Source organism: Curtobacterium salicis (assembly GCF_011759505.1).
In the GTDB taxonomy this organism is placed as follows: domain Bacteria; phylum Actinomycetota; class Actinomycetes; order Actinomycetales; family Microbacteriaceae; genus Curtobacterium; species Curtobacterium salicis.
In genome coordinates this window covers 628904-686574 of sequence record NZ_JAAOYO010000002.1, presented here as the reverse complement: position 1 = coordinate 686574, position 57671 = coordinate 628904, and the positions used below count along the sequence as shown (strand labels likewise).

49 protein-coding genes (2 of these 49 running past the window's edge) are annotated in these 57671 nt (G+C 70.3%); 25 read left to right on the top strand and 24 right to left on the bottom strand.

The annotated features are described in order from the left end of the window. On the top strand, window positions 1-1064 hold the 3' portion of the coding sequence (locus E9228_RS07565; RefSeq protein ID WP_166779942.1) for a glycosyltransferase. It extends 133 nt beyond the left edge of the window; only the last 1064 of its 1197 coding nucleotides appear in the window; its start codon lies off the left edge, out of view; it ends in the stop codon at window positions 1062-1064. Window positions 1065-1100: 36 nt separating this feature from the next. Here the strand turns inward: E9228_RS07565 and E9228_RS07560 are convergent, their stop codons facing one another. After that, on the bottom strand, window positions 1101-1898 hold the full coding sequence (locus E9228_RS07560) for an HAD-IIA family hydrolase (RefSeq protein ID WP_166779941.1): 798 nt from the start codon (window positions 1896-1898) through the stop codon (window positions 1101-1103). 72 nt (window positions 1899-1970) lie between these two features. Between E9228_RS07560 and E9228_RS07555 the strand changes: the two genes are divergently transcribed. Then, window positions 1971-2645, top strand: coding sequence for a TrmH family RNA methyltransferase (locus E9228_RS07555; RefSeq protein WP_425248370.1), 675 nt, complete (start codon window positions 1971-1973; stop codon window positions 2643-2645). Between the two features lie 189 nt (window positions 2646-2834). On the opposite strand, the gene E9228_RS07550 is transcribed toward E9228_RS07555, so the two are convergent. The 4 genes from E9228_RS07550 to E9228_RS07535 form a co-directional block, all read right to left on the bottom strand. Beyond that, window positions 2835-3854 carry a LacI family DNA-binding transcriptional regulator gene (locus E9228_RS07550; RefSeq protein WP_166779940.1) on the bottom strand — a complete coding sequence of 340 codons (1020 nt, stop codon included), beginning with the start codon at window positions 3852-3854 and terminating at the stop codon, window positions 2835-2837. Between the two features lie 144 nt (window positions 3855-3998). Next, the gene (locus E9228_RS07545) at window positions 3999-6080 is read right to left on the bottom strand and encodes a YhgE/Pip family protein (RefSeq protein WP_166779939.1); all 2082 of its coding nucleotides are present in this window, start codon (window positions 6078-6080) and stop codon (window positions 3999-4001) included. After that, a complete protein-coding gene (locus tag E9228_RS07540; protein ID WP_166779938.1) occupies window positions 6077-6763 on the bottom strand; it encodes a hypothetical protein in 687 nt (228 codons plus the stop codon). The genes E9228_RS07545 and E9228_RS07540 overlap by 4 nt, the downstream gene beginning before the upstream one ends. Beyond that, the gene (locus E9228_RS07535; protein WP_166779937.1) at window positions 6760-7401 is read right to left on the bottom strand and encodes a TetR/AcrR family transcriptional regulator; all 642 of its coding nucleotides are present in this window, start codon (window positions 7399-7401) and stop codon (window positions 6760-6762) included. Before E9228_RS07535 ends, E9228_RS07540 begins: the two co-directional genes overlap by 4 nt. A 150-nt stretch (window positions 7402-7551) precedes the next feature. Here E9228_RS07535 and E9228_RS07530 point away from each other — a divergent pair, with 150 nt between their 5' ends. Both E9228_RS07530 and E9228_RS07525 read left to right on the top strand, forming a co-directional pair. Then, window positions 7552-11229, top strand: a complete 3678-nt coding sequence (locus E9228_RS07530; protein ID WP_166779936.1) for a S8 family serine peptidase — start codon at window positions 7552-7554, stop codon at window positions 11227-11229. Between the two features lie 135 nt (window positions 11230-11364). Next, window positions 11365-11532, top strand: a complete 168-nt coding sequence (locus tag E9228_RS07525) for a hypothetical protein (protein ID WP_166779935.1) — start codon at window positions 11365-11367, stop codon at window positions 11530-11532. A gap of 87 nt (window positions 11533-11619) precedes the next feature. On the opposite strand, the gene E9228_RS07520 is transcribed toward E9228_RS07525, so the two are convergent. The 4 genes from E9228_RS07520 to E9228_RS07505 all read right to left on the bottom strand — a co-directional run bounded on the left by E9228_RS07520 (window position 11620) and on the right by E9228_RS07505 (window position 14522). Further along, complete coding sequence (locus tag E9228_RS07520) at window positions 11620-11793, bottom strand: Rv0909 family putative TA system antitoxin (RefSeq protein WP_166779934.1); 174 nt, start codon at window positions 11791-11793, stop codon at window positions 11620-11622. A 90-nt stretch (window positions 11794-11883) separates the two neighbouring features. After that, entirely contained in the window at window positions 11884-12042 is a 159-nt protein-coding gene (locus E9228_RS07515; RefSeq protein ID WP_166779933.1) for a hypothetical protein, read from the bottom strand. Between the two features lie 93 nt (window positions 12043-12135). Then, window positions 12136-13014, bottom strand: a complete 879-nt coding sequence (locus E9228_RS07510; RefSeq protein ID WP_166779932.1) for a L,D-transpeptidase — start codon at window positions 13012-13014, stop codon at window positions 12136-12138. Between the two features lie 86 nt (window positions 13015-13100). Next, the gene (locus E9228_RS07505) at window positions 13101-14522 is read right to left on the bottom strand and encodes a hypothetical protein (protein ID WP_166779931.1); all 1422 of its coding nucleotides are present in this window, start codon (window positions 14520-14522) and stop codon (window positions 13101-13103) included. 337 nt (window positions 14523-14859) lie between these two features. On the opposite strand from E9228_RS07505, the gene E9228_RS07500 reads away from it, so the two are divergent. The 3 genes from E9228_RS07500 (at window position 14860) to E9228_RS07490 (ending at window position 17271) form a co-directional block, all read left to right on the top strand. Then, window positions 14860-16152 (top strand): adenylosuccinate synthase, encoded by a 1293-nt coding sequence (locus E9228_RS07500; RefSeq protein WP_166779930.1) that lies wholly within the window; start codon window positions 14860-14862, stop codon window positions 16150-16152. A gap of 2 nt (window positions 16153-16154) precedes the next feature. After that, entirely contained in the window at window positions 16155-16712 is a 558-nt protein-coding gene (locus E9228_RS07495; protein WP_166779929.1) for an arsenate reductase/protein-tyrosine-phosphatase family protein, read from the top strand. A 226-nt stretch (window positions 16713-16938) separates the two neighbouring features. Then, window positions 16939-17271 (top strand): hypothetical protein, encoded by a 333-nt coding sequence (locus E9228_RS07490; RefSeq protein ID WP_166779928.1) that lies wholly within the window; start codon window positions 16939-16941, stop codon window positions 17269-17271. Between the two features lie 76 nt (window positions 17272-17347). Here E9228_RS07490 and E9228_RS07485 read toward each other — a convergent pair whose 3' ends face one another. The 4 genes from E9228_RS07485 to E9228_RS07470 all read right to left on the bottom strand — a co-directional run bounded on the left by E9228_RS07485 (window position 17348) and on the right by E9228_RS07470 (window position 22734). Beyond that, window positions 17348-18325 carry a hypothetical protein gene (locus E9228_RS07485; protein WP_166779927.1) on the bottom strand — a complete coding sequence of 326 codons (978 nt, stop codon included), beginning with the start codon at window positions 18323-18325 and terminating at the stop codon, window positions 17348-17350. Between the two features lie 75 nt (window positions 18326-18400). Next, window positions 18401-19372 carry a prolyl aminopeptidase gene (gene pip, locus E9228_RS07480; protein ID WP_166779926.1) on the bottom strand — a complete coding sequence of 324 codons (972 nt, stop codon included), beginning with the start codon at window positions 19370-19372 and terminating at the stop codon, window positions 18401-18403. Window positions 19373-19497: 125 nt separating this feature from the next. After that, window positions 19498-22155 carry a LamG-like jellyroll fold domain-containing protein gene (locus E9228_RS17550; protein WP_208385620.1) on the bottom strand — a complete coding sequence of 886 codons (2658 nt, stop codon included), beginning with the start codon at window positions 22153-22155 and terminating at the stop codon, window positions 19498-19500. A 189-nt stretch (window positions 22156-22344) separates the two neighbouring features. After that, on the bottom strand, window positions 22345-22734 hold the full coding sequence (locus tag E9228_RS07470) for a hypothetical protein (RefSeq protein WP_166779925.1): 390 nt from the start codon (window positions 22732-22734) through the stop codon (window positions 22345-22347). 132 nt (window positions 22735-22866) lie between these two features. Between E9228_RS07470 and E9228_RS07465 the strand changes: the two genes are divergently transcribed. From E9228_RS07465 to E9228_RS07450, 4 genes are all read left to right on the top strand, one after another. Next, window positions 22867-23847 (top strand): type II CAAX endopeptidase family protein, encoded by a 981-nt coding sequence (locus tag E9228_RS07465; protein WP_166779924.1) that lies wholly within the window; start codon window positions 22867-22869, stop codon window positions 23845-23847. Further along, a complete protein-coding gene (locus E9228_RS07460; protein ID WP_166779923.1) occupies window positions 23834-25237 on the top strand; it encodes a sensor histidine kinase in 1404 nt (467 codons plus the stop codon). The genes E9228_RS07465 and E9228_RS07460 overlap by 14 nt, the downstream gene beginning before the upstream one ends. Beyond that, window positions 25234-25935, top strand: coding sequence for a response regulator (locus E9228_RS07455; protein ID WP_166779922.1), 702 nt, complete (start codon window positions 25234-25236; stop codon window positions 25933-25935). Before E9228_RS07460 ends, E9228_RS07455 begins: the two co-directional genes overlap by 4 nt. A 105-nt stretch (window positions 25936-26040) precedes the next feature. After that, the gene (locus E9228_RS07450; protein WP_341849827.1) at window positions 26041-28071 is read left to right on the top strand and encodes a potassium transporter Kup; all 2031 of its coding nucleotides are present in this window, start codon (window positions 26041-26043) and stop codon (window positions 28069-28071) included. A 147-nt stretch (window positions 28072-28218) separates the two neighbouring features. Here the strand turns inward: E9228_RS07450 and E9228_RS07445 are convergent, their stop codons facing one another. Further along, entirely contained in the window at window positions 28219-28665 is a 447-nt protein-coding gene (locus tag E9228_RS07445) for a hypothetical protein (protein ID WP_166779921.1), read from the bottom strand. 35 nt (window positions 28666-28700) lie between these two features. After that, a complete protein-coding gene (locus E9228_RS07440) occupies window positions 28701-29051 on the bottom strand; it encodes a hypothetical protein (RefSeq protein ID WP_166779920.1) in 351 nt (116 codons plus the stop codon). A gap of 211 nt (window positions 29052-29262) precedes the next feature. On the opposite strand from E9228_RS07440, the gene E9228_RS07435 reads away from it, so the two are divergent. Both E9228_RS07435 and E9228_RS07430 read left to right on the top strand, forming a co-directional pair. Then, entirely contained in the window at window positions 29263-30606 is a 1344-nt protein-coding gene (locus E9228_RS07435; RefSeq protein WP_166779919.1) for a sensor histidine kinase, read from the top strand. Window positions 30607-30611: 5 nt separating this feature from the next. After that, window positions 30612-31298 (top strand): response regulator, encoded by a 687-nt coding sequence (locus E9228_RS07430; RefSeq protein WP_341849825.1) that lies wholly within the window; start codon window positions 30612-30614, stop codon window positions 31296-31298. A 130-nt stretch (window positions 31299-31428) separates the two neighbouring features. Here E9228_RS07430 and E9228_RS07425 read toward each other — a convergent pair whose 3' ends face one another. The 4 genes from E9228_RS07425 to E9228_RS07410 form a co-directional block, all read right to left on the bottom strand. Continuing rightward, the gene (locus E9228_RS07425; RefSeq protein ID WP_166779917.1) at window positions 31429-32727 is read right to left on the bottom strand and encodes a PP2C family protein-serine/threonine phosphatase; all 1299 of its coding nucleotides are present in this window, start codon (window positions 32725-32727) and stop codon (window positions 31429-31431) included. Window positions 32728-32881: 154 nt separating this feature from the next. Beyond that, window positions 32882-36769, bottom strand: a complete 3888-nt coding sequence (locus tag E9228_RS07420) for a TIM-barrel domain-containing protein (RefSeq protein WP_208385619.1) — start codon at window positions 36767-36769, stop codon at window positions 32882-32884. 281 nt (window positions 36770-37050) lie between these two features. After that, window positions 37051-38361 (bottom strand): carbohydrate-binding protein, encoded by a 1311-nt coding sequence (locus E9228_RS07415; protein ID WP_166779414.1) that lies wholly within the window; start codon window positions 38359-38361, stop codon window positions 37051-37053. 179 nt (window positions 38362-38540) lie between these two features. Further along, window positions 38541-39263, bottom strand: coding sequence for a CPBP family intramembrane glutamic endopeptidase (locus E9228_RS07410; RefSeq protein ID WP_166779916.1), 723 nt, complete (start codon window positions 39261-39263; stop codon window positions 38541-38543). A gap of 156 nt (window positions 39264-39419) precedes the next feature. Between E9228_RS07410 and E9228_RS07405 the strand changes: the two genes are divergently transcribed. Genes E9228_RS07405 through E9228_RS07380 form a run of 6 tightly spaced genes read left to right on the top strand, consistent with a single transcriptional unit; the run spans window position 39420 to window position 46517 of the window. Next, window positions 39420-40865 (top strand): polysaccharide biosynthesis tyrosine autokinase, encoded by a 1446-nt coding sequence (locus tag E9228_RS07405; RefSeq protein ID WP_166779915.1) that lies wholly within the window; start codon window positions 39420-39422, stop codon window positions 40863-40865. A gap of 16 nt (window positions 40866-40881) precedes the next feature. Then, complete coding sequence (locus tag E9228_RS07400) at window positions 40882-41814, top strand: beta propeller repeat protein (protein ID WP_166779914.1); 933 nt, start codon at window positions 40882-40884, stop codon at window positions 41812-41814. 13 nt (window positions 41815-41827) lie between these two features. Next, on the top strand, window positions 41828-43294 hold the full coding sequence (locus tag E9228_RS07395) for a sugar transferase (protein ID WP_252727786.1): 1467 nt from the start codon (window positions 41828-41830) through the stop codon (window positions 43292-43294). 46 nt (window positions 43295-43340) lie between these two features. Beyond that, entirely contained in the window at window positions 43341-44648 is a 1308-nt protein-coding gene (locus tag E9228_RS07390) for an MATE family efflux transporter (RefSeq protein ID WP_166779912.1), read from the top strand. Continuing rightward, window positions 44645-45715: a glycosyltransferase family protein gene (locus E9228_RS07385; protein ID WP_166779911.1), complete on the top strand. Its 1071-nt coding sequence runs from the start codon at window positions 44645-44647 to the stop codon at window positions 45713-45715. The genes E9228_RS07390 and E9228_RS07385 overlap by 4 nt, the downstream gene beginning before the upstream one ends. Before the next feature lie 22 nt (window positions 45716-45737). Next, the gene (locus E9228_RS07380; RefSeq protein ID WP_166779910.1) at window positions 45738-46517 is read left to right on the top strand and encodes a glycosyltransferase; all 780 of its coding nucleotides are present in this window, start codon (window positions 45738-45740) and stop codon (window positions 46515-46517) included. Here the strand turns inward: E9228_RS07380 and E9228_RS07375 are convergent. The 5 genes from E9228_RS07375 to E9228_RS07355 all read right to left on the bottom strand — a co-directional run bounded on the left by E9228_RS07375 (window position 46453) and on the right by E9228_RS07355 (window position 50934). Then, window positions 46453-47760, bottom strand: coding sequence for a hypothetical protein (locus E9228_RS07375; protein ID WP_166779909.1), 1308 nt, complete (start codon window positions 47758-47760; stop codon window positions 46453-46455). The two genes, E9228_RS07380 and E9228_RS07375, sit on opposite strands and share 65 nt — an antisense overlap. After that, window positions 47757-48608 (bottom strand): glycosyltransferase, encoded by an 852-nt coding sequence (locus E9228_RS07370; protein WP_166779908.1) that lies wholly within the window; start codon window positions 48606-48608, stop codon window positions 47757-47759. Before E9228_RS07370 ends, E9228_RS07375 begins: the two co-directional genes overlap by 4 nt. 281 nt (window positions 48609-48889) lie before the next feature. Further along, window positions 48890-49753: a glycosyltransferase family 2 protein gene (locus E9228_RS07365; protein WP_166779907.1), complete on the bottom strand. Its 864-nt coding sequence runs from the start codon at window positions 49751-49753 to the stop codon at window positions 48890-48892. Then, a complete protein-coding gene (locus E9228_RS07360; RefSeq protein ID WP_166779906.1) occupies window positions 49750-50331 on the bottom strand; it encodes an acyltransferase in 582 nt (193 codons plus the stop codon). Before E9228_RS07360 ends, E9228_RS07365 begins: the two co-directional genes overlap by 4 nt. Window positions 50332-50337: 6 nt before the next feature. Further along, window positions 50338-50934, bottom strand: a complete 597-nt coding sequence (locus E9228_RS07355; RefSeq protein WP_166779905.1) for an LbetaH domain-containing protein — start codon at window positions 50932-50934, stop codon at window positions 50338-50340. Between the two features lie 159 nt (window positions 50935-51093). On the opposite strand from E9228_RS07355, the gene E9228_RS07350 reads away from it, so the two are divergent. The 6 genes from E9228_RS07350 to E9228_RS07325 form a co-directional block, all read left to right on the top strand. Beyond that, a complete protein-coding gene (locus tag E9228_RS07350) occupies window positions 51094-52359 on the top strand; it encodes a glycosyltransferase (RefSeq protein ID WP_166779904.1) in 1266 nt (421 codons plus the stop codon). Beyond that, the gene (gmd, locus tag E9228_RS07345) at window positions 52356-53384 is read left to right on the top strand and encodes a GDP-mannose 4,6-dehydratase (protein WP_166779903.1); all 1029 of its coding nucleotides are present in this window, start codon (window positions 52356-52358) and stop codon (window positions 53382-53384) included. Before E9228_RS07350 ends, gmd begins: the two co-directional genes overlap by 4 nt. Continuing rightward, the gene (locus E9228_RS07340) at window positions 53384-54355 is read left to right on the top strand and encodes a GDP-L-fucose synthase family protein (RefSeq protein WP_166779902.1); all 972 of its coding nucleotides are present in this window, start codon (window positions 53384-53386) and stop codon (window positions 54353-54355) included. The genes gmd and E9228_RS07340 overlap by 1 nt, the downstream gene beginning before the upstream one ends. A 39-nt stretch (window positions 54356-54394) precedes the next feature. Continuing rightward, window positions 54395-56215: a DUF4012 domain-containing protein gene (locus E9228_RS07335; protein WP_166779901.1), complete on the top strand. Its 1821-nt coding sequence runs from the start codon at window positions 54395-54397 to the stop codon at window positions 56213-56215. Between the two features lie 451 nt (window positions 56216-56666). Then, window positions 56667-57224: a hypothetical protein gene (locus E9228_RS07330; protein WP_166779900.1), complete on the top strand. Its 558-nt coding sequence runs from the start codon at window positions 56667-56669 to the stop codon at window positions 57222-57224. A gap of 249 nt (window positions 57225-57473) precedes the next feature. Then, window positions 57474-57671, top strand: partial view of an acyltransferase gene (locus E9228_RS07325; RefSeq protein WP_166779899.1) — the 5' end (the start) only. 312 nt of this gene lie beyond the right edge of the window; the window shows 198 of its 510 coding nt (coding positions 1-198); it begins with the start codon at window positions 57474-57476; its stop codon lies off the right edge, out of view.

Here is a 57671-nt window from a genome sequence, read left to right as displayed (position 1 = left end):
TGGACACCGTGCCGCTCGGCCTGGACGTGCAGCGGCTGCTCTCCCCGGCCGGTCGCACCCCCTGGGGCCTCGCGCGCCACGTCCGCGCCGAGGTGCGGCCCGGGATGCGACGGATGCTCGCCGCCGCGGTGCGGGAGACCGTCGCCTTCGCCCCCGACGTCGTGGTGCACCACCCGCTGGTCCTCAGCGCGCCGATGGTGGCGGACTCGCTCGCCGTGCCCCGCGTGCTGGTGGAGTTCCAGCCGGTCGCCACCCCGAGCGAGCGCTTCCCCGCCGCCGGCGGTCCCACGGCCACCCGCGACCTCGGCGCCCGCAACCGGGTCACCTACGCCGTGCCGCGCGCCGCCGCCCGCCTCTTCGACGCCGACGTGGCACGCGCCGCCGCCGAGCTGCCGAGCGGTCGTCGTCCCGACCGGCGGTCCCCGTCCCGCGCGACCCTCATGGCCGTGAGTCCGGCGCTGCTGCCCCGGCCCGACGACTGGCCGGAACGGGTGCACCAGACCGGCGCCTGGTACGAGGGAACGCCGGTGTCGTCCCCCGACCCCGTCGTCCGCGACTTCCTGGCGACCGGCCCGTTCCTCGTCGCGTCGTTCGGCTCCATGGCGAGGGGTGATGCGGCGGCCCGCGGCGGCGCGATCGTCACGGCCGCCCGCTCGCACGGCCTGCGGGTGCTGCTCGTCACCGGGTGGGGCGGGCTCGCGCTCCCGGCGGAGTGCCGCGGCCCCGACGTGCTCGCGGTGCCGTCGGTGCCGTTCGACACGGTGTTGCCCGGTGCGAGGCTCGTCGTGCACCACGGTGGGGCCGGGACCTCGCACGCCGTCGCACGGGCCGGCGTGCCCGCCGTCGTCGTGCCCGTCACCGCTGACCAGCCGTTCTGGGCCGCACAGTTGCATCGGCAGGGGGTGGCCGCGGCCCCGGTCCCGCTGCGCCGCCTGTCGGCCCGCACCCTCGTGCCCGCGATGCACGACGCCCTGTCCCGTCGGGAGCGGGCGGCCGAGGTCGGTCGACTCGTCCGTCGGGAGCACGGGGTGCAGCGGGCGCTCGACGTGCTCGAGTCCCTCTGACCCCGACGGGCGAGGGACGCCCGGGAGCAGGCCGCGCTAGATCTCGACCTCGTACGGCTCCGTGTGGAGGAGTTCGTGCACGCCCGCGATGACCTCGCTCGGGCGGAACGGGTACTTGTCGATCTCGGCCTGGTCGCTGATGCCGGTCATGACGAGCACGGTGTGGAGCCCCGCCTCGATGCCGGCCTGCACGTCGGTGTCCATCCGGTCGCCGATCATGCCGGTGTTCTCGGAGTGCGCGCCGATCCGGTTCATCGCCGAGCGGAACATCATCGGGTTCGGCTTGCCCACGACGTAGGGCTGCTTGCCGGTGGCCTTCTCGATCATCGCGGCGATCGCACCCGTCGCCGGCAGGACGCCCTCGGCGCTCGGACCGGTCGCGTCGGGGTTCGTCACGATGAACCGGGCGCCGCCGAGGATCAGCCGGACCGCCTTCGTGATCGCCTCGAACGAGTAGTTGCGGGTCTCGCCGACGACGACGTAGTCCGGCGCGGTCTCGGTCATGATGAAACCGGCCTCGTGCAGCGCCGTCGTCATGCCGGCCTCGCCGATCACGAACGCCGACCCGTTCGGCATCTGCGAGGCGCAGAAGTCAGCCGTCGCGAGGGCGGAGGTCCAGATGCGTTCCTCGGGCACCTCGAGCCCCGACCAGCGGAGCCGCGCGCTGAGGTCACGCGGGGTGAAGATCGAGTTGTTCGTGAGGACGAGGAACTCGGTGCCCTGGTCCTGCCACTGCCGGATCAGCTCCGGCGCGCCGGGGAGCGCCTGGTTCTCGTGGACGAGCACGCCGTCCATGTCGGTCAGCCAGCACTCGACCTCGTCGCGGGATGCCATGGGGTCAGCGTAGTGCGGGCGGCCGCCGGCGGCCGGACGGGAGGCGCGGCGGACGCACCGTACGCTGGTCACGTGACCCAGGGCCTCCCGTCCGGCGACCTGCCGGAGCCGACGCCGGCGCTCCCACCCACCCACGAGGCGACGACGCACGGCGTCGGACCGCACCCGCGGCCGTGGCCCGAAGGCGACCGGTACGACCCGGAACTGCTCGAGCACGGCGACACCCGCAACGTCGTCGACCGCTTCCGGTACTGGAGCATGGCGGCGATCGTCGCCGACCTGGACACCCGCCGGCACGACTTCGACGTGGCGATCGAGAACTGGCAGCACGACCTGAACATCGGGTCGATCGTCCGGACGGCGAACGCGTTCCTCGCCGGCACCGTGCACATCATCGGACGTCGTCGCTGGAACCGACGCGGGGCGATGGTCACCGACCGGTACCAGCACGTCCGGCACCACGAGGACGTGGCCACGTTCCTCGAGGTCATGCGTGCCGAGGGGCGGCCCGTCATCGCGATCGACAACACACCCGGGGCCTCGCGCATCGAGACGGCGGAGATCCCGGAGCGGTGCGTGTTCCTGTTCGGGCAGGAGGGGCCGGGGCTCACCGACGAGGCCGTCGCGGGCGCGGACGGGCACCTCGAGATCACGCAGTTCGGGTCGACGCGGAGCATCAACGCCTCGGCTGCGGCGGCGATCGTCATGCACAGCTGGGTCGTCCGGCACGCGGAGCTCCCCGCCTGACGGTTGGCGGGCGCCGGCGGGGCGGGGTGGTGCCGCGTGGTGGCCGCCGAGGTCGCACGACTCGCCGCGTGCGTCCCGCCGAGGTTGCAGAATGTCGCGTTCTCGGGCGTCGAGGGTGCACGATTCTGCGACCTCGGCGCCCCCGCTCGCGCCGGGCTGCGCCCGGGCTGCGCCCGGGGTCGCGCCGGGCTAGCGCCGCGCGGTGGTGCGGCGGGCGACGAGCCTCGGCTCGACGAGCACCTCGGTGGTGGGCAACGCCGGGTCCGCGATCCGCTCGAGCAACCGCGCGCCGGCACCACGGCCGATGTCGATGCTCCGGTCGTCGATGCTCGTGAGACCGACGTAGCGAGAGGCCGCGATCGGGGTGTCGTCGTACCCGATCACCGAGATGTCCTCGGGGACGCGGAGGCCCCGTTCGGCGATCGCGGACATCGCGCCGAGGGCGGTGACGTCGTTCGCGGCGAACACCGCCGTCACGTCGGGGTGTTCGTCCAGCAGGCGGTGGGTGCCGGTGACGCCGGTCTCCTCGGTGACGTCGGCGGCCAGCACGACCGCGACGCCACTGACCGACGCGCCGGTCGTCCCGCCGGTCGCCAGCTCGGCGGCGATGCCCGCACGCCAGCCCTCGAGCCGGGCGTCACTCGCTGCCGACTGCCCGCCGACGAACCCGAGCCGCACGTGCCCGAGCTCGATGAGGTGCTCGGCCGCCATCCGGCCGCCGGCCAGGTCGTCGTTCGCCACCGTGTCGGCCCGCGGCAGCGCTGCCCGCCCACCCGCGACGACGACCGGGGTGCTGGCGGGGACGACGAGGTCCGGGTCCGGTTCGCCGGCGATCACGAGGCCCTCGACCCGCATCGACAGGAACCCCTCGACCGGGGAGACGTCGAGCCCGGTGTTGAGGAAACGGTCCGCGACGACGAGGCGGTGTCCCTGGTCCTGGAGCGATTCGCGGAGGCCGGTGAGCAGGTCGACGAACCACTGGTTGCGGAAGTCGTCGAGCACCACGCCGATCGTCCGGGAGCGGGTGCCGGCGAGCGACACCGCCGCGGTCGACGGACGGTAGTCGAGCTCCTGGATCGCGGCGAGGACGGCTGCCCGACGCTGCTCGCTGACCCGGGGTGACCGCTGCAACACGAGGGACACGAGCGACTTCGACACCCCCGCGCGAGCGGCGACGTCGTAGATCGTCGCGGGCTTGGTGTTCCCCATCGTCATCCTCGACCTCCGGCTGCGCACCCGCCGGGTGCGTCCCGACGATCGTAGCGCTGTCGCGCTCCACGCCGGCAGCCGGTGCGCAGCCCACGCCAGCCTGGGAGCCGCCAGCCCGGGCGCCGGCGCCGGCCCGGGCCCGGGTCAGCCGATCAGGCTCGGCCGCAGGTCGCGCAGCGTCCGCGTCCGCGTCTGCCGTGCCGTGACGAGGTACGACACGAGCAGCGCCCCGAGCAGCCAGCAGAGCAGGACGCCCGCGTCGCTCCAGGCCGTGGCCAGTGACCCGCCGTACATCGTCTGCCGGATCGCATCGACCGAGTACGTCATCGGCAGGGCGAAGTGCAGCGCGGCGAGCGGCCCCGGCAGGGTCTGCCACGGGAAGGTGCCGCCCGCGGTGACGAGCTGGATGAGCATGAGCACCAGGCCGAGGAACTGTCCGACGGAGCCGAGCAGCACGTTGAGCGTCATGATGATCGCCGCGAAGGTCGCCGACGCCAGGATCATGATGCCGACGGTCCCGCCGGCGTGCACCACGTCGAGGTCCAGGGCGTACCGGACGATGAGGAACAGTGCGGCCATCTGCACCACGCCGAGGAGCGCCGGGGTCAGCCAGCCGCCGAACACCACCCGGAGCGGACGGCGGACGGCGGTGATCGCCCGCTTCGAGATCGGCTTGAGGATGAGGAACAGCGCGTACATGCCGATCCAGGCGGCCAGCGAGATGAAGAACGGTGCCAGGCCGGCGCCGTAGTTCGAGGCAGCGGCCACGTTGTCGTCGCCGACCTTGACCGGGTCGGAGATCACCTTCGCCTGCGCGGCGCGCTGGGACGCGGTCGACGCCGGGATCTTCGTCCGGCCCTTGTCCAACTGCGAGGCGAGTTCCGAGGAGCCGGACCGCAACGAGTGCAGGCCGGTGGCGAGCGACTTCGCGCCCTCGTCGGCCGAGGCCGCTCCGGTGGCGAGCTGCGATGCGCCGGAGGACAGCTGCGGGGCGGCCGCGGCGAGCTGCTGCGTCCCGCCGGCGACCTGTGCGGCACCGTCCGACAGGGTGGACGCACCGGAGGCGGCCGTCGCGATGCCGGAGGAGAGCTGCGGTGCGGCGTCGGCGAGCGTCGCGGCTCCCGCCGAGACCTGCTGGGCGCCGGCGCTCAGCGTGTCGATCTGCGACGTGGTGTCGCCGAGCTGCTGCTTGGCGTCGGTGCCGGCGCTGTTCGCCTGCTGCACTGCGGACGTCACGGTGGCCGTCAACGCCTGCTGCTGCTCGGGGGTCAGGGTGACGCCCTCGGGCAGGTTCGACGTGATGTCGGTGAGGACCGTGTCGGCGTCGATCGGTTGGATCGCCTGCACGGTCGTGTTCGCGGCGTCGACCCGCGCGGCGAGCTCGGCGTTGCCGGCCGCGACCTGCGCGGCCCCGTCGGCGAGCTGGCGGGTCTGGTCCGGCAGGGCGGCCGTCTGCTGCTGGGCGGACTGGAGGCCCGTGGCCAGGGACGCCGCACCGCTCGCGACCTGCTGCGCGCCCGAGTTCAGCGCCCGGGTCTGGGTGGGCAGCGACGCCGTGCTCGATGCCAGGGTCGAGGCGCCTGCGGAGAGCTTCGCCGTCCCGGCCTCGAGGGTGTCGGCCCCGTTCGCCGCCTTCGTGGCGCCGGACGCGAGTTTGCCGGCACCGTCGACGGCGTCACCGAGGCTGTCGCGGACGTCGGCGAGCCCGACGAGCAGCGTGCTCGCGGCCTCTTTCCCGACACGTTCGGCGACGGCGGTCCGCATGGTCTTGCCGGCCTGCTCCGCGATGGTCGAGGCGAGGTAGGAGTTCGTGTCCGCCGTGGTCATGACGAGTTCGGCGCGCTGCGGGTCGTCGGACTGCGCCGAGGCCAGCGACTCCGAGAAGTCGTGCGGGATCGTGACGACGAAGTCGTACGTGCCGTTGCGGACGCCGGCGCGGGCGTCGGTGGCGGTGGTGCGCTTCCAGTCGAAGTCGCCGCCGTCGATCGCCTGCTTCGCGACGTCCGCGCCGTAGTCGACGTGTTCGCCGTCGAGGGTGGCACCGGCGTCCTGGTCCACGATGGCGGCCGGGATCTGGTCGAGCTTGGCGTACGGGTCGCGGTTGGCCCAGAGGTACGCGCCGCCGTAGAGCAGGGGCACGCACATCAGCGCGATGAACGCGAGGCGGGCGAGGGGGGTGGCGGTCAGGCGCGCGAGTTCGGCGCGGACGAGCGAGGGGATGGTCACGAGCGGGTCTCCAGGGGAGCGGTTGCGTCGGTGGTGGTGATGGTGTCCGGGTCGGCGGTCGTGTCGAGCGGCTCGTCGGCGACGGTGTCGAGCAGTGCCGAGGCCGTCTCCGCCGCGGCCTTCGAGGTCACGAGCACGACGGTGGTGCCGCGTCGGGCGATCTCGCGGACGACGGCGAACCAGTCGGCCACCGTGCCGCCGTGCCGTTCGGGAGCGGTGATGACGAGTCCGGTGACGTCCGGCCGCAGGAGTGCCAGTTCGGCGAGCAGCCGCACGCGGACGTCGGTCGGCACGCGCTGCACGTGGGTGTCGGCCCAGCTCGTCATGCCGAGTTCGTCGAGCACGGTCGCGACGTCGCTGCGGGAGGGTCGGCGTCCGGCGAAGGCGAGCTCTTCGTGCACGATGCGCTTGAGGCTCATCACCGGGAACGGCTCGGCGACCCCCGGGGTGTCGACGAGGGCGAACGCCCGGCGGATGCCCGCGGGGTCGTCGTGCCCGTCGAGCAGGACCCGCCCGGTGTCGGGCTTCATCCGGCCGCCGGCGACGAGGGACGCGAGCACGGGTGCCTGCTCGGTCTCGACGGCGACGATGCCCGGGTGTCCGGGGGCTGCGACGGCGCTGACGGCGGGGAGCGCGGCGCCGGGTTCGGTGCCGATGCCGACGGCGGCGAGTTCGAGCGTCATGCGGGGTCCTCCGGGAGGGTGGCGGGCAGGGCGAGCAGGGCGGTGCGCCAGTCGACGCCCGCCATGCCGAGTGCGGAGAGGACGACCATGCGGCGACCGGCGTCGTCCGGGGTCGCCGAGCGTGTGGCTTCGTCGAGGACCGCCAGGCACGCGCCCTCGACGAGTCGCCCGAGGGTCGCGGCATCGACGTCGTCGCGCATCGACCCGTCGGCGATGCCGAGGGCGCAGGCGTCGCGGACCTGCTCGCGCAGCGGGGCGAACACCGTGGCGACGGTCTCGACGAGTGGTCCGCGGACGGCGATGACCGCCATCGAGCGGACGTGGGACACCTCGGTCCAGAGGGTCACGGCGATCGCGGCCAGCCGGGAGGCCGGGGGGAGCCCGGCGAGGGCGGCTCGGCTGGGCATCGCGGCCAGGATGCGCTCGGCGCCGCCGGCGACGACCTCGCGCATGAGGTCGTCGCGGGAGGGGAAGTGTCCGTAGACCGCACGCCGGGACAATCCGGCGTGCGCGGCGATCGATTCGAGGGACGCGTCCGGATCGGCCTGCAGGAGCGTCCGGGCAGCCTGGACGAGTGCGGCACGGTTCTCGGTCGCGTCCCGTCGTGGCGCGCGGGCGGGCCGATCGGTGGTGGTCATGCACCCATCCTAATAACCTGCACACCGGTGTGCAACTTTGCAGAACCACAGGTTCTGTCCCCTGAACTGCCGACTCCCTGTGTTGCGGGTGACCACATAGCTTCATCAGAACTTCACCCCGAAGTCGGACAGAGCCCAGGAGTGTGCTGCGTGCCACGAGCGACACCACCCAACAACCCTTCCCGTCGGTACCGCTCCCCGCGGCTGCTGACCTCGATCGTCGCGGTGGCGGCACTTGCCTGCGGCGGACTCGCCGTCGGCGGTGCGGCCTCGGCGGCACCGGCCGCCGTCCCCGCCGCGGCCGACCTCAAGCTCTCCGCCCCGCTGCGGAACGCCAAGCCCACGAAGACCGTCAGCGCGTTCGTCCGCACCACCGGTGCCGGCGCGCTCGAGGTCGACGCGGCGGCGAAGGGCGGCGACCTGACCCGGTCGAAGCGCCCTTCCTCCGCCGCGCAGAGCCGCGTCGCGACCATCGAGTCGACCGTCGCGAAGGTCCGGGCCGCGGTGCGTGCCGCTGACCCGGACGCCACCGAGCTGTACGCGACCGAGTACACCGTCCCGGGCATCGCCGTCGTCGCCGACGTCTCCGCCCTGGCCGAGATCGCGAAGCGCTCCGACGTCGCGAGCATCGTCGCGCTCACCCCGAAGAAGGTCGTCGAGCCGACCGTGAACGCGGACGACGGTGCTGCCCCGTCCGGCGTCGACCCCGACATGGTCCGCCCCGGTGCCGACGGCGTCAGCCCGAAGAACGCGGCGAGCGACCTCTACACCCGGGCGTACGACGCCTGGACCGCCACCGGCCACACCGGCAAGGGCGTCAACATCGCCGTGCTCGACACCGGCCTGGACTACACGCAGGCCGACTTCGGCGGCCCCGGCACGACCGCGGCCTACCAGGACGCCCTGGCCAGCACCGGTGCCCCGGCGAGCAGCTGGTACGACCCGTCGAAGTTCCTCGGCGGCTACGACTTCGCCGGCCCCACCTACAACGCGGACCCGAGCTCGACGGCCTACCAGCCGGTCCCCGCGCCGGACGCGAACCCGATCGACGGCAAGGGCGGCGACCACGGCACCCACGTCGCCGGCACCGCGGCCGGCTTCGGCCTCAACGCCGACAAGACCACCTTCCGCGGCGACTACACCTCGCTGACGCCGCAGCAGGTGCAGGACATGTGGGTCGGTCCGGGCAGCGCGCCCCAGGCCGGGCTGTACTCCCTCAAGGTGTTCGGCGACGGCGGCGGGTCCACGGACCTGACCGGCGCGGCGCTGGACTGGGTGGGACAGGCGCTCACCGAGGGCAAGGACATCAACGTCATCAACCTGTCGCTCGGGTCGGACTACGGCGCGACCGACGACCCCGACAACCAGAAGATCGACGCCCTGACCGACCGCGGCGTCCTGCCCGTGATCGCGTCCGGCAACGCCGACGACTTCACCGACGTGGGCGGCGCACCGGGCACGGCCGAGGGGGCCCTCACGGTCGCCGCGGCCGCCACCGGCCAGAGCCTCTACGACGGCGTCCAGGTGACCCAGCCCGAGGACCTCGCGAAGACCTACCGCTCGCAGTACTCCTCGAGCTACCAGGGCACGCTCCCCGTCGAGGGCGACGTGTTCGTCCCGACGGTCGACGTCGACGGCTGCACGCCCTTCACGGGTGACGAGGCCGCTGCACTGAAGGGCAAGATCGCCTGGCTGAAGTGGACCGACGGTGCACTCGAGTGCGGCTCGGCGGTGCGCTTCAACAACGTCCAGGCCGCCGGTGGCATCGGCGTCCTGCTCGCCGGCACGGTCAACGAGTTCGACTCGGGCATCGCGGGCAACGCGACCATCCCGGGAGCCGAGCTGACCGCGGACAGTGCTGCGAGCCTCCAGGCCGCGGCGAAGGCCGGGACCCTGCACGTGCGCTTCGCCGACGAGCTCAAGGGCTTCGACGTCGCCGAGGGCCAGGCCACGACCAACACCCTCGCGCCGTTCACGAGCCGGGGCGTCCACGGATCGGTCGACGACATCGTCAAGCCGGACATCGCCGGCCCCGGCGTCAACGTCATCTCCGCCGCGAACGGCACCGGCAACGGCCGAGTGTCGATGAGCGGTACCTCGATGGCCACCCCGCACGTCGCCGGAGTCGCCGCCCTGGCGTTCGAGGCCCACCCGGGCTGGAGCGCGCCGGAGGTGAAGGCCGCGCTGATGAACACCGCGACCTCGGACGTGCAGCAGAGCGCCACCGACGACCAGACCGCCACGCTGCTCCGCCAGGGCACCGGTCGCGTCGACGCGCTGCAGGCGGTCCAGGACACCACCACGGTCCGCAGCCAGGAGAACGACAAGCTGGTCACGGCGTCCTTCGGCGTCGTCGAGGTGAGCGGCCCGACGACCGCCAAGCGCACCCTGCTGGTGCGCAACACGGCCGACGTCGCCCACACGTACTCGGTGGCGTACGAATCCCGCATCGCCAAGTCCGGCGTCGCCTTCTCGCTCAGCGCGAAGACGGTGACGGTCCCGGCGAACGGCACGGCCACGGTCACCCTCACCATGACGGTCACCGATCCGACCCTCCTGCGGAAGACGATCGACCCGACGCAGGAGCAGGTCCAGCAGGGCTACCCGCGTGAGTTCGTCTCGGCGGCCACCGGCCTGGTGACCTTCACGCCGGCCGCGTCCGACGTGACGCCGATGCGACTCGGTGTGTACGCCGCGCCGAAGCCGGTCAGCGCCGTGCACGGCGACGACGTCAGCTTCACCGGATCGTCGACGTCGAGCACCATCGCGCTCAGCGGGGCCGGACTCTCCCAGGGCAGCGGGTCCGCGAAGTACACGGCCCTCGCGGCTCCGTTCGTCCTCGGCGGCACCGACCCGAAGGAGGCCTTCCCGGCCGGTTCGGCCCAGCAGTCCCTGGCGGCCGCTGACGTCCGTGCCTTCGGGGCGAGCTCCACGGCCGCGGGCCTGGCGGACAAGTCGCAGGGCGTCGTGTCCTTCGGTGTCCAGACGCAGGGGCCGGACGCCGACCCGGGTGCGGTCACCAACGTCGAGGTCCTCATCGACACGAACCGCGACGGCACGCCGGACTACCTGACCTACGACGCGAAGTCCTCGGTGGTCGACGCGACGTTCGTCACGACGGTCGACCTCAACGACCCGAAGCAGAAGACGGTCGACACCTGGCCGCTGAACGCCGACGAGTCGCAGGACACCAACACGTTCGACTCCGCCGTGAAGGTGCTCCCCGTGTCGCTCTCGGCACTCGGCTACACCGCCACGTCGAAGAACACGACCTTCGACTACCAGGTCGTCACCGAGTCTGCGTACGCGCCGGGTGCGGCGACCACCGGGTCCTCGGTCGTGGACGAGACGAAGTCGGTCACCTTCGACGGCTTCGCCCCGGCACTGTCCTTCACGCGCGGCGGTGTCTCGACGCCGCTCTTCGCGGACGACTACGCGATCCGGGTCGACCGGGCCGTGTCGACCGCGAACGCGAAGGTGCTGCTGCTGCACCTGCACAACGCGGTCGGGGACCAGGCCGACGTGCTCACGGCGAACGCCGTGCAGCCGGCACTCGCACTGCAGTCCGGCAGTGCGGTGACGGTCACCGGCTCCTCGCTGGTCGGTTCGAAACTGCAGGGCAAGCCCGGCACGTGGAACACCAGCGGCGTGACGTACTCGTACCGCTGGCTCCGTGACGGTCAGTCGATCAGCGGCGCGACGTCGGCCAGCTACAAGTCGACGACCGCGGACGTCGGACACAAGCTGTCCCTCCGCGTCACCGCGTCGAAGACCGGCTGGACGAGCGCGACGGCGACCTCGAAGGCGACGAACGCCATCCACAAGTAGTCCGAACGACGGAACGAGCGGGCGTCCCCACGGGGGCGCCCGCTCGCGCTGTGTCGGGCCAGGGTCATGGGCCGCACGATGCGTCTACAGGACAGGTAGTTAGACGAACTAGGTACTTCGTGCCAGTGTTGCACCATGCGAACGAACACCCTGGTGCAGCTCCGGCAGAACCCGATGGAGTGGCGTCGCCGCGGCCTCACCCCGCCGGACGCCATCCGGGCCATGGTCGAGGAACGGCTCGCCGAACCCGGCCACACCCAGCCGCTCGGCGACCCCTCGTACGCCGACTTCTTCCGCGGCTGACGCCGTCGCGGTCCCACCGCGACCACGCACATGACGGGAGGCCCGGTACCAGCTGGTACCGGGCCTCCCGTCATGTGCGTCTCGGGCTCAGTTGCCGATCTTGCCGTCGGCAGCCTGCTCGGCCTTGTCGATCTGGTCGCCGTGGCCGCCGCCGGTCGCCTTGTCGGCGGCGCCGGCCGCCTTGTCGAGACCGGCGTCCGTCGCCTTCTCGCCCTTGTCGCTGTTCGCGAAGTCCTTCGCCTTGTCGCTGAGGTCGCTCATGGTGTTCCTTCCGTTCGTCGGATCACTGACGGGTCAACCGTGCTCGGCGTCCGCTCTGCGCGCGCTCAGGCGCTCGGCCGCCGGCGCGGATCAGGCGTCGGGTCGTTCGTCCGCTGCTTCGCGTCCGCGGTCGGTCTCCGGCATCACGTCCTGCGGGGCTCCCTCGACGGAACCGATGCCGCCGTCGGTGAGCTCCTCGGCCTGCTGCGTGTCGAGCAGGCGGTTCATGTCGTCGATCGGGTCGCTCATGGTGGTTCCTCTCGTCGAGCGGTCGTGTCACACCAGCGTGCTCCGGAGCCGGACCGTCACGCTCAGCCGGACCGCCGCGAGGTGGACCGGGGGTCAGGCGACGACCTGGACGACCGTGCCGAGCGGGAGGGCGTTGACCGCGTCGATGGCGTCCCCGTCGAGTCGAACGCACCCGTGTGACACCGCACCCCGGGCCACCGACTCGTAGTGGACGCCGATCAGGCCGCCGTCGTCGCCGCCGTACGGCTCGTCGGCTGCCGCGGAGTGCAGGGTCGTCAGGGTGATGTCGTGCACCGTCTGGTCCTGCGCCGGGTCGAGGTACCGCGCCTGGACGTACCCGACGACCCCGGTCGGCGTCGGCGTCCCACCGGCGCCGACGCCCGCCGGGAACTCGTGCTCGGTCTTCCCGCCAGCGTCGACGATCGACACCGTCTGCGCACCGACCGCGATGACGAGGTGGTCCGAGAGCGCCTGTCCGCGGTGCAGCAGGTCACGGCGGACCCACCCGGCGGTCTGCGCGGCGGCGCCGTTCGGTGCCACCGACGGGAGTTGCTGTCGGCTCGGCGTCATCACGAGCGCCCAGTCGCCGGCGAAGCGGAGGGGGACGACCACCGTCGCGTCGCCCAGGAAGTTCTGCGCGGCCAGGCGTGCCACCGGCGTCGTCCGGTCGTCGCCGTAGAGCGGGGCGTCGGTGCTGATCGTCCACGCGTGGTCGGCGCTCTCCGGCACGTCGGGCTCGTACGAGGGCAGCAGCCCGCCGATGACGGCGTCGTACTTCGCCTCCGGAAGCGCGGCGACGGCCGCGGCCGAGGGGGCGCGGTAGTTGTCGGCGTGGGCCGTGGCGGTCGCCGAGGGTGTGTGGGTCGGGGTGGTGCCGGCCCTGGCCTCGGCGTGACAGCCGGTCAGGCCGACGGTGAGCAGGAGGGCGAGGGCGACCGGGGCGAGGCGCCGCGCGCTGCGGGTGGTGGGCATGGTGTTCTCCGTCGTGGTGGGCCGCCGGGTGACGAACGGGGGCACGGCGTCTGCACGCCGTGCCCCCGACCTGGTGTCCTGCTGGATCAGCCGCTGACGACCGGCAGGGTGCCGACCGGGGTGCGGGTCGGCGTGGTGCCGGTGGTGCCGGTGCCGGTGCCGGCGCCGGCGTTCGGGGTGCCCGTGGTCGGCGTGCCCGTTCCCGGGGTGCCGGCGGTCGGGCCGGTGGTCGGCGTGCCGGTGCCGGGGGTGCCCGTTCCCGGGGTCCCGGTGCCGGGGGTACCGGTTCCGGGGGTCCCGGTTCCCGGGGTGACCGCGACGGCGGGGAGCGTGATGGTGAAGTCGATCTCACCCTGGCCCTGCGCGCCACCGATCTGGTTCACGGACAGCTTCTGCACCTGGGCAGCCGAGTCCGAGAACGTGCCGGTCGTGGTCCACGTGCCGTCGGCCTGGACGAGCACCTGCGGCGCCGCACGGTTGCCGTCGGCGTCGAGGACGTTCACCAGGTCGCCGACCGTGCCGGTCCCGGTGAAGGTGACGGTGCGCGAACCGACGGTCGAGCCGTCCTTCGGTGTGACCAGCGTGAACTGCGACGCGGGCGTCGCGGCCGGCAGGTTCAGCGTGAGCTGGGCCTGACCGCCGTTGCCGCCACCGCGGACGTCGGCCACGGTGACCTTCTGCTGCTGTGCGGCGTCGTCGGCGAAGGTGACCTGCAGCGACCACTGCTCGTCGGCACCGACCCGGACGAAGTTGCTGAACCCGCCGAGGCGATCGCCGGCTGCGTCGAGCACGTTGACCTGGTCGCCCTCGCGGCCGGTCCCGGTGAAGGTGACGGTGCGGGACGTGAGGTCCGCGTTGTCCGCCGGCGAGGTCACCGAGAACTCGGCCTGCGCCTTCTCGGCCGCGGCCGTCACGGTCAGCGAGGCGACGGTCGACAGGTTCGGCCGCTGCTCGTTGATCGTGTACGTGTGGGCGTCCGTGTCGGTGCCCGGGATGTCGTACGAGAGCGTCCAGGTGCCGTCGGCGTCGATCGGCGTGCGCTGCACCGGGAAACCGACGTCGAAGTTCACGGTGTCGGCGTCGTCACCGGTGCCGGTGACCGTCAGCGTCCGACCGGAGACGGACTGCCCCGTGATCGCGAACGGCTTGTCGGCCGCGGCGGAGATCGTGGTCTGACCGTCGCGGTTCAGGCCGTTCGGCAGGGTCTGCGTGATCGTGTACGTGTTCGCGGCGGTGCTCGTGCCGGGGATCGTGTACGTGATCGTCCAGTTGCCGTTCGCGGCGATCGGGTGACGCGTCGCCCGGAAGTCCTCGTCGAGCTGGATGTTGTCGCCGGCGGTGCCGGTACCGGTGACCGTGAGGACACGGCCGTCGACCGACTGGCTGGTGACCGTGAGGTCGGCCGGGTCGGCGTTCGCGGGGGTGGCGACGAGCGTGATGCCGCCGATCACGATCGCGGCGCACGCGGGGATCGCGAGCGCCTTCTTGCTCCAGAGGGCCTTGTTCATCGTCGAACTGCTTCCCGTGCTGCATGACGGCACGGTTCAGATGCGCGCGGGCGCGCGGAGGGCGCGCCAGCGGTTGCGGCGTGCGGATCTCGCATTCACCGGCGGGGCAGGGAAACCCCAGATGGCACCGCAGGGAAACGGTGTCGTCGGCAGGTTACGCCAGGGCCGCAGAAGTTCCATCCCGGAACGAAGATTGTCCCCCGGAACCTGGCCGATCTTCAGCTTTGCTCCTCGGCCTGCGCACCCCGGTGACGCGGAGATGACCAGCCGATAGACTCTGGTGGACCACCGGCCCGGACGGCCGTGTGCGGTCCTCCGCCAACGTGAGGAGAACCAGATGCCCGCAGCAGTCATCATCGGCGCCCAGTGGGGCGACGAGGGCAAGGGGAAGGCCACCGACCTCCTCGGTTCCCGCATCGACTACGTCGTGAAGTTCAACGGTGGCAACAACGCCGGGCACACCGTCGTCGTCGGCGGCGAGAAGTACGCGCTGCACCTGCTCCCCTCGGGCATCCTGACCCCCGGTGTCACGCCGGTCATCGGCAACGGCGTCGTCGTCGACCTCGAGGTCCTGTTCCAGGAGCTCGACGCGCTGAAGGCCCGCGGGGTGGACGTGTCGAAGCTCCGCGTCTCCGCGAACGCCCACGTCATCACGCACTACCACCGCACCATCGACAAGGTGACCGAGCGGTTCCTCGGCAAGCGCCAGATCGGCACCACCGGTCGCGGCATCGGACCGACCTACGCGGACAAGATCAACCGTGTCGGCATCCGCATCCAGGACATCTTCGACGAGAACATCCTGCGCCAGAAGGTCGAAGCGGCCCTCGACCAGAAGAACCACCTGCTCGTCAAGGTCTTCAACCGTCGCGCGATCGACGCCGAAGAGGTCGTCGAGTCGCTGCTGTCCTTCGCCGACCGCCTGCGTCCGATGGTCGCCGACACCGCGCTGGAGATCCACCGCGCACTCGAGCGAGGCGAGACCGTCCTGTTCGAGGCCGGCCAGGCCACCATGCTCGACGTCGACCACGGCACGTACCCGTTCGTGACGTCCTCGTCGGCGACCGCCGGTGGCGCGGCGACCGGTTCGGGCATCGGCCCGGGCAAGCTCGAGCGCATCATCGGCATCGTCAAGGCGTACACGACCCGCGTCGGCGCCGGCCCGTTCCCGACCGAGCTGTTCGACGAGTCGGGGGAGTTCCTCCGCGCCAACGGCTTCGAGTTCGGCACCACCACCGGTCGCCCGCGTCGCTGCGGCTGGTACGACGCCCCGATCGCCCGGTACACGGCGCGCATCAACGGCGTGACCGACTTCGTGCTCACGAAGCTCGACGTCCTGACCGGACTCGAGACGATCCCGGTCTGCGTCGCGTACGAGGTCGACGGGGAGCGCGTGGACGAGGTCCCGGTGTCGCAGTCGGACTTCCACCACGCCAAGCCCGTGTACCAGGAGTTCCCCGGCTGGACCGAGGACATCACCGGTGTCCGCGAGTTCGGCGACCTGCCGCAGAACGCGCAGGACTACGTGCTCGCGGTCGAGGCGATGTCCGGCGCGCGGATCTCGGCGATCGGCGTCGGCCCCGGCCGCGACGCCATCGTGGTCCGGCACGACCTGCTCGGCCAGGGCTGAGCGTGCGGATCCTCTTCGTCTGCAGCGGCAACATCTGCCGGTCGCCGCTCGGCGCCCAGGTGCTGCAGGAGCGTCTCGGGTCGGCCGCCTCGGTGCACCTCATCGAGTCGGCCGGCACGATCGCCGACGACGGCGCCGTCATGGACGGTGCCGCGGCCGCCCAGTCGGCCCGCCTCGGTGGACACCCCGACGCGCACCGCTCGCGGTACCTGACCGAGCAGATCGCCGGGTCCGCGGACCTGGTGCTGACGGCCGAGCGGTCCCACCGTGCCGCCGTCGTGCAGCTCGCGCCGCGGGCAGCGAAGCGGACGTTCACGATCAAGCAGTTCGCCCGGGTGCTCGACGGCCTCGAGCCGAGCGACCTGGCCGACGTGCACGCGCCCGAGGCCCTGGTGGAACGGGTCGCCCGGCTGCGCGGGACCGTGCCGCCGCCCGCCGACCCGGCGGACGACGACGTGGACGACCCCTACCGTCGCTCGGAGTCCACGCACGTGCGGGTCGCGGACGAGATCGACGCTGCCCTGACGACGATCGCGGACGCCCTGCGCGCGGTGTCCTGAGGCGGGGCTGCTCGTACCCCGTCCGCGACGTCGTCCGGATGGCGAGTACCCCGATCGGTCCTCCTGTACCCCGATCGGCGGTCCGCGAAGCCCGGAGTTCCGGGCTTCGCGGATGAACATCCGGGGCTGAACCCGTGAATCGACGGGCCCCGCTGTCGATCGGTGCGATCGGTGTCGTAGCGTTCACGTACTGCACCACGTACCCCGAACACGACAGGAGAGCGCGATGACCACGACCATCAACCGGACCGCAGCCGGGACCGACGTCACCCTCGACACCGAGACCGTCGACATCGTCGCCGTCCTGGAGGCCGAGGCTGCCACCAGCGCCCGCGCCGCCCGCGCGAAGACCACCTGGACGCTCGAGGGCGACGACGAGTGGGTCGCCAACTACGGCGGCTACTTCGGTGGTTCCGTCGACAAGCGTGACGGCCGGTACGTGGCCTCCGACACCTTCGGCCTGGTCGTCGGCGACTTCACCTCGCTCGAGGACGCGCAGACCGCGCTCTCCGAGCACCTGCACGTGATGCTGCCGTCGGTCATCCGCCCGACCGCGTAGCGCACCCCGCTCCACTGACGACGCCCCGCTGGCTCCGGCCAGTGGGGCGTCGGCGTGTGTGCAGCGACATCCCCGGTCACTCCGGCAGTCGGTAGGACCCCACCGTGATCGCGTGCGCACCCTGCCCGGCGAGCACCCGGACGACCGCATCCGCGCGGGGCCGGTTCGGCACCGAGTCCTTCGCCGCCCACGCCGCCAGGGCCGACTGCAGCTCGTGGTCGTTCGTCACGATGCTCGTGGTCACGGTGCCGCTGCGGTCCTCCGGCTGCACGAACGTCGCGGCTGATGGTGCCGAGTAGAACACGCACGTGTCGAACCAGGTGCGGGCGACGCCGGTCTGCTCGTCGACGAACCGGGCGAGACGGCGGGCCTGCTGCCGCACCTGGTGTGCCGGCGACGCCCCCTTCGCCTGGACACGGACCTGCCACCAGTTCTCGGCCTCCTGCTCGCCGTTGAGCACCGTGCGGCTGCGGACCTGCACCGCGAACGGCGGCACGAGGGACGACTCGTCGACCAGGTTCCGGAACGCCGGGTGCACCTCGCTCGGTCGGCGCCCGTCGAACACGATGCCGCCCCACCGCTTGCTCTCGATGACCAGGCCCCGGCCGGACTCGGACACGAGCACGTGGTCGGCCTGGGCGACGAACTTCCGCCACGGGCCCTGCTCGGTCTCGCCGACGGGGACGAAGACCACGTTCGTCATGAGCACGCCGCTGATCCCGGCGGCGCGGCAGGCCCGGAGGATCGCCTGCTCGGAGGCTTCCTCCCACTGCATGCCGCGGCGGGCGAGGGCACGGCTCTCCTCCGCCTCGCTGAGGGCGTCCTGCCGGGCAGCGTCGGCCGCGGCCACCTGTGCGGCGCGGTCCGCCTCGAGGCGTGCCGTCGCGTCGCGGTGCGCCGCCTCGCGCTCGGCGAGTTCCGCGGCGCGCGTCCGTTCGGCGGTCGCCAGTTCGGAGCGGGCGGAGGTCTGGTGTCGTCGCAGGAGGACCACCAGGACGACCACCACGACGGCGAGCCCCCCGGCGACCAACCACGGCACGAGGTCGTCGGTCATGGCACCACCCCACCACGCCCGTCGGCCTGGAGGCGCGTCCTGCGTCGGCGCGTCTCCGTCGCCTCCGCCCGTGCGTCAGGCGGCGCGGCCCGCGAACCGGTCCGTCGTCTCGAGCAGCGCGTCGAGGATCCCCGGCTCGTCGAACGCGTGGCCGGCGTCGTCGATCAGCCGGAACTCCGCCGAGGGCAGCGCCCGGTGCAGGTCCCACGCGGTGACCGCCGGGGTGCACATGTCGTAGCGCCCCTGCACGATGACGGTCGGGATGTCCCGCAGCCGGTCGGCGTCGCGGATCAGCTGGCTGTCTTCGAACCAGCCATCGTGGGTGAAGTAGTGGTTCTCGATCCGGGCGAACGCCAGCGCGTACGTCGGGTCCGCGTACCGGGCGACCAGGTCCGGGCGGGGGAGCAGCGTGATCGAGGCGGCCTCCCAGCTGGCCCAGGCGACCGCGGCGGGACCGTGCACGGCGGGGTCCGGGTCGGCGAGCAGCCGCTCGAACACGCGGACCAGGCCGCCGGGCTGCCGCTCCTCGGGCGCCAGGGGAGCGAGGTACCCCTCCCACAGGTCCGGCAGCACGTTCGCGGCACCGCCCTCGTAGAACCAGTCGATCTCGCTCGGACGCAGCGTGAAGACACCCCGGAGCACGAGTTCGGTGACCCGGTCCGGGTGCGTCTCGGCGTACGCCAGGGCCAGGGCGGACCCCCACGACCCGCCGAACACCTGCCACGCGTCGATCCCCAGGTGCTCGCGCAGTCGCTCGATGTCACCGACCAGGTTCCAGGTGGTGTTCGTCGACAGGTCGGTCATCGGATCGCCGGCGTGCGGCAGGCTCCGACTGCAGTTCCGCTGGTCGAACAGGACGATCCGGTAGCGCTGCGGGTCGAACAGTCTGCGGTGGTCGGGGGAGCAGCCGGCACCGGGGCCACCGTGCAGGAACACGACGGGCTTGCCGTCGGGAGCGCCGCACTCCTCCCAGTAGACCTGCTGGCCGTCGCCGACGTCGAGCATGCCGGTCCGGTTCGGTTCGATCGGTGGGTGGAGCTGGCGCACGGGCGTCCTCTCGGCGGTGGCGGGAACGGGCGGGTCGCTGCCACCGTACCGCCGCCCGGGACGTGACCGGACGGCGGACGGGAGGCACGGTGCGGGCCCGCACCGTGCCTCCCGTCCGTCCGTTCCTACTGGTCGGTCCGCGTGGTGCGGGGCAGGCCGGCCACGCGGCGGCGGACCAGGACGGCAGCACCCGCGGTCAGCAGCAGGAGCGCGGTCACCCCGAGGATCCCGAGACCGTTCGCTCCCGTGAAGGCGAGCTCCCCGCCGGGTCCGTCCCCGCCGGGGCGAACGGCACCCGCGGTGGGCGCACCTGCGCCCGGCTCGGGGACCACGGTGCCGTCGTCACCGGGGGCCGGCGACTCGGGGTCGCCCGGAGTCGGCGTCGGATCGGTCGGCGTCGGGTCGGTCGGCGTCGGGTCGGCCGGCTCCGTGGGGTCCGGGTCGGTGGGGTCGGGATCGACGGGGCCGGCGTCTGCCACGGCGACCACGAAGGGCACGGCGGTGCCGCTGCGGGTCCCGATCGACTGGACGGCCTCGGCGTCACCGGTGCCCAGGGCACGGACGAGCGCAGCGGTCCGCACACCGGAGTCGTCGGCGACGGACACCGACCAGGTGCCGTCCTCGGCGACCTCGGTGCTGCCGTCGACGGCGCCCGAGAGGGTGACGGTGGCGCCGGGGTGACCCGAGCCGGTGACGGTCGCCGGGACGACCTCGGTGCCGGGGTCGTCCACGGTCAGTGCGTCCAGGTCGGCTCGCGCGGTCAGCCACGCGTCGGCGCCGATCGGGTGGTCGACCACGCGGGTCTCCCCGATGCAGCCGTTCCACCCGTTCGTGGCGGCGTCGTCCACCCAGTCGCTGCCGAACAGCCACGGCATGCCGTCCTGCACGGTCTGGCCGCCGGTGTCGGTCGCGTTCCGGAGCACGGGAGCGCCGTCGATGTACATCGTGGTGGTGTGCGCGTCGACGTCGTTCACGAGCGCGACGTGCAGCCAGCGGCCGGGGATGATCTCGCCCGACCAGGCGGTGCGGTCACCCTTGCCGGCGTCGGCCGTCACCTCCGTCCACTGGAACTCCTTGAGGTTCGAGATGCCCAGGGCTGCGGGCGACGCCGTCCAGTCCCAACGGGTCTGCGGCACCCCGATCTGCGAGCGGTTGCCGCTCCGGACGATCGCCTTCGACCACGAGTTCGCGCCGTCGGTCCACGAGGGGTCGACCTCCAGGAAGGTCTCGATCGTGTAGCCGTCCGGGAACGTCGCCCGGTCGACGGTCGTGTCACCGGGGGAGGTGAGCGCGCTGAACCGCTTCGCCGCCTTGTCGGCGTTCGCGAAGCAGAGCCCCGCGCCGTCCGAGGACAGCGGGTGGGACTCGTCGACGACCGTCACGTCGCCGTCCTGGGCGGTCGGGGACCCCGACTCCGCGTGCGTCATGCGGGTGAGGTCGGCGTCACCGGCGACGTCGGCGACGGTCGCGCCGGGTGCGAGCACTCCGGCCTCCTGCTCACCGGGACGCCACCACGCGAGGGTGCCGTCGACGTCGGTGTGGTCGGCACGGCCGCCGGGGAGCTCGGTCGCGACGGGAGGCGCGCCCGTGAAGCCGTCGAGCAGCATCTGCCGTGCCCGCTCGTTGAGCGGCGGTTCGTCGGCGCTGCCGGCGCGGAAGTCCGGCGCGAAGCCCGCGAACCGGGTGCGGAAGTCGACCGGCACGCTGTACCGCTGGTTCGCGCCGTCGAGCAGCGGCTGGTCGTACGACGTCAGCGTCTCGGATGGCTTCCACGTCACCCACGGCGACGCGGTCTGCATCCCGAGCGTGCCGTTCGTCAGATCGAACTCGAGCAGCCCGAGGTAGCCGTCGCCGCCCTCGTAGTCCATCTGGTGGTCGATGAGGACCTGGGTGACCGCGTGCCCGGCGTCGTTCGTCCGTTCCTTCCACGTCGAGCCGTGGAAGTGGCCGTTGAGGGTGAGGAACACCTGGTCGTTCGGGGCGATCACGCTCTTCCAGAGGCGCTCGCCGTAGGCCGTGTCGACCGCGGTGAGTCCGTCGGTCGCGATGTTGATGACCTCGTGCGAGGTGAGGATCGTCGGCAGGGTGGGGTGCGCGGCGATGACCTGGTTCGCCCAGGCCAGGGTCTCGTCGGACGCACGCCACGGCAGCGCCAGGGAGAGGAATCGCTGGCCCTCGGCTTCGAAGACGTGGAACTGGCTCAACCCGGTGCGGTCCGTGCCGGACTCGACGGTCGGCTGGCCCGTGGCGCGGCTGGCGGGGAAGGTCTGCAGGTACGGCTCCCCGGCGAGGTCGTACGAGGTGTCGAACACGGTGTCGGCGGAGTTCCGCACGTCGTGGTTGCCGGTCGTCACGCTGTAGGGCAGTCCGGCGTCGTCGAGCACGGACATCGCCCGGTCCGCGGCCCGCCATTCGCCGGCCTGACCGACCTGGTCGACGACGTCGCCGACGTGGGTGACGAAGGGGATGTGCAGCTCGTCGGCGTTGTCGGCGAGCCACTGCGTCTGCACGTGGAACGGGTCGTCGCCGTACCGCGGCACGAACTGCGACGCCGAGTACCGGGAGTAGAACTGCGTGTCCGGCAGCACCGCGAGGGTGAACCGGGACGCGAGGTCGGCCGGCGCGGCGGCGGTCGGGGCGGCAGCAGCGGCAGCAGCAGCAGCGGGAGCCGGGGCGGCGGCGAGCGCCGGGAGGCCGACGGCGGCCGCGAGAGCCAGGGCGATGCCGCCCCGGGCGGCCGGACCGAGGGCGGATGGTCGATGACGAGAGCGATGTGGGGTCACACCGCGATGCTCGGGCGTGCGCCTGTCGTGGGTCTGTCGCGCCGGTTTCCTGTACGTGACCACAGTGTGAGCGGCAGGCGTCGCGCCGCGCTGCGCCGCACCGCTCCCACCGCAGCCGCCGCCGAGACCCCTGTCGTGCCCCCGGCGCGCCACGACGGCGGCCCGACGGTCACGACCAGCGGCGAACGGTCAGAACCAGCGCAGGACGAACTGCTCGAGCACGTTGCGGGCGACCGCGACCGGACCGCTCGGCGGGTCACCGCTGTCCTTGCCGATCGCGCGGAGCAGGGCGGTCTGCGCCTTCTCGTAGTCGCGGCGCTGCTCGCCCGAGTAGTCCTCCGGCGGGGCGGTGCGGCTGGTGCTGACCGACTCGAGCTGCCGCAGGCTGTACCGGTGGCCGACCGGGCGTGGGGCGGACTCGATGAGCTGCGCGAGCCGCATGTGGGGGTAGCGCGCGGGGGCGCCGGACGCCGCCGCGATGCAGTCCGTCAGCCCGCGCAACCCGGCGTCGGCACCGCCGGTCCGCAGGTGCACCAGCCGCGCGCGGCTGCACAGGTCGAAGAGCACTGCTTCGTCCATCGTCCGCCTCCCGGTCCTCGGACAGCGTGGCACACCTCGCCGTGCAGCGGGGCTCCTCCTTTGGATGCAAGTCCCGCAGGTGCCTCCCTCCGCCGGTCGTCCCGGAACGGTGGAGTTCCTAGCGTCGATGTCATGACGAACACCATCGAAGCCCGGTCGACGACCGGCACCGCGCAGCAGGACCGCCGCGGCGTCCGGGGCGTCATCACCCGGCACCCGCTGCTGACCTTCTTCACCCTCGCCCTCGGCCTGAGCTGGCTGGCCTGGGTGCCGTACATCCTGTCGCCGCACGGCATGGGCGTCTGGGACATCCACTTCCCCGAGGTGCTGGGCAGCGCCCAGTTCACCGGCGTCCTGCCCGGAGCGCTCCTCGGCCCGCTCGGCAGCGCGTTCATCGTGACCGCGGTCGCCGACGGTCGTGCCGGTCTCCGCCGCTGGGTGGGGCGGCTGTTCCGCTGGCGGGTCGCCTGGTACTGGTACGCGCTGGCGCTCGTCGTGGTCCCGGCCCTGATCGTCCTGTCCGCGGTGCCGTTCGCCGGCGGTGACGTGCACGCCCCCTCCGCGCTGGCGCTGTCGGCCCTGGTGCCCGGACTCGTCATCCAGCTGTTCTCCACCGGCCTGAGCGAGGAGCCCGGCTGGCGCGACTTCGCCCTGCCCCGCCTGCAGCACCGCTTCGGCGCACTCGGCGCCGCAGCGGTCCTCGGCCCGATCTGGGCGCTGTGGCACATGCCGCTCTACCTCAGCGACTGGGGCGGATGGCCGAATGCGCACTGGAGCGAGCCGGTCGTGTTCGCCCTCTTCACGATCACGTTCAACGTCGTGATGATCCAAGTGTTCAACAAGACCGGCGAGAGCCTGCCCCTCGCCCTGCTCCTGCACGTCGGCGTCAACAACACGATCTCGTCGCTGTTCCCCGAGATGTACCCGAGCATGACCGCCGGCACGCTGATGATCGGCCTGACGATCATGTCGACGGTCGCGGCCGTGGTGCTGCTCGTCGTCACCCGCGGTCGGCTCGGCTACGACCCGGCACGTCGGGCGCTGCCGATCGACGCCCCGATCCCCGTGCCGGTCCGGAAGCGCCTCGTAGGATCGCACGATGGCAACCGCTGAGCCGCGCCGGAGTGCGCCCGCGTCCGCGCCGGCACCCGCGCGCGCCGGCCGCCGCCGCACGGTCGGGATCGTCGCCCTCGGCACGTTCGTGGTCGCGCTCGGGCTGATGCTCGCGCTGCCGCCGCTCGACGCCGCCGACCCGGACACCGTCGGCCCCGCCGCGCACTACCCCGCCGTCGCCAGCACCGCGTGGACGGTCCTGTCGCTCGGCCTCGCCGCCCAGTCCGCCGCGCTGCTCCTGGCCCAACGAGCGCCGCAGACCATGCTCGTCACCGCGGCGGCGATCCCGGTGCTCGTGGCCGTCCTCGCGACCCGGTCGGCGGACCTCTTCGGCCTCACCACGCTGCCGGTCGTCGTCGCCGTGGTCCTCGCCGCCCTGCGGGTCCCGCTCGTGCGGCTGTGGCCGGCGCTCGCCGCAGCGTCCCTCCTGGTCGTCACCGGGGGAGCGGTGTTGTGGGGGCTGAACGCGGGCGGCTTCCGCGCCGACTTCGTCCAGGGCCTGACCGGCTCGATCGGGCAGGGCGTCCTGCAGGCCGTCGGTGCGGTCGGTCTGCCGCTCCTGATCACCCTGGTCGTGCTGTCCCGCCGCGAGGTCCGCGCCGCCCGCACCGCCGAGGCCACCGCCGTCGACCGGGAGGAGGACGCCCGCATCGACGCCGCCGTCTCCCGCGAACGTGCCGCGATGGCCCGGGAGCTGCACGACATCGCCGCCCACCACCTGTCCGGCATCGCCCTGATGTCCGCCGTCATCGACCGCCAGATCGACACCGACCCCGAGCGCGCCCACGAGGGGGTCCGCCAGGTCCGGGAGCAGAGCACCGCCGTCCTCGAGGACCTCCGCCGTCTGGTCGGCCTGCTCCGCGACGACAGCCCCGCTGAGCGCGCGGTGGAGACCGTCGCCGGGATCGTCGACCTGGTCGAACGGGCCCGGTTCCGCAGCGACGTCCGACTCGAGGTCCTGCCAGCAGCCGGAGCACCCCGTCCGCTCGGTGACGGTGTCGGCCCGCTCGCCCAGCTCGCCGCCTACCGCACCGTCCAGGAGGCCCTCGCCAACGCCGCCCTGCACGCCCCCGGATCGCCGTGCACCGTCACTGTCGACGACCGCGCCGACGACCACCTCGCCATCCGCGTCGAGAACGGGCCGGCCACCGTCCCCGCACTCGGCAGCACGCCCGCGGGGGGAAACGGACTGCGTGGCATGCGTGAGCGGGCAGAACTGGTGGGGGCGAGCCTCCAGGTCGGTCCGACGGACGCCGACGGCTGGTCCGTCAGCCTGCGTCTCGGCCGGGAGGCACACCCCACCGCCGCCCCGCACGTCGCGACCGCGGACACCGCGGCCGCGGACACGGCGACCTCGTCCGCGACCGACGCCACGGAAGGCCCCCGATGACCGACACGACGTCCGACGGCCGCACCATCCGCGTCTTGGTCGCCGACGACCAGCCCCTCGTCCGCGCCGGCGTCTCCGCCCTGCTCGACGCGGAACCCGACATCGAGGTCGTCGCCGTCGCGGCCGACGGCGGCCAGGCCCTGGAGCTCGCCCGGAGCACGCGGCCGGACGTGGCGGTCCTCGACATCCGGATGCCGGTCCGGAACGGCATCGAGGTCGCCCGCGAACTCTGCCGACCCGACGCCGACCCGGCCGTGCCGACGCTCATGCTCACCACGTTCGACATGGACGACCTGGTGTTCGGTGCCCTCGAGGCCGGGGCGTCCGGGTTCCTCCTCAAGGACGCCGAACCGGACGTCATCATCGGCGCCGTGCGGCAGGTCGCCGCCGGCAACGGCACCCTCGACCAGGCGCTCACCCGCCGGGTGCTCCGCGAGTTCGCCTCCCGCCGGAGCCTGCAGCCCGTCACGGGCGACCGCGTCGACGGCGTCCTCACCGCCCGCGAACGCGACGTGCTCCTCCTGCTCGCACAGGGGATGTCGAACGAGGAGATCGCGGCGGAGCTCGTCGTCGAGGTCTCCACGGTGAAGTCACACCTGGCACGCATGCTGCCGAAGCTCGGCGTCCGGTCCCGCCTGCAGGCCGTCGTCTGGGCCTACCAGAACCGGATCGTGACCGTCCCGGACCTCGGCACGTAGAGCCGTTCGGCGCTGCCAAGCGGCTACCAAGTGCTCCGCTGTCACTCCGCGGGTGCATGATGAGCGCGGCCGTCGTCCGCACGGCCCGGACTGGAGAGCACCACCGTGACCGAGACCCGCGCCTCGTCGCAGTCGTCAGACCACCCCTCGGGTGGGCACGACTCCCAGCCCGGTGACGCCGGCCCCGGCGACGACGCCACGCACCCCGCGAAGGCCTCGCAGCGCCCCGGCACCCGGGAGGCCGCTGGGCACCGTGGCAAGGCGGGCCTGGCCCTCGCGGCGCTCGGCGTCGTGTTCGGCGACATCGGCACCAGCCCGCTCTACTCGATGCGCACGGTGTTCTCCGTGGACGGCGGCATCGTCCGACCCGTCCCCGAGGACGTCTACGGCGTCATCTCGCTGCTCTTCTGGTCGATCACCATCGTCGTGTCGATCAAGTACGTGCTCGTGCTCATGCGCGTCGACAACCACGGTGAGGGCGGGGTGATGGCGCTCGCCGCACTCGCCCGACGCCTGCACGCCAACCGACCCGGCGGCACCACGGTGTTCCTGGTCATCGGCATCGTCGGCGTCTCCCTGTTCTACGGCGACTCCGTGATCACCCCGGCGGTGTCGGTGTTGTCCGCGGTCGAGGGTCTGGGCACCGCAGCACCGTCCGTCGAGCACCTCATCGTGCCGATCGCCGCCGTGATCCTCATCGGCCTGTTCATCGTGCAGCGCTTCGGCACCGCGAAGGTCGGCGCCTCGTTCGGGCCGGTGATGATGATCTGGTTCATCGTCATCGCGGTCGCCGGCATCCCGCGCATCGTCGAGCACCCCGGCGTCCTGCAGGGCCTGTCCCCGACATGGGCGATCGCGTTCCTGTTCGCGCACCCGTTCATCACGTTCATCGCGATGGGCGCCGTCGTCCTCGCGATCACCGGAGCCGAGGCGCTCTACGCCGACATGGGCCACTTCGGGCGGATGCCGATCCTCCGCGCCTGGTTCTTCGTGGTGTTCCCCGCGCTCGTCTGCAACTACCTGGGCCAGGCAGCCCTGGTGCTCGAGGACCCGACCGCCACGAAGGACCCGTTCTTCCTGCTGTTCCCGAACTGGGCGCAGCTGCCCGTGGTGATCCTGGCGACCGCGGCGACCGTGATCGCCAGCCAGGCCGTCATCTCCGGGGCGTTCTCGCTGACCCGCCAGGCCGTGCAGCTCGGGCTCCTGCCGCCGCTGACCATCCGCCAGACGTCGAAGCGCGAGGGCGGCCAGGTCTACCTGCCGGCCGTCAACCTGCTGCTCTTCATCGGCGTCATGGCGATCATGCTGGCGTTCCGGTCCTCGGCCGCACTCGCCACCGCGTACGGCGTCTCCGTCACCGGTGCCCTGGTCGTCGACACCCTGCTGCTGCTCGTCGTCGTCAAGCCGCTCTGGCGCTGGGCGACCTGGAAGCTCGTCACCGTCGCCGTGGTGTTCGGCGGCCTCGAGCTGACGTTCCTCGCCGGCAACCTGTCCAAGGTCCTGCACGGCGGCTGGGTCCCGCTGCTCATCGCCCTCGCCGTGATCACCCTGATGACGACGTGGCACCGCGGTCGGCAGCTCGTGCAGATCGAGCGTCGGAAGCGCGAGGGGTCCCTCGCCGAGTTCATCGAGACCGTGAACGCCGACCACATCCCGCGCGTGCCGGGCATCGCGGTGTTCCCGCACCCGAACAAGGAGACGACCCCGCTCGCACTCCGGGCGAACGTCGAGCACAACGGCGTCGTCCACCAGCGGGTCATCATCGTGTCCGTCCTCACCGCCAACGTGCCGCACGTGGCGCTGGAAGAGGCCTTCCGTCGCGACGAGCTCGGCTACGACGACGACGGCATCGACCACATCACGATCACGTTCGGGTTCTCCGACGACCAGGACCTGCCCGCCGCGATGCGTGCCGCGTGTGCCGGAGGCGTGATCGACCTGTCGCAGGAGGACATGTCGAAGGCGTCGTACTTCATCTCACGCGGCGCACTCCGGACCGGTGCGGGCAAGGGCGGCATGGTGTCGTGGCGGCGGAAGCTGTTCGTGGCGATGGCGCACAACGCTGCCGACCCGGCCGCGCGGTTCGGGCTGCCGCTCCGCCGCACGGTGACGATGGGCAGCGACGTCGAGGTCTGACGCGCGCTGCGCGCCGGCGCCGGCTGCGCCGCTCGCCGAGACTCGGTTGGGCGGACACATCGCGCCCGCCGGCAGCCGCAGAGTGTCCGCCGGGCCGAGCCTCGGTGCGGGCCGCCGGCGGCCGGCGCGCGGCCGCGGCCGCCGCGGCTAGGCCGGGAGGCGCTCGGCGGCACCGGGGACGACGAGCTGCCACGGGCCTCCGCCCCGGACCCGCGTCAGGTACAGGCGGTAGCTGCCGGGCTCGGCGAGCGGGTCGCCGTCGACGTACTCGACCGGCTCGCCGCTCGTGGTGCACTGGTCGGAGGTGGCGATCACGTCGATCCGGTCGTCGCGGGTCCGGCCCTTCCGGACGTCGGTGACCGTGGCCTCGTACACGCGGTACCGGCCGGCCACCTCGACCGTGCGGTCCGTCGGCCGGACGTCGGCATCGACGACGAGGGACGCTTCGTGCGCCTGCTCCGCCGGGGTGAGTGAGACGTAGTCGACACACTGCCCGGCCGTCGTCGCGCACCCGGCGAGGCCGCCCCCGAGCGTGCACACGATCCCGATCGCCAGCGCTGTCTTCCCCCACCCCATGCCGTCAGTGTGCTGCACGCACCCGCCGTCGTCCAGGTCCGCCGAGCCTCGCCCTACTCCCGGAGGCGCGCCAGCTCACCCCGGTACGTGCTGAGCTGCGCGACGAGCCCCTCGCTGGCCCGGGAACCGCTGAGGTCCCCGAGCAGCCGGTCGACCCGCCGGAGCACCGCACGCTGGTCGGACTGCGAGAGCGTCCGGAAGCGGTCCGCGTCCGGCAGCTGCCCCGGCCAGCCGTCGTCGTCCGAGGTCGCGACCGTGGTCTGCACGACGGCCGACGCGCCCGAAGGACGCACCACGTCCGAGGAGGCGTCCGGACTCGCGACGGTCGCCGCCGCGACGCCCGTCCCGGCGATGGCCAGGACGAGGGCCAGCGTGGCCAGGGTGACAGCGGTCTTCTTCTGCATCACGTGCTCCGTTCGACGGCCGCGTTCTGCGGCGCTGCCGCGGACTGCGGCAGACCGCTCACTGCGGCAGGTACCAGCCTCTGACGAGGCGGACGGGAGGCGCATCGGCGGAAGGTGGTGCGCCTCCCGTCCGTTCGACTGATCGTCGGGACGCGACCCCTCCGTCCTTCGGGGGAGGCGCGGAGCAGCCTCGGGCGGCTAGCCTCACGCCATGCGTCCTCTCCCGATCCCGCCGTGGGCGCGGTCCGCCCTGGCCGGGGTGGCGTTCCTCGGGGCTGCGCTGCTCGCGATGGAGGGGCTGCACCGCGCCGGTTGGTACCCGACGCGACTCGACGACTACCGGGTGACCGCGGCCCTCGTCTCCCTCTGCATCGTCGTCGGCCAGCGGCTGCCGTACCCGCTGCTCGTGGCGGTCGGGGTCGTCGTGGCGTGGCCCTGGTGGACGTTCGACGTGCTGACCGTGCGGCTCATCCCGCTCGTCATCGCCGTCTACCTGGCGTGTGCGGGCGGGCGCCGGGTGCTCGCCGTGCTGGCGGTCGTCGCCGTGCCGACGTTCCTGGCGATGTTCCTGCCGCTCCGCGACGTCCCGATCGGCGACTGGCCGTACGCCCTCCGCGCCTGGCGCATGTGGTCGACGGACGCGGACTGGTCGACGATCGTCCTGATGGGGATCCTGCTCGTGGCATGCGCGTTCCTCGGCCGAGCCACCGCCCGCCGCCGTCGGTCCGAGCTCGTGCTGCAGCGACGCAACGAGGAACTCGTCCGCCTGCGGGAGTCCGACCAGGCCCGCATCGCGTCCGAGGAACGCACCGCCGTCGCGCGCGAGGTCCACGACGTCGTCGCGCACCACATGGCCGCCATCGTCGTCCGCTCGCAGGCCCTGGTGCGGGTCGGCGTCGCGGACCAGGCCGAGTTCGCCGAGTACGCCTCGTGGGTCGCCGGCACCGGGCAGCAGGCGCTGTCCGAGATGCGGAAGGTCGTCCGGGTGCTCCGTGCGGGTGGGGACGGCGGCACGACCGACGCCCCGGTGTCCCTGCGGGGTGCCCTCGAGGACGCCGTCGACCGCGTCCGCGCCACCGGTGTCCGGGTGGACGCCGACCTGCGGGTGCCCGAGACCCTGGGCGTGATGCAGGACTTCGCCGTCCTCCGCGTCTGCCAGGAGGCCCTGACCAACACCCTCGTGCACTCCGACGGCTCCGCGGTGCGGATCAGCCTGGCCGCGTCGCCGGACCGCATCCGACTCGAGGTCCTGGACGACGGCGGCTCCGGCGGCAGCCCGCGCGTGCCGGAACTGGCCGCCGGTGGCGCCGGGATCCGGGGGATGCGGGAGCGCGCTGCCTCCATCGGTGGTGTCCTGGACGCGGGTCCGGCCGAGGGCGGCGGCTGGCGCGTCACGCTCGAGGCGCCCCGGGAGGCACGTGTCCCGACCGCGGGCAGGCCGCGGTCCGTCGCGGGGTCGGCGGGTGCGGGGTCGGCGGGTGCGGTCGGTCCGGTGGCGGCTGCTCCTGTTCCTGCTCCTCCTGCTGCTGCCGGTCAGCGGGCGGTCGCCTCGTGATCCGCGTGGTGATCGTCGACGACCAGGCCGTGGTCCGCACCGGTCTCGGCATGATGGTCGACGCCGAACCCGACCTGACCGTCGTCGGCCAGGCTCCGAACGGGGCCGAGGCGATCGCCGTGTGCGCCGACCTCCGCCCCGACGTCGTGCTGATGGACGTCCGGATGCCCGTGCTCGACGGCATCTCGGCCACCCGGTCGATCGTGTCCGCCGGCACCGCGGGGGCGGTCGTCATCCTCACGACCTTCGACGACGAGGAGTACCTGCTCGACGCCGTGCAGGCCGGAGCGCTCGGGTTCCTGCTCAAGGACGCCGGCCCGGACCTGATCGCCGCCGGGGTCCGCGCGGCGCACACGGGCGACACCCTCATCGCGCCGTCGATGACCCGCGCGCTGCTCGAGAACCGGTTGCTCGGAGTGCGGTCCGGCGCCGCCGCCGGTTCGACTGCCCCCGAGCCGCCGGCCGAACACGCCCCGGTGCTGGCGTCCTTGAGCGCCCGCGAGCGGGAGGTCCTCACCGCCCTGGTCCGCGGCGCCAGCAACGCGCAGATCGCGAAGGACCTGTGGATCAGCGAGGCCACCGTGAAGACCCACATCAGCAGCGTGCTCGGCAAGGTCGGGGCCGCGAGCCGGGTGCAGGCCGTGGTGTTCGCGTACGAGAGCGGTTTCGTCCGGCCGGACTGGTCCGCGTAGGCGCGCGGCCCGGCGCGGGCGGGCGTGGCCGCGGCTCGCGCTGGGCGACAGCGCTCGCATGCGCCGGTACGTGCGCTGTCGCTGAGCGCGAGCCTCGGCGAGCGGACGAGCGGACCCGGCCCGCCGCCCCTCAGGCGGCGCGGGACCGGGAGAGTGGCGCGGCCGCGACCTCGGTGGCCTCGGCGGGGGCGGCCTCGCGGCGGATCGCGATGACGGTCACGTCATCGTCGTGCGGCACCTCGGCCGCCCGCGCGGTGAGGGCCGCGATGAGCGCCGCCGGCGTCCGATCGGCCCGTGCGAGCTCGGCGACCGAGTCGACGGCGTCGTCGCGCCCGCCGAACAGGTCGAGCACCCCGTCGCTGAACGAGATGAGCAGGTCGCCCGGCTCGAGGGTGCCGGTCGTCGTCGCCCACTCGTCCCGGAGGCCCATCCCCAGCGGCAGGTCGACCGAGCGCAAGCGCTCCACCCCGCCGGCAGCACGGAGGATGAAGCTCAGCCCGTGCCCGGCGTCCGCCCACTGCAGCGACCCGTCGTCGTCGATGCGGGCGTGGAACAGGGTGGTGAAGGTGACGTCGGTACCGGCTCCCTCGGCGGCGAGGCCGTCGGAGGCGCGGCGCAGGGCCTCGGAGGCGTCGTCCACCGTGCGGGCGCTCCGGATCGTGGCGCGGACCGCGGCGGCGATGAGTCCGGCGCCGACGCCCTTGCCCATCACGTCCCCGAGCCCGACGGCGATGCCGTTCTCGGTGCGGTACCAGTCGAAGAAGTCGCCGCCGACGCTCTTCGCCGGCATGCAGACACCGGCGACGGTGACGCTGTCGCCGAGGCCGTCGCTCGAGGTGGGCAGCAGGGAGCGCTGGACGTCGGCGGCGCGGCTGATCTCCTCGCGGATCCGGTCCTCGCGTGCCTGGGCGGAGCGCACCGAGCGACGGGCCCGGCGGGAGAGCTCGTGGACGATGACGGCGACGGTGCCGAACACGACGACGGTGATGCCGAGGCGGACGAGCTCGCTCGCGCGCGGTGTGTTGCCGGGCTGCAGGACGTAGGGCGCCAGGATCACGAGCGTCACGCCGAGGACCGCGTAGACGATCGTGCGTCGGCCGTCGAGGGAGGCCCACCACACGACGGGCAGCACCACGAGCGAGGTGAACACCGATGCCCCGGCACCGGTGCCGGTGCGGAAGAGGGCGAGGGACACGAAGTCGACGGCCAACAGGATCGGGATGAGGGACACCGCACGGGGGAACTGCAGTGCGAACACGGCCAGGATCGTCGCGACCGCCGTCGCGACGAGGCTGGCGAGGAACATCGGGGTGTCGCTGACCTCGAGCGTCGGCAGCGTCAGGGTCAGCAGCGCGCCGAGGGCCAGCAGGCCGCTGATCGGGGCCTGCCGGACGAGGGGGTTGTCGATGACGCTGGTTGGGCGAGACATGCTCAGCCGAGGCTACTGGACAACGGTCCGGTCCGGCGGGGCGCGGACCCGAAGAGGGGGTGACCCATCCGACACCTGTCGTACAACGAGGACGGCGGGGCACCCGTTCCCGGGTACCCCGCCATCCTCTGCGTCATGCTGCCGCGCTGCGGACCTACTCGGCCCGGTGGCGTCGGCGGCGCTGTGCCAGGAGCAGCCCGCCCGCGGTGAGCAGCACCACGGCGAGGATCCCGATCGGTACGACGTTCGCACCCGTCCAGGCGAGGGCGCCGTCACCGGCGGAGGGCGTGCCTCCCGGCTGTGCACCGGCACCACCGTTGCCGACGTCACCACCGTTGCCGGTGCCCGGACCAGCGCCCGGACCGTTGCCAGCGCCCGGACCGTTGCCGGCACCCGGACCGGTCCCCGGCGTCGGCGTCGGCGACGGCGAGCCCGGCGTGGGCGACGGCGAGGCCGTCGGCGGCGTGGTGGCCGCCACGGTCACCGTGAACGCGGTCCGTGCCAGGACGACACCACCCACCGAGGCGGACACCGAGACCCGTCCGGAGGCGGCCGTGGTCGGCACCGGCAGGTCGGCGCGGAACGTGCCGTCGGCCGCCGTCTGCACGGTGACCCGGCCGCCGAGCGCCGGCGTCGTCGACAGCGTGACCGTCGCGTTCGCCGGGAACCCGGTGCCCGTGACGGTCTGCGTGTCACCGGCGGCGACGCGCGGCGACTCGACCTGGAGGCTCGGCACCGCAGCCGCGAGGCTCGAGTACCGCACGATGGTCCGGTCCGTCACCGAGCGCTCGGCGACCGGCACCGTGATGGTGCGGCTGTCGGCGTCGTACGTCCAGTCGGACGCGGCGACGGGGGCCCCGTCGATCGTGACGGACTCCGGTCGGTCGGCGTCGGTGAAGGTCGCCGTCCACGAGCGGTCGCGCACCTGGCCGGTGAACGAGCCGTCCGCGGGGGCGATGTCGAGCGTGCCGCCGTCGGCCTGCTTGGTGAACCGCATCGTGGTCGAGGCGGAGTCCGACGCCGCACGGGCCGTGGTGCCGGCGGGAGTCGGCTGACCCTCGCCCGAGTCCTCGTGCAGGGCGAAGCTGCCCTCGGCGCCGGTCGCGACCGTCACCGTGACCGCGTCGAGCGGTGCGGCGTCGTTCGCGACGTGGTGCGAGCGGGTCGGGACGATGCCGCCGCTGCGGACGAACACCGGCATGGTGCTCAGGTCCGTCGTGACGTCGGCCGTCGTGCCGCCCTTGTACGTCGTGCCGGTGAACCAGTCGGTCCACGAGTCGCCGGCCGGGAACCACACCGAGGTGGTCGCGGTGCCCGCGTCGTTGTTCGCCGTGGTGACCGGGGCGACCAGGACGTCCTTGCCGTACAGGTACTCCTTGCCGGCCTGCGCGTAGGACTCCTGCGCCTCCGGGTACTGCAGGTAGAGCGGCTGCAGCATCGGGGTGCCGGTCGTCGTGGCGTCGGCGGCCAGGGTGTACGTCAGGGGGAGCAGGTCCTCGCGGAGGTTGAGGAACTGCTTCGCCGACGCGTTTGCCTCGGCCGGGTACTGCCAGGGCAGCCGGTCGCTGTGGTTGCTGTGCAGGCGGTCGATCGGCTGGAAGGCACCGAACTGGACCCAGCGTGCGTACATGTCCGGCGGCAGCTGGGTCGTGCCCGGTTCCTTGCCCTCGATGCCGTACTGGCCACCGTTGTGCCCACCGATGTCGTGGCTGATCGCCGAGAGGCCGGTCGCTGCCGACTCACCGGGCGTGTACCCGACCTGGGCGGCGAGCTCCTCCCATGACGACGTGGTGTCCCCGGTGAAGTGCACGGTCGTGCGCTTGTCGGCCCAGGGGCCGGTCGCCACGGCCTGCGGGTTGCCGTAGCCACCCGCGGTCAGCGAGCCGTACGCACGGGAGAACGCCAGACCGCGGCCCTTGAGCTGCGCGTCCGTGTACTTCGCGTACTGCTGGTTGATGAACGCGTCCGGCGTGACACCGTTGGCGGAGTACTTCGAGTTCTCACTGCAGCACCAGTCGAGCCACCACATGTCGACGCCCTTCGGCTGCAGCGAGGTGTGCAGGTCGAAGTAGGCCTTGAGCTGGTCGGGGTCCGACCAGTCGAACAGGTAGCGGTCGCCGTCGCCCTTGGTGAGCTTGCCCTTCGCGGTGGCCTGCGCCTCGGCGAACTTCGGGTCCTTGCTCGAGATCGACGGGTGGATGTTGAGGGTGTTGTGGATGCCGTCGGCGTGCCAGTCGGCGAGCAGGCTCGTCATGTCGGGGATGCGGGCCGGGTCGACCGACCAGCCGTCCCACTTGCTGTCACCCTGGTTCGTCGGGCTGCCGACCTTGTAGTCGGTGTCGATCGCCATGACGTCGACGGGGACGCCCTCGGCCTTGAAGCGCTTCGCGATGTCCAGGTAGTCCTGCTGCGAGCGGTCGTAGTACTCGGAGTACCAGACGCCGTAGGCCCACTGCGGCAGGAGCTTCGACGGCCCGGTCAGGGTCGCCAGGTCCTTCAGCGCGGTCGTGTACTCGGTGCCGTACCCGAAGACGTAGCCGTCCTGGTAGCCCTTGCCGCCGTGGTCGCCACGGGGCGTGGTCTGCTCCGTTGTGGTGTCGTAGAGCGCCGAAGCGGTGTCGTCGAGCAGCGACCAGCCGTCCTGGTACAACAGACCGGGGTTGGTCTTCGCGGCACCGTTCGCCGTGTCGAGGTCACGACGGTAGCCACCGAGCGGAGCGTGCGCGGCGAGGACCGGCGAGCTCTGGTCGACGACGGCGATCGTGTCGAAGTTCACGTTGCAGTTGTTCGCCACGGTCGGGCAGCCGATCGCGACGTCGTTCGTGCCGGCGGCCAGGTGCACCGGGATGGTCGCCGTGTTCCAGTAGTCCCACCCGCTGGTGCGGGGGAGTTCACCGGTCGTGGCGGTCTGGCCTGCGGGGGCGGCCGTCAGCGTCGGCGTCGCGGCGGAGCCGTTGGCGTACCGGACCTGCAGCGCGTAGTCGCCCGCCGCCGGGACACCCGTGACGTGGGCGTTCATCTGCGCACCCGCCCGCTCGAACCCGGCGACGAACCCGTCACCGGCGAACCCGTTGTGGTTCGTCGCCACGGTCGCGGGGTCGGTGCGTGCGGCGTCCTCGGCCTGGCAGACGACGCCGAAGGCGCAGTCCTGGCCGGCGGAGGCAGCGGTGGGTGCCGGGTAGGCGCCTCCCGCGGGGACGATCGCCAGGCTGTCGACGTTCACGCGGCCGGAGTCCGAGTCGCCACGGACGATCCGGACGGTGTGCTGTCCGGCGGTCAGGTCGAGGGCGGCGCTGGTCTGCTTCCACTCGTCCCAGTTCGCACCGGCGGGCAGGCGCAGCGTGACCGGGGCCCCGCCGTCGATGACGATGCTCAGGGTGCGGGTCTCGACCTTGCCGTCGCCGCCCTGGTTGTTGGCGTAGCGCATGGCCAGGTCGTACGACCCGGCCTTCGCCACGTCGGTGCGGAACGTCATCGAGTTGCCGACGTTCTCGAACCCGGCGGCGAAGCCGGCACCGGTGTACCCGGCGTGGTCCGTCGCGTTGGCGAGGCCCTGCAGTGCGAGCGCCTCACCTTCGCAGAGCGTGCCGATCGCGCAGGAGGGCGTCTGCGTCGTGACCCAGGGCGAGCCGGTGACGGCCTGACCCACGGAGGTCTTCAGTGTCACGCGGAGGTTGTCCTGGCTGAAGTCGCCGGTGCCCTCCCGGTACTGCACGGTCATCGAGCCGGTGTCGAGCGTCAGCCAGCCGTCCTGCACGGTCTTCGTGAACGGGGTGGCGGCGAAGTCGTCACGCCCGACCACGTTGAACGTGCCCTGGTCGGTGAACTGTCCATCGCCGGCGTACTCGGTGCGGATCAGGGTGGGGGAGAGGACCTGGAAGCGGGCGTCACCCGACACCACCGTCCGGGCGTCCGGCGCGGCGGCGGCCGGCAGGGCGGAGATGCCGAGGCCGCCGAGCGCGAGCGCTCCGACGACGGCTGCGGCGAGGGACGACCCGAGGACGCGGCGGCGCCCCCGGGTCGGGATGAGAGTGGGACGCAAGGGGTGGGCTCCTCGTGGACGGCGTCGTCCGGTTTCGGGAAAAGCGCGGGCGCCCCCTAGGCGCCCGCGTTACAACGTGGGAAACTGTAGGGCCTCATAGCTCCCGCATGGAAGACCGCAAGCAGGATGTGTCGCCTCGGCGGCGCTCAGCGGACCAGACGGGAGGCACGGATCGCCCCGTGCACAGCGCTCCTTTCCCAGGGCATGGAGACGCCGACGGGCCACCGGCCGCGACGGAGGTCGCACCCGGTGGCCCGCCAGGATCAGGCAGTGCTGTCAGCTCACTTCCCCAGGGCGGTGAGGAACCGGTTCGTGTACGACAGGGCAGCGTCCGGACGGGAGCTGCACGTCGCCGAGGCAGTGCTCTGCGCACACGGGGTGTCGCGGTCGAGCGACCAGTAGTGCACCCCCGCGAGCGCGTTCGCGCGGGCGTACGCCGAGACCGTGTCGACGTCGGCGAGCGTGAACACGTTGCTCACGACGTCGTTGACACCGATCATCGGCGTGACCTCGATCTTGCTGAACGGCGTGCCGTAGGTGTGCTGCAGGTTCTTGACCGCCTGCACCGTCGAGGCCCCCATGTCGCAGGCGCCGTTCGTGACCACGCACGCCGCCGAGGACGGACCGCCGAAGTCCATCGTCATGAGGTTGATCGTGTAGTTCGTCAGACCCGAGGCCTTGACCGCCGTGACGGTCGTGTCCCCGGTGCTGTTCAGCCCGGCGAAGGAACCGTCCGACGCCGCCAGGGTCGCCAGCGTGAACGAGAACCGGAGCTTCGGGTACTGCGCCTGCGCCGCCGCTGCCGAGCTGACGAGCGCCCGGATGTCGGCAGCGGACTGGCCGCTCTCGATGTCGAAGTCGATGCCGACCAGGTGCGGCGACGCGTAGCGGGCGATGAAGGCGTTCATCCCTGCCCCGGTGGCGCACTTGAAGGAGCCGGCCGCGCCTCCCGTCGAGATGACGTAGTCGACGCCCGCGGCGTCGAGCGCCGGGACGTTCGCCTTGGCGAACGCATCGCCGGCCACGCCACCCCAGTTCTCACTGCCGCACGTCCCGGTCGCGAAGGCGAGCGACAGTGCGCGCAGCTTCGGGACCTTCGTGGCGAGACTGTTCGACCCGCCGGCCACGGGGATCGTGCTGCCGGTGACGGCGGTCTGCATCACGTTGGTGTTCCAGTTCAGGTTCACCGTGACGTCCTTGTACGGACTGAACAGCGTGCCGGTGGCGGTGCCCGTCCCCGTACCGCCGCCCGTTCCGCCCCCGCCGGTCCCCCCGCCGCCGGTCCCGCCCCCGCCGGTGCTGCCCGGCGTGCACGTGCCCGCCGTGGTCCACGGCTGGCCGGAGCCCGTCGCCCCGGAGTGGGTCGCCGGGTCGTCGCCCTGCGTCCACCAGTTCGCGGTGTAGTTGGTGGTGCCGGTGCTCACGCTCGCGCCGCCGGAGTACGCGGTGGACGCGCTCCAAGCCGGTGCGCAGGCCGTCGCGGCGCTCGCCGGTCCGGCGGTGACGAGTGCTCCGCCGAGCACGAGCCCGGCAACCGACGCGACGACCCCGAGACGCCTGACCCGACGTCCGATCGATGGTGTTCTGGTCATGACAGATCCTCCACGATGGGCGACCCGGGCGACGCTGCCCGAGTTCGCGGGAGGTTGCGAAACCTCCTTGCGTATTCGTACTGCGATCGCCGGCGGATGTCTGTCCGCATTTCGTGGGACGAGTGCGCCTCACCTTCGGGGAGGCGCGTGACCGGTCAGTCCAGGAGGCGCGTGACCGGTCAGCGGGGCCAGGTCGCGACGACCGCCACCGCGTTGAACAGGACGTGCGCGAGGATCGCGCCGCCGATGCGGTCGGTCATCGCGACCAGCGTGCCGGTCAGGGATCCGAGCGCGAAGATCGTCAGGAACACCCGGAAGCCCTCGAGCTGGGTCGAACCGGCGCCGAGGAGGACATGTAGGACCGCGAACAGGAACGCGGTGAGCAGCACGGCCAGGAACCGGGTCCGGGGGGTCAGTTCGGCTGCCATCCGACGCTGGAAGAGCCCGCGGAAGAAGACCTCCTCCAGGAACGGGCTCACCAGCACGATGCCGATGGCCGACACGATCAGCAACGTCTCGTCCGGCGTCCCGAGGGTCGGCGCCGGGGTCAGCCCGGTCGAGCCGGTGAACGCCAGGCCGAGGAAGACGTCGAACACCCGGCACAGGATCACGATGCCGATCGCGAAGATCGCGTCGCCGAGCCCCAGGCGGAGCCGCGCTGCGCCGTCCGTGCTCGCCGATCGGCGCAGCACCCAGACGATGCCCGCGACGAGCGGCAGCCAGACGGCGAAGTCGGCCACCACGACCTGCATGACGGGCGGCTGGATCTTGCCGGCGGTGCTGAACCCGGACGCGACCCGGGCGAGGATGACCGCCACCCCGAGCGCGACCAGCAGGATCACGAGGTCTCGCTGGCGACTGGTGTCGGGCTCGGCGTGGGTCACGTCGGACTCGGTGCTCATGCGCTCACCGTAGAGGACCGACGGACCAGAACGGCCGATACAGCCGAGCGTTGCTCGATCATGTGGCACTATTTGAATGCCGTACACCGGGACATCCCCGGGCACTCGTGTTGGGACCACGAGAGAGCGGCGGGATCGTCGGGGAAGGCGGGCCGCGTGGAACTACGCGACTACATCACCGTGCTGCGTAAGGGATGGGTCCTCATCCTGGTCTTGGCACTCGTCGGAGTTGCCGCTGCCGCAGGCTTCTCGTTGCTCAAGAAGCCGGTGTACTCCGCTTCGGCGCAGGTCTTCGTCTCGACGGAGACCTCGGGCAGCGCAAGTGACCTGGCGCAGGGCAACACCTTCACCCAGCAGCGCGTCCTGACGTACTCGAACCTGGTGTCGACCCCGATCGTGCTCCTGCCGGTCATCTCGAAGCTCCAGCTCGACATGAACGCCGAGCAGCTCGCGACGATGGTCTCCGCGACCGCGCCGACCAGCACGACCCTCATCTCGATCAGCGTCAACGACACGGACCCCGTGCAGGCCGCCGACATCGCGAACGCGACGTCACAGAGCCTGACCAACGTCGTCGAGGACATCGAAGCCACCGACGAGAAGGGCTCGAGCAGCGTCAAGCTCACCCGCGTCAAGCAGGCTGACGTGCCGAGCGTCCCGGTCAGCCCCAACGTGCCGGTGAACGTCGTACTCGGCCTGCTCGTCGGGCTCGCCCTGGGCGTCGGCATCGCGGTCCTCCGCGAGACGCTGGACAACCGCGTCCGCACCGAGCAGGACGTCGAGAAGATCAGCGACAAGCCGGTCGTCGGCGGCATCGCCTTCGACAGCAAGGCATCCGAGCGGCCGCTCATCGTGCAGGTCGACCCGCGAAGCCCGCGGGCAGAGTCGTTCCGCACGCTCCGCACGAACCTGCAGTTCCTGGACATCGGCACCGGCGCCCGCACCTTCGTGATGACGTCGTCCGTGCAGTCCGAGGGCAAGAGCACCACCGTCGCCAACCTCGCGATCGCGCTCGACAGTGCCGGCTTCCGCGTGATCCTCATCGACGCCGACCTCCGCCGTCCCCGCGTCGCCGAGTACATGGAGGTCGAGACCAACGCCGGCCTGACCGACGTGCTCATCGGGCGCGCCGAACTCGAGGACGTCGCCCAGCCCTGGGGTCGCGGCAACCTCGTGGTCCTGCCGGCCGGTCAGATCCCGCCGAACCCGTCCGAGCTCCTCGGATCCCGCGCCATGCAGGACCTCATCGAACGCCTGGAAAAGGAGTTCGACTACGTCCTCTTCGACGCACCGCCGCTGCTGCCCGTCACCGACGCCGCGATCCTGGCAAAGAAGGCCTCGGGCGCGATCGTCGCCGTGGCCTCGGGCAAGACGCACAAGGGCCAGCTCGCCGCCGCGGTCTCGGCACTCGAGAGCGTGGGCGCACCCATCGCGGGCTTCGTCATCACGATGATGCCCGTCCGCGGCCCGGGAGCCTACGGCTACGGCCGGTACGGCTACGGGTACGGCTACGGCGTCGAAGAGGGCGAGAACACACCGAAGGTCAATCCGCCCAAGCGCGGCGGAAAGAAGCTCGGCGCCTTGAGTCGCGCCGAGCGCTGAAACGGGGTCGGGGGACATGAACAATCGCCGGGGGACCCGAAACCTCGGCTCGTCGCTCACGCGAACTACCCTCGTCTGGGTCGCCATCGTGATCGTCGTGCTGGTCGTCATCGACATCGCACTCGTCACGCTCGCCCTGGGACGCACCGCGCCGAACGCCGGTGACCCGGCGGGTCCCATCCCGACCTTCGCCAGCTCTCCGGACTCCAGCACCGATCCGACCTCCACCGCTTCCGCGGACGCCACGGGCGTGACGCGTCGCCTCCTCACCGTGGTGGACGGCGAGGAGGCGTGGCGCGCCACCGGCACGACGTGCGGCGCTTCAGCACCGACCCTCGAGCACACCGTCGACGGCGGCGCGACATGGGCGCCGGTCGTGCTCGGACCGGACGTGTCGACGCTCATGGCGATACGGGCCTCCAGTGAGGACCTGACGATCCTGGCCGGGGTCGGCGAAGACTGCACCACCACCGTGCGCACCAGTGTCGACGACGGCGCCACCTGGACGGCCGGAAGCCCCGGCGCGGCTGGCGTCGGTGTCTCGACGGCCGGCATCGTCCTCCCCACGGGAGTCGTCGAGCCGCCCTGTGACCGCCCGAAGGAGGCGTACCAGGGGCAGCAGACCTCGGTCGTCATCTGTGACGGGAAGGTCGAGTGGCGCTCCGGCGCTGGCGAGTGGGTGGAGGTCCCGGTCCGCGGGGTCCGCGCGATGGCGGACAACGGCGACGAGTACCTGCTCGCCCGTGTCGATGACGAAGCGTGCAAGGGCGTGGAGATCGCCTCGATGACGGCGATCGACGTGACACCGGAGACCGGGACTCCCGCCGTCGGGTGCGCCGCCGACGCCGCGACGACCGGCCCGATCAGCCTCGACCGTGCCGGAGACGACATCTGGCTCTGGGCCGGCGACGCCGTCTCCGTGTCTGCAGACGGTGGCGCGACGTGGTGACCGGATGGCGCCCATGACCGCGGGCGCGATGCGGGTCGCCCCGTCGACAGGGTCCACCGAGGCGTGGAGTCGCTCGTTCTCGCGCCGCGTCCTGGTCACCGACCTGCTCGCCCTGTTCTGGGTCGTGTTCGGCGTGCAGATCGCCTGGCTCGGTCTCGACTCCAACCTGGCCACCAACACGGCCGACCTGCGCCTGAGCTACACGGGCATCTCCGTCGTCGTGATCGTCGTCTGGATGACCGCCCTGGCGCTCTACGACACCCGCGGGCACCGCGTGATCGGCGTCGGCAGCACCGAGTACCGCCTGGTCGCAGACGCCAGCGTCCGGGTCTTCGGGTTCCTGGCGATCGTCGCGTACCTGCTGCACGTCGACCTGGCCCGCGGGTACATCCTCATCGCGTTCCCGGTCGGCATCGTCGTCCTGCTCATCTCGCGGTGGATGTGGCGCCAGTGGCTGGTGGCCGAGCGCAAGCGCGGCAACTACTCGGCGAAGGTCCTGCTCGTCGGCTCCACGAGCAGTGTGCTGCACTTGGCCCGTGAGCTCGGGCGTTCTCCGGAAGCCGGCTACCGCGTCGTCGGAGCGGCCGTGTCCGCCGGAACCCACGGCACCCTGCCCGGCTCGACCGTGCAGAGCTTCGGCGGCTTCGACGACCTGACCGCCGCCCTCGCCACCACCGGAGCCGACACCGTCGTCATCACCAGCGCCGACGACCTGCCCCCCGAGCGCGTCCGGCAGCTCAGCTGGTCGCTCGAGCCCGGCCGCCAGCACCTGGTCGTCGCGCCGAGCCTCACCGACATCGGTGGCCCGCGCATCCACACTCGCCCGGTGCAGGGCCTGCCGCTCATCCACGTCGAGACGCCGACCTACACGGGCCGCAAGCTCTACACGAAGCGGGCTTTCGACATGATCGGCTCGACGCTGCTCATCCTGGTCCTGTCGCCCGTCCTACTGGTCCTGGCGCTGCTGGTGAAGACCACGTCGACGGGGCCGGTGTTCTTCCGCCAGGAACGCGTCGGCCTGAACGGCAGCACCTTCCGGATGATCAAGTTCCGGTCGATGGTCGTCGACGCGGAGGCCCGCCTGCAGGAGCTCAGCCAGCTGGACCGTGCCGAGGGCAACGACGTGCTGTTCAAGATGAGGAACGACCCGCGCGTCACCCGCGTCGGCGCCTTCATGCGGCGGTACAGCCTGGACGAGGTGCCGCAGCTGTTCAACGTCCTGGTCGGCGACATGTCGCTGGTGGGACCGCGGCCGCCGCTCGCCACGGAAGTGGCGCTGTACGACTCTCACGTGCACCGGCGCTTCTTGGTGAAGCCAGGTATGACCGGGTTATGGCAGGTCAGCGGGCGGTCCAACTTGTCGTGGGAGGATTCGGTGCGTCTCGACCTGTTCTATGTGGAGAACTGGTCTCTGCTCGGGGACATCGTCGTGTTGTGGCGGACGCTCCGCGCAGTCGCCCGGAGCGAAGGCGCATTCTGACGCTCCAGTTCGGGTCACTTGAAGTTCGATCAATGAGGCGGTTGCAGTGATCAGGTCGATGTTCCTGTCGTCTGGAGCGCGTGCGATCGGGCTGCCCGTCACCGCGGTCGCCGCTGCCCTCACCACCTTCCTGATCGTGGACGAGCGAGGTGCAGCCGCCTACGGGTATGTCATGTTGCTCGGACTCCTCTTCCAGCTCATCCCCTTCGCCGACCTGGGGATGGGAGCCGCGGTCACCACGGCGGTCGCGGTCCAGAACAGGAGTGAGGTCGACCGTTCCCACGCTGCGGACGTCGTCCGTGCTGCGTTCTGGATGCTGGTCTGTTCAAGCGTCGTCCTCGTCGTCGCCGCGCTGACCCTCACTGCATTCGATGCGTGGGGTGGGGCACTGCAGATCCCCGGATCGTTGACGAGTCAGGCTCCCTTCGCGCTGGTTACGGCTTTCGTGCCGTTCGCCATCTCGCTCCCATTGGGCATCGGCCAGCGGATATTGCTCGGCCAGGGCAAGAACCACTACGTCAACCTCATCGCAGTCCTGGGGCCCGTGGCGGCGCTCGCAACGACCTGGCTCCTCCTCCGAGCCGATCTCGCGTCGATGTACCTGGCCATGGCAACGCCCCTGGGCGTGATGGTCGTCGCTGCGATCTGCTTCGTCACAGCGTTGCGTACCTCGGGCCTGGACGTCCGGGAGATCCTCTCGCCGCGGCGGATCCGGCGAGACGTCATCGCACAGGTGTGGCGTTCTGCGGGCCCGATGCTCGTCATCATGATCACCGTCCCGGTCGCCCTGCAGAGCGACCGGATCATCCTCGCTCACGTCGGGACCGGTCGGGACGTTGCCAGCTACTCCGTCGCCGCGCAGTTCTACACACCCACGTTCTCCCTCATCTCCACTGCGGCTGTGGCTCTCTGGCCGATATTCGCGCAGGAGACCTCACATGCTCTCCGTCAATGGAAGCGGGCTGTTGCCGCCTTGGCCGTCGTTGGTGGGATGGCAGCTTTCTGCTACGGAGTGCTCATTCGACCCGTCGCTGATCTCTTGACCAATGCCAAGGCGCCGGTCGACTTGAGCCTGGCCGTCGCGTTCGCAGTCCTCATCTTGGTGATGGCCCTCCATCAACCGTCGGCCATGTTCCTCACGACCGCCGACGGACTCCGGTTCCAAGCAATCTGCTCGGCGTTGATGGTCGTCGTTAATATCCCGCTTTCGTTGTACCTCGCACACCAGATGGGGTCGGCCGGACCGGTTTGGGGATCGATCATCTCGACGGCGGCGTTCCAACTGATCCCTGCGGCGATCCGCGCGGCGCGGGTGGCACGAAACCGGGAGATCGAGATGGCGGCTCGCGCATGAGTCGTTTCCGGAGCCCCGGCGTCGTCCTGTACGACCCGAACGGGAGGAATCCGTACGGGAACGAGCTCGCCGTCGTGTTCGGCCTGCTCGGCATCGCGGTTCATCACTGGGTTCCGCGAGCTCGCGACTACGTCCCAGACGCGGGCATCCGTGTCATCCCCGGGCTCGCTGGACCGATAGCTGATTCGAATCAGCGGCTGCGGAGCGTTGCGCGCCGATTCACCGGTCCACTCAGATCGATCATCCTCCAGCCGCTCCGGCGACCGGTGGTTGCAGCCTGGAACGTTGACATCTGGGACATGGTGCTTCTCGGCCTCCGCGCGGCGCTCGGGGCGCAGGTCCTGGTCGTGTTGCACAACCCTCGTCAGGTCGCCGGCAGATCCGGCCGGTGGGTGCGATTCGAGAAGCTCCTGCTCGCAAGATGCACCGTCTGTGTGCACTCCGTTCGATTGCAGCAGATGGCGGCCGAGGACTTCCCGGTGGTGAAAGTGACGCCACATCCGCCGTTCCTTTCATCTGTCCGGGGCACGTCAGGGTGGACTCCTCGTGCCCTAGAAGGCGTTGCAGGTCTGCCGCGGGTCAGCTTCATCGGTGACCCTCGCCCTGACAAGGGCGTCAACGACATCCCCGCGATCGCTGCTGCCGTCGGCAGATCCTTCGAGCTGCAGATCCTCGCCTCCGGCCGTGCACCACAACACGTCGTCGAGATGCTCGCGGAGCACGGAGTGCTCGTGCGCCATTCCGCCGACGACGGCCCCTTGAGCGACGGCGATCTGATCGCGGCGTTGCTCACATCGTCATGCGTCGTGGCTCCGTACCGTTCCGTGACGGAGAGTGGCTCCATCCGGCTCGCAACCGCTGTCGGAGTTCCGGTGTTCGCCTACGACACCGATGGAGTTCGGGAGATCCTTCCCCGGTCGCAACTGGCCGCTAGCCCAGAGGCCCTAGGGGAGATGATCGGCAGTCAGCTCCGAAGCCCGGCGGCGCCGATCGGTCAGCTGTCTCTCGAGGACCAGTTGCAACGCTCCCTCGAAGCCTGGAAGGACGTCCTCCGTGTTGCGGATTGAGGCACCATTGCTCAGTATCATCGTGGCCACGTACAACGCGGCTGCCTACATCGACCCGACGATCCGATCATTGTTGGAGCAGTCGATCGATCCACAACTCGTCGAGATCGTCGTCGTTGACGGGGCTTCCAGCGACGACACCATCGAGCGGGTGAAGGACTCAGGGCTTTCCGTCGTGCTTCGCAGCGCCCCGGACGACGGGATCTACGACGCCATGAACACCGGCGTGGAGATGGCTCGCGGGCGATGGGTCCAGTTCCTGAACGCGGGCGACACGTTCGCGGGGCCAAACAGCCTCCGAACGGTCCTTGAGGCGCTCGACGACCTGGACGCCGAGGACACTCCATGGGCGATCGGAGGTGCTGTGAACCTCCAGGGTGGCCGTGGGCCAGCCGTGCCCATCAAGAACATGCCGTTCGATCGCAAACGCCATCTGTTCGGGCTTCAACCACATTGCCACCAGGCGTGTTGGTTCTCCCGCGAGGACTTCCTCAGGATCGGTGGACACGACCTGAGCATCGGGCTCGTCGCGGACTTCGACCTGATCACCCGGTTCGCGCAGATCGCCCCACCGCGCGAGATCAAGCCGGTGGTCGTCGACTACCTCGGGGGTGGGGTCTCCGAGATCCCGGCAGCTCAGATCGCGATGAGTCTCCACCGAGCGCGTGTGCAGCGGTCCGGTCTCGGCCAGGTCGGGCGGATCGCGGATCTGGTAGTGACTAGGTGCCTGGGGGTTTTCAATGCCTCGAGGATCGGCCTCGGGAAGCTTCGGCGAGTACTTCGGGCGCCAGGGGATCGCTGATACTCCTCCGACCAGCGACCGTCGGCGCCAACAACATCGCGACGCAGAAAACCGTGTCACCCAGGTTGGAACCGATGGGGGAGAAAGCGAGGTTCCAGAGACCGACGACCCCGAGGAGCAACAACAGCGGGCTTGCCTCCGAGCGCGTGATGTTAACCACCAGGGCGGCTGCGCAGGCGAGCGCGAACACCGCGGCGAGCCCGATGCCTGCCAGGCCGAAGTTGACCCAGAGGTCACTCGTGATCGAGTGGAGCTTGAACCCGGTCCCGAAGAGGTACTCCCGAACGTACTGGCCCGTGAGGTCGAGTCCTCGACCCGCTAAACCCTGTTGTCCGATCGCGACGTCGTCCGCTGAAGGCAGAACGCCCGGACCGTATCCCAGCGGGCGATTAGCAAAGAGCTGGAGTGCGGCGCCCGACTCGCTCCGGCCGGCGGTCAGCACCGAGCCAGACGCACGCAGCTGGGCAGCGGTGACGATCTGGTTCCGCTCACCCAGGAAGCCCTTGAGCGCCAGAGTGACGCCGATCGAGTAGACCGCCGCACCAGCTACGACGAGCGCGATGACAGCCGCGACCGACTTCGCCTTGGTCGGCCTCGATCGCGCACGCGGGAGGAACATCATGATGACCACCACGGCAACGAAACCGAAGTAGCTCCGGTCCCCGGCCAAGATCGCAAGCGTTCCGACGAGCGCAAGCACCACGAGCGGCAGCACTACTGATCGCGCTCGCCACACCAGAGCGAGGAGCAGTACGGAAACCGGGAACGACAGACCGAACTTCCAGACGTTCCCGTCCCAACTGTCTGGCGTCGCGAGGGTCTGCAGGATCGAGCCGGCAGCGAAGGCCAAGGCCGCGGCCCTCGTGGAGGAGCAGGCTCGCGTCCACAGCAAAGTCGGTATCGAGACGAAGACAGCGGTGGCCACCGAGCCGACAGTCACCCACAGGTAGCTGGTGTTGACGAGGTGGTCCTGAGACGCCACGGACGTGAGCAGCAGTCCGGATACGAGAGCGGCTGCCGTGAAGCCGATGATCGCTGGTACGAATCGGAACGACTTGAAGGATCGAGCTATGACCGGCAGAAGGGGGATGCTCAGCAGAACGCCCCACGAGAAGACACTGCTCGCGACGGGCACGCCGACGTGAATCGGCAGCAACATGGTCAAACCGAGCGAGATGAATTTCTGCCAGCCCCCGGTGTCAGACCGGGCAGCCTGCACGATTGCTGTCCCCGTTGTGGTCATCGTGCTTTGGCTCGGCTTCCCTCTATGAGCGACAGCCAGAGGCTGGCAACGCGGTCCCAGTCAAATCGCTCTTCAGCAGCTGAACGAGCAGTGGCGCTCAGCACACGCCTGTCGTGCGTTGACAACTCGATCGCGGCATCCGCGATGGCCTCCTCGTCGACATAGTCGAGCAGACACGCTGCTCCATCGCCGGCGATGTTTGCGGCCTCGACGTTCGTGCTGGCGATCACCGGTAGTCCATGGGCAAGGGCCTCCGCGATGACGATCCCGAAGTTCTCGTCCTCGCTCGGGAGGATGAACAGGTCCGCGGACAAATAGGCAGACCTCTTCGCACTCCCCGACACTTCGCCGATGAACGCAACCTCGTCCTTCACGCCCAACTCATCAGCGAGCCGACCCAGAGCTCGACGCTCGGGGCCGACCCCGGCAACGGTGAGGCGGACAGCCACGCCACGCGCGATGAGCGCAGCGACAGCTCGAACCGCGAGGTCGACACGCTTCTTCGGCGCAAGGCGACCGAGGGTGAGGAGTTGCAGAGGAATGTTGAACTGGTGCGGGGAGGGCAGCTCAGGCAAAGTCGTGCCTACCCCACAAACGGCGCTCCGAATGTGGGGAAGCAGTGCTGAGGCGTCGGCAGCCTCGCGTTGCGATCCGACTGCCAACGCCCTGACAGCCCGTACGACGAGTGGATTCAGCACGCGGCGGAAGAGCGCTTTCTTCGACGCTTTCTTGCTCGACTCGTAGAGAGTCAGCGCCCCATGAGGCATGAGTACGACCGGCTTCCTGAGAACCAGGGCCGCGAAGAGCACAGGTGGAACCCAGTTGAGGTAAAAGCCATGGACGATCACGGCATCACACCTCCAAAGAGCTCGCGTGAGCGCGAGGAGATCCAACTCGCCCTCGGCGGACCTGCGCCCGAGTGGCCGGAAGCGCCGAGGGCCAGGCCGATCTGGAGTGGCCGACGGCGATGGGCAGTCTGCCAGCACGCTCTCTTCGCGGGCACCGTGGAACCACACCAGGTCCACCGCTGCGTCGCTGACTCGGTTCAGAGCACGGTTGAGTTCGAACGAGTTCCGTGCGGGGCCACCGTTTGAGGTTGCGAGCGAATCAGCGAACTGAAGTATTCGTTTCAACCTTCAACCCTTGCTCGGCTCTGCTTCAGTTCTCGGGTCTTGACGCCGATCTGCCAGTAGTACGTCGAAAGCGCGAACGCGTAGTCGAAGCCCGCCTGACCGTCGAGGAAACCGCGACGGAGCAGGTACGCGTACAAGAAGAACGCTGTGGGCTTGAACGGGACACGGTCGAACAGCTGACCCTGACGCGAGCGGCGCTTCGCGACTTCACGACGGAGGTCACTGCGAGCCCGTAGGTGAGCTTCCCAGTCGGAGTAGCGGTTGTGGCGATCGAACCAGCTGCTGACGGGATCACGATCGTCGTGCAGTATCGAGCCGGTCAGCGCCCGGACTCGGCCGCCGGCTTCAGGCTGGTAGTGCCCTTCGACTTCTCGGATCCCCGGGAGGTCTTCATCGCCAACATCGGGGAACCTGCAGAGCCCGACCTTCAACAGCGACCGCTTGTTGACTCGATGTCCGTGGCGGAGGACCGAGCCAGCGAATCGGTAGAGGAGTGGGATGTCGTAGGCGGCGACGTCGTCGTCTCCACTTGACGCCACCTCGCGCAGTTCTTCGAGCAACTCGTCCGTCGGAGTCTCGTCCGCGTCCAAGAGCAGGACCCACTCGTGACCAGCGGTGGCGTTCTCCAGAGCCCACTGCTTCTTCTTCGGGTAGGCGCCGTCCCAGCTGAACTGGAGCACGCGTGCTCCCATGCTCTCCGCGATCGCCACTGTGCGATCTGTGCTGTGCGAGTCGACGACCACCACCTCTTCGAAGTCGCCGAGACGGTCGAGGGTAGACGCGATCTGGGCCTCTTCGTTCTTCGTCAGGATGACGGCGACGATCGGGAGAGGAGGCGTGGAGGGACGTGCGTCTGTCATGGTTCTACCTCGGTATCCACTGGGTCATGCTCGAGAGCCCTGATGGAGCGGGCCGGGACGCCGGCGTGCAGGGTGTGCGGCTCGCAGTCCTTCGTGACGACGGCTCCCGCAGCGATGATGCAGCCCTCACCGATCTTCACCCCGGGAAGGATAGTTGCCCGTGCTCCGACCCAGGTTCCGTCGCCGACGGAGATCGGACGAACATCAACAGGGCCTGCCCGTCGTGTCGTCGTGCCAGGCCGGTGCGTTGCGGTGATGAACATCACCTCGTAGCCGATCGCGCAGTCGCTACCGATCTCCGTAGCAGCTGCGAGGTCGAAGTAGGTCCCCTCGTTGACGAAGGTCCGAGGCCCGATCACCAGCTTTGCTCTTCCCGCGATGGAAACATGGCCGTTGATGAGCGCACTTGACGCAATGTCAGCGCCGAGGAGTCGGAGCGCTCGAGATCGGAACGCACGCGGGAAGCCCCGTCTGCGGACAATCGCGTGCGCCAGACCCGAGGTCCAGGTCACACGGAGTTCTCGCGTGATCGCACTCAGCGCTCCGCGGCGTGATGCCTCGAATTTATTCTTCGCCATGGCGGCTCAGTCGCCTCCAGCGACGAAACGGGGCCCTATCGGAGTCGCCGGATTGCCGCTGACGACTGTGTTCGAGGACACGTTCCCGGCAACGACGCTCATCGGCCTCACGAGGGATGATCGACCGATGACGGTCCCTCCGAGCACCATGCATCGCGATGTGACCCATACGCCATCGTGGATCGTGATCGGCGCGGTGATCAGAGCCATGTCTCGCCGGTGAGCATGGCTCCCAGTCGTGAGGAACGTCTCCTGGGAGATGACGACGTCGCTGCCGATCTCGACACGGTCCTGGTTGTGGATCCAGACGCCCTCGCCGATCCAGCTGTTGTCACCGATCCGGAGCTTCCACGGGAAACGTACTCGCGTTCTCGGGCGGTACACGACACCGCGTCCGATCTCTGCTCCGAAGGCGCGGAGGACCCGGACACGGAGGCGGGAGCTGATCTGCCATGGGTTCGTGACGAACAGGAGTTCGGCGACGGACCAAGCCAGTACGACGCCGAGGTGTCGGTCCCACGCAGCGCGTTCCCCTGGTGCGTCCTTCAATGAGATCACCGGCACGGCTGGTTCTCCGGTTGCGTCTGCGGCTGCTCGGTCCACTGCAGTCTCCTCGCGCTGGGGTTGAGGCCCGCTCGAATCCGCCCCGAGCCAATCATAGGTGCAGCGCTTGTCGGGCGCTGTAGCAAGTCAGCGCGGCTCACCACGACCCGCGACGCGATGCCAAAGTGCAGGTTGGCGGCAAACTGTTATCGTTCGGCTGTGGAGAAGCCGATGTCGGTGCTGGTGCTCGGCATCAACTACTCACCCGAGACGACCGGGATAGCGCCGTACACGTCAGGTCTTGCGTCGGAGCTTGCACGGGGATCCAACCGCGTCCGAGTCATCACGACGTTTCCGCACTATCCTCAATGGGAATTTCACGGCGGACGACCACCTCGGGTCGTGACGTCAGTTGAAAACGGCGTGCGAGTGGTCCGGCGACGGCATGTCCTTCCCCGCCGTCCGGGGGGGATTGCGCGAGCGCTGTCAGAACTCTCCTTCGGGGCCTCTGCCGCTGTGACACGGTTCGGACGAGCAGACATCATCGTTCTGGTCTCACCCGCGTTGATCTCGTCGGCGTTGCTCCTCCTGAAGGCCCGTCTGATGTCTCGGCGCCCAGTCGTGTTGTGGGTGCAAGACCTCTATTCGCTCGGGCTGCGGGAGCTCGGATCTGGTCAGTCCAGTTTGTCGGAGCGAGTGGTGGCTGCAGTGGAGCGTTGGTGTCTTCGATCCGCCGACGCTGTTGTCGTCATCCACGAGCGATTCCGCGACACGCTCGTACAGACCATGGGTGTCCGTGCGGAGAACGTCACTGTCGTGCGCAACTGGTCGCATGTCGGCGATGGTGATGTCATCGACCGGGACGCGACGCGAGCGGCCCTCGGATGGGCGCATGACGACTTCGTAGTCCTGCATGCCGGGAACATGGGAGTCAAGCAGGGGCTGGAGAACGTGGTCGACGCGGCACGCGAAGTCGGGCCCGGCAGCAAGGTCAGATTCGTGCTCTTGGGCGACGGCAGCCAACGGGACCACCTCGTTGCGCTCGGCGCAGACGTCCCGGCTGTGTCATTCGTCGAGAGCTTGGCGGATGACGAGTTCTTGCAGGCCCTCGGCTCAGCTGACGCGTTGTTGGTCAACGAGCGCGCCGGTGTTTCAGGGATGGCCGTGCCGAGCAAGTTGACGTCCTACTTCAGTACGGGACTGCCGGTCATCGCAGCCACGGATCCAGGAAGTGTCACCGAGAGCGAGGTTCGACTCGCCGAAGCCGGTCCCGTCGTGGCCGCGGGAAACCCCGGTGCCCTGCTCGCCACTGCCGAGGCGCTGGCGGCCGACCCCACGTCAGCGGCAAAGTGGGGCGCGAACGGACTGCGGTTCCGGGCGGAGCGGCTCACCGACCGAGCATCTTTCGATACATTTACTCAGCTCCTGAGGCGGCTGGTTCGCCCTCGGGCAAGATATTCTTCCAAGGAATCGGGGAACGTTTGACGAAGCGCGCGCTCATCACCGGCATCACCGGGCAGGACGGCTCCTACTTGGCCGAGTTGCTCCTCCGCAAGGGCTACGAGGTACACGGCATCATCCGCCGCGCATCGACGTTCAACACCTCACGTATCGAGCACCTCTACGTCGATCCCCACAACCCGGACGCGAAGCTCTTCCTGCACTACGGCGACCTCGGTGACGGTGCGCGGCTCGTCAGCCTCCTCAGCGAGCTCAAGCCGGACGAGGTGTACAACCTTGCGGCACAGTCGCACGTGCGTGTCTCATTCGACGAGCCGGAGCACACCGGCGACGTGACCGGCGTCGGCACCATGCGCATGCTCGAGGCAGTCAGAGTGTCGGGCATCCACACCCGCTTCTACCAGGCGTCGTCGTCTGAGATGTTCGGCGCGACTCCGCCTCCTCAAAACGAGGAGACGCCGTTCTGGCCGCGCTCGCCGTACGGAGCCGCAAAGGTCTACAGCTACTGGGTGACCCGCAATTACCGCGAGGCGTACGGGATGTTCGCCGTCAACGGCATCCTGTTCAACCACGAGTCTCCCCGACGAGGCGAGACCTTCGTCACGCGGAAGATCACGCGCGCCGTCGCGCGGATCAAGGCGGGCCTCGAAGACAACGTCTTCCTCGGCAACCTCGATTCGGTCCGCGACTGGGGCTACGCCGCTGAGTACGTCGAGGGCATGTGGCGGATGCTGCAGGTCGATGAGCCGGACGATTTCGTGCTCGCGACAGGCGGCGACTTCACGGTGAAGGACTTCCTGTCGACGGCGTTCTCGCATGCCGGTTTGAACTGGGAGGATCATGTGCGCTTCGACGAGCGCTACCTGCGTCCGAGCGAAGTCGACGCGCTGGTGGGCGACGCGTCCAAGGCCAAGGAGAAGCTCGGCTGGGAGGCGACAGTCGACACCGGCAAGCTCGCCCGCATCATGGTCGACGCCGACATCGAGGCGCTCGAGCACGAAGGCCGCCCGTGGATCGATAAGGTCAACCTCGCGAGCTGGGAGTCCTGATGACCGACAGCGTCTTCACCCCCGGCCCGCTCGACCGTTCGGACCGCGTCTACGTCGCGGGACATCGTGGGCTAGTCGGATCGGCTGTGTGGCGGAGGCTCGAGGCCGAGGGCTTCTCCGACTTGGTCGGCCGCACCTCGGCAGAGCTCGACTTGAAGGACCGCGATGCGGTCTTCGCGTTCTTCGCCGAGCAGAAGCCCCGGTACGTCGTCCTGGCGGCTGCCAAGGTCGGCGGGATCATGGCGAACAACACATACCCGCACGACTTCCTCAGCGAGAACCTGCAGATTCAGGTCAACGTCATGGATGCCGCGGTGGAGCACGACACGGAGCGCCTGATGTTCCTCGGTTCCTCGTGCATCTACCCGAAGTTCGCAGAGCAGCCGATCCGTGAGGACTCGTTGCTCACCGGGCACCTCGAACCGACCAACGACGCGTACGCCATCGCGAAGATCGCCGGCATCATGCAGGTACAAGCCGTTCGCCGGCAGTACGGCAAGCACTGGATCTCCGCGATGCCGACCAACCTCTACGGCCCCGGCGACAACTTCTCGCCGACCGGTTCCCACGTGTTGCCGGCGCTCATCCGTCGGTACGACGAAGCGGCGAAGTCAGGTGCCGACCGTGTCGAGAACTGGGGGACGGGCTCGCCGCGGCGCGAATTCCTCCATGTCGACGACATGGCAGCTGCTGTGCTGCACCTTATGGAGCACTACGACGGCCCTGAACAGGTCAACGTCGGAACCGGATCCGACGTGACGATCAAGGAGATCGCCGAGACGATCGCGTCGATCGTCGAGTTCGAGGGTCAAACGGTGTGGGACACGACGAAGCCCGACGGGACCCCACAGAAGCTCCTCGACGTCTCGAAGCTCGCGGACGCCGGCTGGACGGCTGGCATCGGACTGGAAGACGGGCTGCGGACCACCATCGACTGGTACCGCACCCACGTGGACTCGATCCGGCAGTGACGAGACAGGTCGGACATGCCTGACCCTAGGATTAGTTCCATGTCCGACCTTCCCGAGTCGCGACGCACTACTGCACGCCAGGGGTCTGGGCCCCGCGTCGTGTTGTGGATCGTCCTCGCGATCGTTCTGCTCGTGCTTGCTGCGGTCGTCTGGGTCGGTGTCAGGGGGCTGCTGGCCAAGCAGCACCTCGAGCGCTCGGTGAGCCTCGTCGACACGCTCAAGACGCAGGTCACTGCCGGCAACTCCGATGCTGCGAAGCGAACTGCGGAGCAACTGCAAGACAATGCGGGATCAGCGCGCAGCCTGACCGGTGACCCCGTATGGGGTGCCGCTCAGTACACGCCGTTCTTCGGGACGAACCTTCGCGCTGTTCGTCAAGTGGCCGTCGTGGTCGATGACGTCGCGACCGGAGCGGTCCGCCCGGTCGCTCGTGTCATCGTGGATCTGAATGCCCAGGCATTCGCGCCGAAGAACGGGCGGATCAACCTGCAGCCGTTGGTCGACGCGCAGCCGGCTGTCGCTCGTGCCACGAAAACCCTGACGCGTGCCGACGTCGCCGCCGAGCGGATCGACACGACGTCGACGCTCTCCCCCGTCACCGCTGCGGTGAACCGCCTGCGGAACGCCCTCAGTTCCGTCTCGCAGCAGGCGGCCACAGCGAACAAAGTGGTTCAGCTTGCGCCGGCGATGCTCGGCCATGACGGTGACCGGAACTACCTCCTGCTCTTTCAGAACAACGCTGAGCTGCGAGCCGGCGGCGGCATCCCGGGCGCGGTGGCGCTCCTGCAAGCCAGGGACGGCGCGATCAGCCTGGGTGACCAAGCGGCGGGCTCGTCATTCGGCCCCTACGACGAGCCGGTCCTCCCGCTGTCGACAGACACCGAGAGCCTCTACGGGAACATCACCGGGCGGTACATGCAGGACGTGAACCTGACCCCTCGCTTCGATGTCACCGGAGCGCTCGCACGAGAGATGTGGAAGCAGAAGTTTGGACAGCAGGTCGACGGGGTCCTTGCGATCGATCCGGTGACCCTGAGCTACATCCTGCGCGCAACGGGCCCAGTGCGACTGGCGACCGGAGACACGATGACGTCTAGCAACGCCGTCAAGCTCCTGTTGAGCGACGTCTACGCGAAGTACCCGGACCCGAAGGTGCAGGATGCCTTCTTCGCTTCCGCCGCGAGTGCCGTCTTCGACAAGGTCTCGACCGGTGGCTTCGACACCAAGAAGTTGGTAGTGGCGCTGACCGAAGGCACTGCCGACGGTCGACTCCGTCTGTGGAGTGCTGACAGTGGTGAGCAGCAGCAGATCGCCGGGAGCGCGATAGCGGGCACGCTGCCCAGCGCGTCGAAGGAGACTCGTGAGTTTGGCGTTTACCTCAACGACGGCACCGGTTCGAAGATGGACTACTACCTCGACAAGAAGGTCGCGGTGGGAGGTTCGGTCTGCCGTAAGGACGGAAGGCCGACCTCTGTCGTCGAGGTGACGCTGAAGAACACCGCACCCGCAGACGCGGCGAGCAGCTTGCCCGAGTACGTCACCGGCGGAGGTGCGCTCGGGACCCAGCCCGGTAACATCAAAACGCTCGTCGCCGTCTATGCGCCGTCCAATGCGATCTACTTCGGTGCTTCGCAGGACGGCAAGGCCGCTTCGCTCCAGACCACGATGGACGGCGACCATCCGGTCGCCCAACTGCGAACAGTGCTCGGCCCTGGGCAGACGACGACGTTCCGCGTGGCATTCCTCGGCGAGGCGAAGTACGCCTCCGCCAGCGTGCAAGCAACGTCCACACCAGGAGTTCGCCAGTCCGAGACGCAGCCGTTGCAGTTCGACTGCGCCCGTCCCGTCCCGGTCGGCTGAGGCCACAAACTTTGACGCAGCCGCGAACGATAGTGGCGTGGCGGTGCTCCTCGATGGGAGGAGCGGTGGGTGAGTCGCCGTAATCCGCGGTCGTGGAGCACCCCCACTCCGGGGGGGCTCGGTTGAGCTGAGTGGCCCCGAAGCCTTTCTGGGCGAGCGTAAGGTGCACCGGTTGGCAGTCGCGAATACCTTCTGAACAGGGATTTCATGTCCTCGGAGACTCGCGAGGGTCGAGCGGTGCGCGTGGCGAGCCACCCAGGCTCGGGGTAGATCCAGGCTGAGTTCACGTGCTCGTTGCATAACAGGTGGCAACAGACTGTGAAACTCCGCTAGATTGAGGGAACTTCGCCAATCGCACTCGCCATCTACGGCCGTGGGGGATTGATCACCGCGGAGGTCAGGGGCTCTGGTATCAGGGTCTGTCAGATCAGATCACTAGGGGAACAACTTCATGAAGAAGCTCATCGCCGCGGTCGTGCTGGCTGGCGCCGCACTGCTCGCAACGCCGGCCGCCGCCAACGCCGCGGGTTACGCGCCCGACTCGAACGTTTCCGTCTCGGGTAACTACGTCGCCGGTGGCGTCGTCATCGTCAACTTCAGTGCGGGTGCGTTCCAGAACAACGAAACCGTCAACGTGCAGATCACCGGTGCGGGCGTTTCCTCGGCGACGCTCGGCGCGCTGCCCGTCACCACCGTCTCGAAGGCGTACACCGCCGGTGCCGACGGTTCCCTCCCCGTCCGCGTCACCCTCCCCGTGGGTGGCTCGGGTTCCTACAACCTGACCGCCACGGGCGCCACCTCGGGTGTCGTCGGCGTCGCGTCCTTCACGCTCGCGCCGGCTGACGCCGCTGCGGTTGCTGCTGGCTCGAACGGCACCAACGGTTCCCTCGCATTCACCGGTTCGACCGTCTCCGCCCTGGCCCTCTGGGTCGCCGGTGGCGCAGTCGTCCTCGGTGGCGGCCTGCTCGTCGTGCGCGGCTCGGTCCGTCGCCAGCGCGAGACCGTCTGAGCTCCAGTTCGCTGAGTGAAATCCCCCGGGGCCGAAAGGCTCCGGGGGATTTTGCGTGGTCGCGGTTCGACAGCTCGTCGACGCCACGGGCGCGACACCGCTGTAAAGTCGGCCCTTGCCCGAGACCCTGGCGCTCGGATCGAGAAGCGGTAGACAGCTGTTGGGCCGTCAATCGAACTTCCAGTGTTGAGGAGCGTGTCCGAAGTGAGTCTTCGTAGTTTCGTTGGGTCGCGTGTCGGCAATGTCGAGATGGCGATCGCCGTGGTCGCGTCGCGTCTGCCCGTGCACGCGTTGCGAGTCGGTCTTGTCAGGATGCTCGGCGCCGAAATCGATGGCACCGCAACGCTTTACCACGGGTTCCAAGTGCGCTCGGCCCGCGGGCTCCGCATCGGGGCTCGGGCGAACATCGGGGACGGCGCCATCCTCGATGCGCGGGGAGGACTCACG

Excerpts from the sequence above, each read along its gene's own strand:
- E9228_RS07465 (WP_166779924.1), top strand. The coding sequence starts at position 22,867 with ATGACGAACACCATCGAAGCCCGGTCGACGACCGGCACCGCGCAGCAG.
- E9228_RS07375 (WP_166779909.1), bottom strand. The coding sequence starts at position 47,760 with ATGACCACAACGGGGACAGCAATCGTGCAGGCTGCCCGGTCTGACACC.
- E9228_RS07470 (WP_166779925.1), bottom strand. The coding sequence starts at position 22,734 with ATGGACGAAGCAGTGCTCTTCGACCTGTGCAGCCGCGCGCGGCTGGTG.
- E9228_RS07515 (WP_166779933.1), bottom strand. The coding sequence starts at position 12,042 with ATGAGCGACCCGATCGACGACATGAACCGCCTGCTCGACACGCAGCAG.
- E9228_RS07385 (WP_166779911.1), top strand. The coding sequence starts at position 44,645 with ATGAGTCGTTTCCGGAGCCCCGGCGTCGTCCTGTACGACCCGAACGGG.
- E9228_RS07365 (WP_166779907.1), bottom strand. The coding sequence starts at position 49,753 with ATGACAGACGCACGTCCCTCCACGCCTCCTCTCCCGATCGTCGCCGTC.
- E9228_RS07435 (WP_166779919.1), top strand. The coding sequence starts at position 29,263 with ATGCGTCCTCTCCCGATCCCGCCGTGGGCGCGGTCCGCCCTGGCCGGG.
- E9228_RS07520 (WP_166779934.1), bottom strand. The coding sequence starts at position 11,793 with ATGAGCGACCTCAGCGACAAGGCGAAGGACTTCGCGAACAGCGACAAG.
- E9228_RS07395 (WP_252727786.1), top strand. The coding sequence starts at position 41,828 with ATGACCGCGGGCGCGATGCGGGTCGCCCCGTCGACAGGGTCCACCGAG.
- E9228_RS07500 (WP_166779930.1), top strand. The coding sequence starts at position 14,860 with ATGCCCGCAGCAGTCATCATCGGCGCCCAGTGGGGCGACGAGGGCAAG.
- E9228_RS07425 (WP_166779917.1), bottom strand. The coding sequence starts at position 32,727 with ATGTCTCGCCCAACCAGCGTCATCGACAACCCCCTCGTCCGGCAGGCC.
- E9228_RS07415 (WP_166779414.1), bottom strand. The coding sequence starts at position 38,361 with ATGACCAGAACACCATCGATCGGACGTCGGGTCAGGCGTCTCGGGGTC.
- E9228_RS07440 (WP_166779920.1), bottom strand. The coding sequence starts at position 29,051 with ATGCAGAAGAAGACCGCTGTCACCCTGGCCACGCTGGCCCTCGTCCTG.
- E9228_RS07535 (WP_166779937.1), bottom strand. The coding sequence starts at position 7,401 with ATGACCACCACCGATCGGCCCGCCCGCGCGCCACGACGGGACGCGACC.
- E9228_RS07340 (WP_166779902.1), top strand. The coding sequence starts at position 53,384 with ATGACCGACAGCGTCTTCACCCCCGGCCCGCTCGACCGTTCGGACCGC.
- E9228_RS07455 (WP_166779922.1), top strand. The coding sequence starts at position 25,234 with ATGACCGACACGACGTCCGACGGCCGCACCATCCGCGTCTTGGTCGCC.
- E9228_RS07510 (WP_166779932.1), bottom strand. The coding sequence starts at position 13,014 with ATGCCCACCACCCGCAGCGCGCGGCGCCTCGCCCCGGTCGCCCTCGCC.
- E9228_RS07505 (WP_166779931.1), bottom strand. The coding sequence starts at position 14,522 with ATGAACAAGGCCCTCTGGAGCAAGAAGGCGCTCGCGATCCCCGCGTGC.
- E9228_RS07540 (WP_166779938.1), bottom strand. The coding sequence starts at position 6,763 with ATGACGCTCGAACTCGCCGCCGTCGGCATCGGCACCGAACCCGGCGCC.
- E9228_RS07550 (WP_166779940.1), bottom strand. The coding sequence starts at position 3,854 with ATGGGGAACACCAAGCCCGCGACGATCTACGACGTCGCCGCTCGCGCG.
- E9228_RS07490 (WP_166779928.1), top strand. The coding sequence starts at position 16,939 with ATGACCACGACCATCAACCGGACCGCAGCCGGGACCGACGTCACCCTC.
- E9228_RS07410 (WP_166779916.1), bottom strand. The coding sequence starts at position 39,263 with ATGAGCACCGAGTCCGACGTGACCCACGCCGAGCCCGACACCAGTCGC.
- E9228_RS07330 (WP_166779900.1), top strand. The coding sequence starts at position 56,667 with ATGAAGAAGCTCATCGCCGCGGTCGTGCTGGCTGGCGCCGCACTGCTC.
- E9228_RS07460 (WP_166779923.1), top strand. The coding sequence starts at position 23,834 with ATGGCAACCGCTGAGCCGCGCCGGAGTGCGCCCGCGTCCGCGCCGGCA.
- E9228_RS07335 (WP_166779901.1), top strand. The coding sequence starts at position 54,395 with ATGTCCGACCTTCCCGAGTCGCGACGCACTACTGCACGCCAGGGGTCT.
- E9228_RS07560 (WP_166779941.1), bottom strand. The coding sequence starts at position 1,898 with ATGGCATCCCGCGACGAGGTCGAGTGCTGGCTGACCGACATGGACGGC.
- E9228_RS07485 (WP_166779927.1), bottom strand. The coding sequence starts at position 18,325 with ATGACCGACGACCTCGTGCCGTGGTTGGTCGCCGGGGGGCTCGCCGTC.
- E9228_RS07525 (WP_166779935.1), top strand. The coding sequence starts at position 11,365 with ATGCGAACGAACACCCTGGTGCAGCTCCGGCAGAACCCGATGGAGTGG.
- E9228_RS07360 (WP_166779906.1), bottom strand. The coding sequence starts at position 50,331 with ATGGCGAAGAATAAATTCGAGGCATCACGCCGCGGAGCGCTGAGTGCG.
- E9228_RS07400 (WP_166779914.1), top strand. The coding sequence starts at position 40,882 with ATGAACAATCGCCGGGGGACCCGAAACCTCGGCTCGTCGCTCACGCGA.